Below are 52,463 nucleotides of genomic sequence, written 5' to 3' on the forward strand. Positions count from 1 at the left end.
GGTAAGCGAGCCCGGCGCGAGTGCTGCAGGTGCGCAGAGTACAGGCATGGCGAGCAACAGTGGCAACAGCGCGGAAGCGGGCAGGGAACGTGTGCGCATTGTTACAGCCCTCGAATCAGGTCGAAGACCCCGGTGAGGTGTACCGCGAGTGGGATGACGGCGATGAGGGCGGCGATTTCGGCACGTTCGAACCAGACAACGGTTGTCGGTTCTAGGTCGGGTACGCGCCGGGCCCACAGCACGGTGGTTGTAGCAGCCAGTGCGGTGAGGACGGCGATGGTGATGAGGGCGGGATGCGGGTCGTCGATACGCACAACGCTGATGGCGGAAGCAATGACTGCCGCGAGTGCTATCGCCATCAGCGCAATGCGGGTTGCAGCCCAGTGGTGGCGCGATGCGTAGACGACGAGTGCGCCAGCGATGCAGGTGCAGAACACGAAGTTCCATGCACCGCCGCTGCTGCTGATCTGGAGGAGCGCAGGGATGCTCACTGTGGCAATTCCGGCGGTGACTGCGCTGGCGATGGTGGTGGCGACTCGGCTGCGTGCGTCGACGTCTGGTTGGTATTCGTCGGCGCGATCGAATTCTTCGCCGGCGGTGGGCACGTGCGCCACGGCAAGGCCTGCAGCACGGGTGGCGATGCCGGGTGTGGCGGCAACCGTAAACAGGCCGGTGAGGACGGATAACGCAGCAGGCGAGTTTGCGGCGGGCAGCCAGGTGCCTAACGTGCCAATGCCGCTGAGCACCCCAACCGTGACAGCAAACGCCACCAATGCAGGGCCCGCAAGGCGCAGAGCCACTCCAATGCCGACGGTGATGAAGGCTGTGACGACGCCTGCGAGGGCGCCAAGAGCAACGTCTGTGCTGTGTAGGTTCGGTTCTGTGCCACCGATGACCCATGTGGCGGCGGCCCAGCCGAGGCACAACGGCGCGGCAGCAAACACGGCGGGCGATTTCGCAACAGCAGCGAGGGTGAGCGCGCATAACCCGGTGACGGCGAAGGTCGCGGGAGATGGGGCAAACATGCTGAGCAGCAACGCAATGCACGCTAACCCTACGAGGGTTGCGGCGGTGTCGAGGCCGTGCACGCTGCGGGCATTGCGGCCTGCGTGCGCGAGGGCGTCGGCGGCGTCGCGTACCACGGGAGGTGCGATGGGTTCTTTGGGGCGCAGGGCGATCACGGCGCCGTCGTGAAGCTTGAGCGCGTACAACGGCGTATGCATATCGAGTGGGCGCCCGCCTGCTGTGGAGATTTCCCACGGGCGGTGGATCTGCGGCAGTTCCACAAGACGCGCCAATTCGGGCAGCACCTCTGCAAACGTTGAGGATGTCGGCAGTGTGACATCGATATCGCGGTGAAACGCCGCAACAGAAACACGTACGGTTACGCGCACAATGTGGTGCGCCGAAGTAGCAACCAAAACTCTTCCCCCGGAAGTCTCAACGCGTGGCCCCCATTTGCCACGCAACTTGGGCCAGTATGGCGCACCGTTACGCTGCAGTCCAGCTTTTCGTACCCCTTTGGCGGGCAAATGGTCTACACTGCGCTCAACACTATGCCCAACACAGTTCGGGGGAACTGTGGCCACATGGGGTGAAAAGGGGGGATCCACGAATGCTCGGGTTAGACCACGATGCTGTGCTCGCACCAACTGCGGGCACACCTGACGTGCCGGCACTGCCAACAGGACAACTGCGTGCAGAGCCAGTCCCAACAGCGCAAAAGCCGCAGACGCAGCCGGTGATCAAAATCTTGCTGCCAATTGTGATGGTGGTTGCCGTTGGTGCGGTGATGGCGCTGATGATGACATCTGGACGCACTGTGAGCCCAATGATGTTGATCTTCCCGCTGATGATGCTTTTCGGACTGTTGGGCATGATCAATCCGCAAGATCGGCAGGGAGATATCAACGAAACGCGCCGGGTGTACCTGCGCCACCTGGATGCGTTGACCCGGAAGGCGCGCGCGAACGCAGCGCAACAGCGCGCGCACGCGACAGGGTTGCACCCGGCTCCGGCAGATCTTGTTGCTGCGACACCGGTGGAGCGGGTTTGGGAGCGCACTGCGGCGTCACCGCTGGCGTTGACCGTCCGGTTGGGGACCGGCAGCGGTGCGCTGTGCACGCCTGTCGATGTAGAGGATCCGGGAAGCCCAGAGGACCTTGACCCGGTGTGCGCGGTGAGTCTTCGTCGCACTGTCGCTGCCGTAAGCACCGTGCCTGGCATGCCGATTGTTGTGCAGCTCGATGCATTTCCCGCGGTCACCCTGGCTGGTCCCGGTGCGCATGAGGTGGCGCGTTCCATCGTGTGCCAACTCGCGTTCTTTCATGGGCCCGAGTTGGTCAGCATCGACGCGCCATTCGCGTGGGCGAAGTGGCTGCCGCACGCTCGCGCGGAACATGCACGTTTTCGCGTGGTGCTAATCGACGCCACCGTGGAGCACCTCCACGCCCCCGACGCCGACTGTGTGATTGTCGTCCACCCGGACGAGCACTACTTTGTGGACCCGGATGCCTTCCACCTCGTGTGCACCGATACGCTCGCTGCGGTCACCGAACAGGGCATGGAGCAACTCGGCCTTCCGGACTCGTTCACTGACGCGCAGGCCGAGTTCATCGCTCGCCACCTCGGGTTCTACCGACGCCCAGAAGGCGCAAGTGAGGACACTGGCGATCTGCTTGCCATGCTGGGGATTACGGACCTGGACGCACTCGATGCCACCACCATGTGGCCGGGGATGCGCAACAAGCTTGTCGTGCCCATCGGCGCGACCCCCGATGGGCAGCCGGTGTACCTGGACTTCAAAGAATCAGCGCTCGGTGGCATGGGCCCACACGGGCTCTGCATCGGAGCTACCGGTAGTGGTAAGTCCGAACTGCTTAAGGAAATCGTTGTTGCGCTTGCCGCAACGCACTCGCCGGACGAGCTCAACTTGGTGCTTGTGGACTTCAAGGGCGGCGCAACCTTCCTCGGCTGCGAAGACCTGCCCCACACCAGTGCTGTGATTACCAACCTTGAAGATGAGGCCGTGCTGGTCGAGCGCATGTTTGATGCCATCTCCGGCGAGTTGAACCGCCGCCAGGAACTGCTGCGTGCCGCAGGCAACTTTGCCAACATCACCGACTACACCCGCGCCGGGCACACACTGCCGTCGCTGGTGATCATCGTCGATGAGTTTTCAGAACTGCTCTCGCAACACCCGCACTTCGCGGACCTTTTCGTCGCGGTGGGGCGCCTGGGCCGCTCACTTGGTGTGCACTTGTTGCTCGCCTCGCAGCGGCTCGAGGAAGGAAAGCTGCGCGGGCTCGATTCCCACTTGTCGTATCGCATCGGGTTGAAGACGTTTTCCGCAGGGGAGTCGCGCCAAGTCCTCGGCGTGCCGGATGCCTATGAACTGCCCAGTGAGCCGGGCTCGGGTTACCTCAAGTCAGGTATGGAACTCACCCGCTTCAGGGGTTCTTACGTGTCCGGTCCGCTGACCCGCCAGGTGTTGTCGCACCCAGCGGACGCGCCGACAGTGCGGTTGTTTACCGGCGACGAGATAGAAATCGCCCCGCAAACTGTTACCGATACCGACTATTCGACAACGCTGTTCGACGCCGTTGTGGAGAAAGCCCGCGACGTCGCCGCCACCCGGAGCATGCGCGCCCACCAGGTCTGGCTGCCACCGTTGCCGGATACTCTCGCGCTTTCTTCGCTTGTCGACGACACCATCGCCCTCGTCGACGAGCCCTATCGCCAACTCCAAGTCCCCTTCGCCGTGGACTTTTCCCGTGCCGGTGGGCATGCCGCCATTGCTGGTGCGCCGCAGACGGGGAAGTCGATGGCGGTGCGGTCGATCGTCGCCAAGCAAGCGCTGTGTCGCACAACCGATGAGGTGGCGATTTACATCATCAACGCTGGCGGCGGCGACTACAGCGACATCGAATCCCTGCCTCACGTGGCGGGTGTGGCGAACGTGAAGGATGAAGAACGCACGCGTCGTGTTATCGACGAGGTCACCGGACTCCTGGATGTGCCTGCCTCGCGCGCGACACTGCTCGTTGTCGATGGTTGGCATGCGTTGCTGGCCAACGATTCCAAACTTGAGGACCTGCGCGATCCTTTGGCACGGATCGCCTCCGAAGGCCCTGCTGCACGCGTGCACCTGCTGGTTACCACACAGCGGTGGAACGCAGTGCGTGCGAATGTGCGCGACCTCATCGGCACCCGCATCGAGATGCGCCTGACCGAGCCGATGGATTCGCTGATCGACCGCAAGGCCCAAGAACGTCTCGCCGCCGTGCCGGGACGTGCGCTCACCCCGGACGGCAAAGTCATGCATGTCGCGCTGACCAGCGCCGAAGACATCGCACACATCGCAGCCCAGGCGGCGAGCCAGACGCCGGTGCCACGCCTGCGCGTGCTGCCAGCAAGAGTCGACGCGCAACCGCTTATCGACGGCACCCGCATCCCACTCGGCATTGGCGGAGCGGACCTTGCACCGCTGTACTCCACCGGCCACATCCTGGCCATCGGTGCAGGCGGCGCGGGCAAATCCGCCTTCATCGCCAGCACGATTGCGGCTATTTCAGCGATGCCACGCGAACAAGCCCGCATGGTGATCTGCGACCCGCGCCGGGCACACCTGGCTCATGCGGACAGCGACATGGTCGCGGCGTACGCAGCTTCCTCGAGTGCGCTCACCGATGCGGTGCGCTCGCTGGCCACCACGCTGACCTCGCGACTGCCGGGCAGCGACGTCACGCCCGCCCAACTGGCAGACAGGTCCTGGTGGGCAGGCCCAGAGCTCTACTTGCTTATCGACGATCTCGACCTGGTCGGCGACGAACCACTGCGCCCAATCATCGACTTGTTGCCCCACGCGCGTGACATCGGCTTGCACATCGTGGTGGCACGCAAGTTCGGCGGTGTTGGGCGTGCCATGTTTGGCCCGTTCCTCGCCGCTGTGAAAGACCTTCACCCAGACGTGCTGATTCTGGACGGCACCAAGGACGAAGGCGCACTCTTCGGCGTCCGACCGGCACCGCAGCCACCAGGGCGCGCAACGCTCGTACAGGGCGAGCCGAAGGGCATGATCCAACTGCCGATGCTGAATATGGGGGACTAAATGACAGACCTGCGCATTACCGCGACCGATGCGTCGACCGTGTTCACCGGTGCAGCCGACGTCCACCGCTTCGACGCGCCAAGCAGCCGTGAAATCGCGAACACGATCCGCACTGTGCTGGGGCCGAACCCAGACGGGGCACACGTGCACATCACCGCAGACGACACGCGCCTACGCGAGCTCGAGTACGCCCTGGCGGACTACGACATTGACTTAACCACCGAACTCCTTGGTCCCGATCCGGCAGACGTGCCCCGTTCGCTCAACGCCCCCCCCGCGCCACCTGCGCCGTGGGATCCGCCACGGGACCCGCCGACAGACACGTTCGCGGCAATTGCGGACAACCGCTCGTCAAACATCGGCGTCTGGATCATCGCCGCAGTCGTCGCGGTGGTCGTAGTCGTGTGTGCGGTGGTCATCTTCAACGTTGTCTGGAAAGGCAGCGTTGGCAGTGCCGGCAGCGTCAGCAGTGCAGCGAACACGGACAGTTCAATTGCGACACCGACGGCTACTGAAGCTGCGGCGGGGGCAACGCCGTCTGTGGCGGTGGAGTCGTCGATACGCGAAGAAGCACCGCAGACCGTCCTGCTTGAACAAGACGGCCTTCAAGTGGAACTGCCTGCCGGGTTCGCGCTTGAGGCCGACGATGGCACGTGGCGCGCAACCGGCGATGATCCGAATTTCCGCCTCCACATCGCCGTCGAGAGGCTGTACCAACTACCGGCCAAGACTATGGCCGAGCAACTCCTCGCCGATGTTGAGGCGGACCCGCAAACAGAACTTGTGGACACGGACGGCACCTCGGTGACCTACCTGGAGCGCGCCGCGGATGGATCGCAGGCACTCTGGAAGACCTGGCCGCACGGCACCACCCAGCTTTTCGTGGGCTGCCACACGCGCCATGAACCCACCACAGTGCAACGCGCAACGTGTCGAATGGCCATGGAAACCGCTGAATTTAAGGGGGCTGACATGCGGACATGAAAAACTTTTGAATTCGATGGAACCGAAAGCACCAAATGTCAGTCAGATATATGAACGGCAAACACACACCGTTCATCCAACCTAAACACACAAGGGGGAAACCATGGAGCTGTTCGCCACTGAAGCGGAGGTCATGCGCGCCGCCGCAGACCGTACCGACGACACCAACGCAAACGTCAACCGTGAAATCGATCGCATCCAACAGGTAGTCGAATCCACTCGCAACTACTGGGTGGGCAACGCGCAGCGCAGTTTCGACGACCTGATGATGCGCTACGACGACGCTCAAAAGCGTTTGTCGGAGGCGTTGACCGCGATCTCCGCGAACATTCGCGACAACGCGAAGCACTACGAGTCCACCGACGCAACCAACACCGACAGCCTCCGTCAGCTCGCTGGCGGACTCGCACTCTAACCACAAGGGGGAACCACCATGCAGATCAAATACGACTTCGCTCAGATCGCCGGCGCATCCGAAGACATGCGCGCATCCGCATCCCGCATCAACGGCGACCTGGCCGAACTGAAGCAGATGCTCCAGCCCATGGTCCAGACCTGGGAAGGTACCGCCGCCACCGCCTACCAGGCACACCAAGCCAAGTGGGATCAAGCGGCAGAGGATCTCAACCAGATCCTCACCCAGATCGCGCAGACCGTTGAAGATGGCAACTCCACCATGTTGGCCGTCAACAACGCTGCAGCGAACAGCTGGGGCTAACCAACAGACTTGCGTCGGGGCGACAACGCCGACCATCGGGGGATAGGGCGCGGCAGACCCGTCCCCGGCGCATCCACAAAAGAAAAAGGGGGACTCGGGGGAAACGCCGCCGCAGGTGACTATGGGGAACACCTGCGGCGGCGTTTTTGTTTTGCGGCCAGATTGCCGTAGTGTTTAACCCCTGTGTGTCCCGCCTGACGCGCGTTTCGGGTCTCCACCGGCCGCCGGAACCGTCGAGGAACATGCGAAGTATGGCCGGCAGCAATCTAGACAGACTTTAAGGAGTCATGCATGTCTACTTACCACCCGAAGAGCGGTGACGTGACCCGTAACTGGTACGTCATCGACGCAACCGACGTGGTGCTGGGCAAGCTTGCTTCCACCGCAGCAGACCTGCTGCGCGGTAAGCACAAGCCGCAGTTCGCACCGAACGTTGACACCGGCGATCACGTCATCGTGATCAACGCCGACAAGATCCACATCTCCTCCAACAAGCGCGATCGCGAGATGCGTTACCGCCACTCCGGCTACCCGGGTGGTCTGAAGTCCATGACCCTGGGCCGCGCACTGGACGAGCGTCCGGACCGCGTGATCGAGGAAGCTGTGAAGGGCATGATGCCGCACAACAAGCTCTCCCGCCAGTCCATCAAGAAGCTGCACGTCTTCGTCGGCTCCGAGCACCCGTACGCTGCTCAGAAGCCGGAAACCTACGAGTTTAAGCAGGTGGCACAGTAATGACCGAGCCGAACAACTACGACAACCTCGCTGCCGACACCGACATCGATGCCGCAACCGCAGCAACCGAGGAGTTCAACTACACCATCGGTGACGCAATTGCGCCGGAGGCTGACGCTGCTGAGGAGACCGTTGAGGTCGCACCGCTGCACGAGGGCCCGATCCAGACTGTTGGTCGTCGTAAGCGCGCAATCGCTCGCGTGACCGTCGTCGAGGGCGAAGGCAAGATCACGGTCAACGGCCGTGAGTTCGAGGAGTACTTCCCGAACAAGCTGCACCAGCAGGACATCCTGACCCCGCTGACGCTGCTCGAGCGCGAAGGCCAGTTCGACATCAAGGCCAACATCTCCGGTGGTGGCCCGACCGGCCAGTCCGGTGCTCTGCGTCTGGCTATTGCCCGCGCACTGAACATCTACAACCCGGCTGAGCGCCCGACCCTGAAGAAGGCCGGCCTGCTCACCCGTGACGCTCGTGCCGTGGAGCGCAAGAAGGCTGGTCTGCACAAGGCCCGTCGCGCACCGCAGTACTCCAAGCGTTAATCGCTGGCTTACTCCACACGCCGTCGCCCATGTTCTGGGTGGCGGCGTTCGCCGTTTCTTCTGTCGTTGTTGGTGAGCGGACCGGTTGCGAGGGTTCGTCGATAAGCAATTGCAGCAAGCATGCATAATTGTGGGCATGACTCGATTGTTTGGAACTGATGGTGTTCGCGGCTTGGCCAACGAGGCGTTGACAGCGCCGTTGGCGTTGAAGCTCGGCGCGGCTGCGGCAACGGTGCTGACGAAGGACCGTCGCTCCGGGAAGCGTCGCCCAGTAGCGCTCATTGGGCGCGACCCGCGCGTCTCCGGTGAGATGCTGGCGGCAGCGATGGCAGCCGGCATGGCGTCGAAGGGCGTAGACGTGCTGCGTGTCGGTGTGATTCCGACGCCTGGCTTGGCGTTTCTTACGGACGACTACGGAGCCGACATCGGTGTAATGATTTCCGCCTCCCACAACCCGATGCCGGATAACGGGATCAAGTTCTTCTCCGCTGGTGGTCACAAGCTGCCCGACGATATTGAAGACGAGATTGAGCGCGCCATGGACGAGCTGGAGGAAACCGGTCCGACCGGCACCAGCATCGGCCGTGTGATCGAGGAGGCCCCAGATGCGCAGAGCCGCTACCTGGTGCATCTGGCTGATGCGGTAAGCACCGACCTGTCAGGTATCAAGGTTGTGGTGGACTGCGCGAACGGTGCAGCGTTCGAGGTAGCCCCGAAGGCGTATGCGGCAGCGGGAGCTGACGTGACCGCGATCTTTAACAAGCCCGACGCCTACAACATCAACGACGGCGCAGGCTCCACGCACATGGAGCAGATTCAGCGCGCAGTGGTTGAGCACGGCGCGGACCTTGGTTTGGCGCACGATGGTGACGCGGATCGTTGCTTGGCTGTGGACGCCGAGGGCAATGTTGTCGACGGCGACCAGATCATGGCTGTACTGGCAACCGCGATGCGCGATAGCAACTCGCTGCGCTCCAACACGCTGGTGGCCACGGTGATGAGCAACCTGGGGCTGAAGCAGGCAATGAAGCGCGAGGGCATCGAGATGCGGGAGACCAAAGTGGGCGACCGTTATGTCCTCGAAGAGCTCAACCGTGGCGACTTCTCCTTGGGTGGCGAGCAGTCCGGCCACATTGTGGTTCCGGAGCATGCGACCACCGGCGATGGCGTGCTGTCCGGTTTGATGCTCATGGCACGCATGGCTGAAACCGGGAAGTCGCTCGCTGAGTTGGCGAGTGTGATGACCGTGCTGCCACAGACGCTGATCAACGTTCCGGTCTCAGACAAGTCGCGCATTCTTGACGACGAATCCGTTACCGCCGCGATCCGCGAAGCCGAAGCGGAGCTGGGCGATACCGGCCGTGTCTTGCTGCGTCCGTCGGGTACCGAGGAGCTGTTCCGCGTGATGGTGGAAGCAGCTGAGGAAGAACAGGCACGAAAGGTTGCCGGACAGCTCGCGGCGGCCGTCGCAGCCGTGTAACTTCTGAGTAAGAAGCTTTTTGCCCCGGCAGGGAACCGCCGGGGCGTTGGGGGAGTCTAACTAAGTAGAAATAGTTGGACTGGAATCTTTTCAGGGGTGGGAAATGACACGACATGTCAGTGCTGTCGACGTTGACGTTGACAATGTTCGAACGCAGTACGGTGCCGCGATTAACGCGTACCGTGCTGCGGCGCACGACCTCGACACGAGGCGCATCACGGTGGACCCGTCAGCTTTCGGCGATGGCTTCGCGGAGCAAGGCCGGCGTGTTGCTGAGGCACTTGAGGCGCTTCACAGTACGTCGAAGCGGTTTTTAGAGGTCCGTAGCGAGAACTGGGAGCAGGTGCTCGCGCTTACCGACGACATCGTGGCCGCCGATGCACTCGCCGCCGAGGCGCTTGAGGGGGTGGAGCAGCCATGATGCCGACAGTGCAAGATGATGTCCGCACCCTCGTCGAAGCAGTCGAGGTTGCACCTGAGGTGCCAGAACACCAGCGCAATGCCGTGCGAGGCCTTGCCGGTGAGTTGATGTCCGAGTCCTCATGCATCAACGGGCTCGACCTTTCGGTGTTCGCACAGATCGGCCTGCAATTGGCGTTGAGTTGTGAGCGTCCGGATACACCAGCGCGCACGTGCACGGCGGATAACAGCGGATGGTTTGAGGAGGTGGGCATCCGGGATCGGGAGTGCCGAAATGAAGCCCGCGAGACCGACCACTTTGAACACGTCAAGCAGGTAGGCCAGCGTATCGGAGAGTGCTCTTCGGCGATAGAAGCGATCGTGCGCTCAGCTGATATGGCGATTCGTGCGATCTTGGAACCTGCGCGCCGTGTGTTCGAAATCGCGCAGCGTTGCGGGATCACTCAGATTGTGGAGATCGCCGTAGAGGTGATCATCGAAGCGCTGCGGTGTGCAACAGCAACGACCACGGACCGAAATGGGGTGATCCGGGAGTGCCTCGACAGCATTGCCGAGTGCACCGGTGAGGCGGCGCAAACCCAGCCAGAGCCTGCGGTGGAGAAACCATGCGACACGGTTGCAAGCTCCTCGGTCGGCACTGTGGCCGCCGGCGTGAATATCTCGGTCGATGTGGGGCTGAAGCTGGGCGTTGAGCTCGACCTGGCACAGGGCGAGGTGGAATGCCCGCCGGAGGAAGCACCGAAGCCGGAGCCTGAACCACCGGCGAAACCTGCTCCGGCACCGGCACCGGCGCCAACGCCACCGCCACCGCCTGCACCTGCACCGACACCGACTAAGGATGGGGTTATCGCCCCACCGCCAGAACTGTCGCAGGTGCAAGAGCCGCCACCACCGCCGAAGAAGGCACAGCACGTCGATACAACGGCTGCTTCCGTAGGTGGCGCAGACGGGGCACAATCAGGCGCTCAGGGCGGGCAGGATCCGTGGGCAATGAAGAAAACGGGGGAGTGGTAACCAATGGATTACGAGTTGTTTGTGCTCCAGTTCCAACGTAGGACGCAAAAACGCATGGCTGATTTTGAGGCCATGATGCGCGAGCACCAGAACAAGATGGAACAAACTGCGAAGCACTACGCCAGAGCGCGCGAGACGATGGAACGGCCGAAGCCGGTCGCGCCGCGTGGGGATTACACCTTGGAACGCTCGCGTGTGTCTGCGGCGCGTCGCGCAAGAAGGGCGCAGGTGCATGCGGTGCTGCAAAGCCAGGCCCGGGGGACTCCGCCGGAGCAGCCCGGCGTGGGCGAAGAGGCCTAACCCGCGAGTGAGAACCTCGCGGAAGCGCGCCGCCCTAGAACAGGGAGAAACCGGCGTTGTCGCGGGCCAGCCCCGCGGCCTTGGCGAGCTTCTCGCCAGAAAGGGAGACCACGCCAGAGCCTTCGGCGTCGGCTTCCGCGTAGCCGGCGTAGGCCTTCTCGTCGTTTAGCACGTGCAGCAAGTAGCCCACGAGCAAGCCGCGCACGGTTTCCTGCAGCGAACGGTCGGACTTGCCCACGCCGAGGATGCGCTTGATCATGCCGTCTTCGGAGAAGGACTGCTGATCGCCCTTCTTCGGTGCGCGGTAGACCACATCGCCCGCCCAGTTGTAGGCAAGCTTTGCGGGGTTGCCCGGGTCGAACAAGGAATCGCCGTCCTCGCCGGGACCGATGACCATGCCGGGGGCGAAGAGCGCACGGGCTGCTTCCACCGCGGACGGTGCGACGTTTGCCGGGTACACCGTCGCCACAGCCTTCACCTTCGGGTTGTCTACCGCCGCAAGCACTGCGGCGCCACCACCCATGCCGTGGCCGACGATGCCGAGTTTGCCTGGGGAGACAGAGATGTTGCCGTTGCCTAGTCGCACGCCGGCGAGGATCTGCAGGCTCGTCTCCAGGTCTGCAGCAAAGCCACGGTGATCTGGCCTAAACCCGGTTTCGGTGTTGGGTGCTGCGACTGCGATGCCCCAGCTGGCCAGGTGGCGCAGTGTGCCGTGGTAGTCGTCGACGTCTTTCGTCCAGTCGTGGCCGAACGCGACAGCGGGCAGGTTCTTGCCCTCGGCAGGGGTGTACACCTTGCCGGGCAGGCCCGTGTAGCCCAAGTCGCCTTCAAGGACGCGGTGGGGGCCACGCTTGGACAGGTCAGAGAGTTTCTTTAGCTTCGCAGACACGCCGACGATCCTACTGCATCCTTGTCTGGACTAGGGTGAGTCCATCGTTGCAGGCGGGGTTACTCAGGAGGCAGGATGCTCGGCGCGTTACAGCTCGCATTCGTCGATTCGGTGAACCTTCTGCTCATCGGGGTCATCGTTGCAGTAGGAATTGCGGTGCCACGGGGAAACGGCCGCTACGCCAAGACGACATCGTTGCTGATTGCCGGTGACTGGCTGGGGGTGGCGGGGCTTGCGCTGCTGATGCTTGTCATTTTCGACGGGTTGGGCTCCGCCGTTGAACGTTTTGTCAACGGCCCTGTCTTCGGTGTGTTGCTGATCGCAACGGGTTTGCTGACGGCGGTGCTTGCCATGCGTGGCGGTGACAACCAGGCGCTGACGCAGAAGATCATGCAGCACCTGAACACGCCCGGTCCGCTGACGGTGCTGACGGGTTTTGTCTTGGGGCTGGTGCAGTCCGCAACCTCGGGACCGTTTTTCGGCGGGCTTGCGTTGCTGTCCGCCTCGGGTATTGACGCGCAGGTGCGTTACGCGGCGATTCCGCTGTACGCCTCGGTGGCGTTGTCGCTGCCAACGCTGTGTGCGCTGCTGGTCGGGTTGGTGCGCGCTCGTTCTGAAAGTCTCGCAGGCAGGGGGTTTGCGTGGGCGCGCAGCCACCCGCAGCAGGTGACGGCAGCCGCGACGTGGGCTGTGGCAGTAATGCTGACTGTGCTGGGTGTCGTGCACCTGCTGTAGGTGGTGCACAATGGGGCGTATGTTTCCGCTCCGTACAACGATTGATTTAGGTGCGATTGCGCACAACACTCGCCGTCTGAAAGAGCAGGCAGGCGAGGCGAAACTCATGTGTGTGGTGAAGGCGGACGCCTATAACCATGGCGTCGAAAAGTGTGTTCCGGTGATGGATCGCAATGGCGCAGATGCGTTCGGCGTGGCCACGTTGGCTGAGGCTCGTCGTGTCCGTGAGGTCACACAGAAGCCTGTGCTCGCCTGGTTGTGGAGTATCCACGAGGAGTTACCGGAGGGCATCGATCTTGGCGCGCCGAGTGTTGCCCATTTGCAGTTGCTTATCGACGAACCCACGCACCGCACCGTCTACCTCATGGTGGATACGGGCATGCACCGCTCCGGTATCGACGAACCCGAGTGGGAAGCAGCGTTCAAGATGGCGTTTGAGGCGGAGCAGGCCGGCAAGATTGAGGTTGCTGGTTTGATGACGCACCTGGCGTGCGCCGACAACCCGGTCGACCCCTACACGGATTTCCAGGCGGAGAACTTCCGCAAGGCGATCGAGTCGGCGCGTGCGGCCGGATTGCGAGTGGAGCGAAACCACATGGCGAACTCGCCAGCGACTTGGACGCGCAAGGATTTGCATTTTGACATGGTGCGCCCGGGCGTGAGCCTGTACGGGCTCGAGCCGGTGGCGGGGCTTGACCACGACCTGAAGCCGGGGATGACGTGGGTGGGCCAGGTCATCGCGGTTAAGCCGATGAAGCAGGGCGAAGCAACCAGTTACGCACGCACCTGGGAAGCACCCGAGGACGGCTACACCGCAGTGATTCCGGCCGGTTACGCAGACGGCGTGCACCGTAGCTGGCAGGGTGCGTTGGAGATCGCCATCAATGGCCAGACCTACACCCAGGTTGGGCGTGTGAGCATGGACCAGATTGTGGTGTGGCTCGGCGCAAACGAGGACAACGTCCAGGCAGGCGACGAGGCAATCATCTTCGGTGCGGGTGGTCGCAGCGCAACTGATCTGGCTAAGGCCGCCGGCACGATCAACTATGAGGTTGTGTGCGCGCCGGAGGGCCGAACGCTTCGCACCTATGTAGGGGAGGAGTAAGTGAAGGACTCGTTTACGCGTGAGGGAAAGCGGGTGTGTGAGGGGGTCGTCGATACGCAGCAGCTTGGTGAGGAGCTCGGCGCAGCACTTGAGGCGGGGGATCTAGTGATCCTGGATGGCCCGCTCGGCGCCGGCAAGACCACATTCACACAAGGTATTGCGCGTGGCATGCAGGTGAAGGGACGCGTGACCAGTCCGACGTTTGTCATCGCGCGCCAGCACGCTTCCACTGTGGGCGGGCCCACGTTGGTGCATGTGGATGCCTACCGTCTCGGCGACGATCCGCTGGGTGAGCTCGATGCGCTCGACCTGGATACCGAGTTGGAAGATGCCGTGGTGGTCGCAGAATGGGGCGGCGGTTTGATGGAGCAGTTGGGGGCGCGCCACATTCTCGTGCAGTTGGATCGGGAGACTCTCGCAGAGACTGAGGGGCGGATAGTTTCCTGGCGTGTCGTAGAGGGGATGTAGGCTTACACCCATGCTGAAAACGAGTAGCAAAGCCCGTGGTTGGATCATTCTTGCGGCGGTGCTGTGGTTGGTGATCCTGATCGGGATCATCTTCATTCCGCAGTCCCGTGGCTCGAACGCTGTGGACGAGGTGAAGCCGACGAACTCGCTGACGCGTGCGTTGCTGCAGACCCGTCCGGGCGGTGACGTGGTTGCCGCGCAGCTCGTTGACCCGTCCAGGGTGTACGACGCAAACGAATACATGGGGTACACCACGCTGTGCCCAGGCGAGCCGGAGGAGCTGGTGAAGGCGAAGAAGGAAGCCTTCGCGCTGACGGATGAGGATGTGGACCTCAACGGCGAGATGGGTTACGTGCTGCTGATCCCAGCGGAGGGTGAGACTGCCCTGATCGACCCGGTTGAGTTGAAGAAGGTCGACATCTGCACTGTTCCGCAGTCGGAGACTTTCCCGCTGAACACCGCAATGCCGTTCTACAACACGAAGGGCCAGTGGGCTCTGGGGATGGGCCAGTAATGCTGGTGCTCGCCCTCGACACGGCGACTACGGATTTGGTCGCAGGTGTCGTGGATACCGAGGCGGCGAAAACGCTTGCTGAGGCAACCGTTGCTACGCGTGCGCACAACGAGCAGCTTGTGCCGACAGTGCAGGTGCTTCTCGACGAAGCCTCGCTCACCTTCGCCGACCTCGACGCCATCGTTGTCGGTTGCGGGCCGGGCCCGTTTACCGGTTTGCGTGTCGGGATGGCCACCGCCTCTGCGCTTGGCCAGGCGCTTGGCATTCCGGTGCATGGGGTATGCACCCACGATGCGGTAGCGGTAGACCGCCAAGGCGATGTGCTTGTGGTGACCGACGCCCGCCGCCGCGAGGTGTACTGGGCCCGGTACAACGACGGTGCCCGTGTTGCAGGCCCCGAGGTATGTAAGCCGGCGGATCTGCCAGTGGAGCAGGTGGACGTGCTGAGCGTGCCCGACAACCTTGCAGAGCAGGTCACGGTCGTAGCAGGCACTATTGCGTACCATGCGCCGGCCCCGGCTGGGTTGGTTGCTGTGGCGGATCTGAGCGCCACCCCGGAGCCTCTCGTCCCGCTGTATTTGCGTCGGCCGGATGCGGTGCCACCGAAGCAAGCTCCGAAGTCGCCCGCGCTGCCGTGATGGAGTTCCGTGAACTGACAGTCGGCGATGCGGCCGCGGCGGCAGCGATAGAGGCTGTCCTGTTCGCCGGGGATAACCCGTGGTCGGAGGCAGCATTTCGTTCAGAGATTGCTGCGCCCCACACGTTTTACCTCGGTGCGTTTGAAGCAGGCCGGATGCTTGGGTACGCGGGGCTTGCAATGCTGGGCCCGCGCGACGACCCAGAGTTTGAAATCCACACCATCGGGGTGGACCTCGAACAGCAGGGCCGCGGCCTGGGCCGGGCGTTGATGGACCAGATGATGCACACCGCTGATCTCATGGATGGTCCGGTCTATCTTGAGGTGCGGGTGGATAACGAGCCCGCGATCGCGCTGTATAAACGTTTCGAGTTTTTCACCGCCGGCGTGCGGAAGAACTACTATCAGGCCTCCGGCATGGACGCGTACACCATGACGCGCCCGCGCAAGAGCGAAAGGGTGTAAGCAATGATTGTCCTCGGTATCGAGTCCTCCTGCGACGAGACTGGCGTAGGCATCATCAACCTTCATGACGACGGCACGATGGAAATCCTTGCCGACGTCGTCGCGTCCTCGATGGAACAGCACGCTCGCTTTGGTGGTGTGGTGCCGGAGATCGCCTCCCGTGCACACCTTGAGGCGATGCCGCAGGTGATGGAAAAGGCGCTGGCGGACGCTGGTATTGAGAAGCCAGATGCCGTAGCAGCCACGATCGGGCCCGGTCTTGCAGGCGCACTGCTGGTTGGCGCTTCCGCCGCGAAGGCATACGCCGCCGCCTGGGGCGTGCCCTTTTACGGCGTGAACCACCTTGGCGGCCACGTCGCTGTGGCCAACCTCGAGGGGGAAAGCTTGCCGCACTCGATTGCGCTGTTGGTCTCTGGCGGGCACACGCAGCTGCTCGAGGTTGACGCGGTGGGCAAGCCGATGAAGGAACTCGGCACCACACTCGACGACGCTGCTGGTGAGGCCTACGACAAGGTGGCCCGGCTTCTGGGGTTGGGCTATCCGGGTGGTCCGGTCGTCGACAAGTTAGCTGCGCAGGGGGATCCGAATGCGGTGCGTTTCCCTCGTGCGCTGTCGCGTGCGGAGGATCTACGCGGCGAACACCGCTACAACTTCTCGTTTTCTGGGCTGAAGACCGCGGTTGCGCGCCACGTTGAGGCCGCCGAGCGTGAGGGCCGCGTGATCTCGCTGGAGGACGTGTGCGCGTCCTTCCAGGAGGCAGTCTGCGACGTGCTTACCGCCAAGGCGATCATGGCCTGCGAGGACACCGGCGCGAACACCCTGCTGCTCGGCGGGGGTGTGGCGGCCAACAGTCGTCTTCGTGAACTCGCGCAGCAGCGTTGCGACGACCGCGGCATCGAACTGCGTGTGCCACGGTTCAAACTCTGCACCGACAACGGTGTGATGATCGCAGCGCTTGCGGGTCAGCTCATCCACGAAGGGGCCACGCCGTCTGATTTGGGCGTAGGCACGGACACGTCGCTCGAGGTAGAGGTTCCGCTCGTGTAATCGCTCGCCGAGCGAGGTCACCAGGGTGGGGCTATATTGAGCACCTGAACTGTATCCCGTGAAAGGAAATCCTCCGTGACCACCGAGCAATTTAGCCAAGAGCAGGCCGAACGCGAACGTTTCGGGCTGCTCGTCAACCCAGATCTGACGTACCGTCGCATCGTGTTCGATGAGGACTCTGCGCGCGAGATGCTCGGTGGCGGAACCGATGGAGTTGTGGAAGTGGCGTTTGACCGCGACGGCAACCGGTTCCACGCGATTTACCGGGTTGACGCTGGAATTGTCGGAGCGGAGCCGAACCCTGTTGCGTCCCTTGCGCGTAACACTGCAGAGACGGACACCCCGGAGTTTCTTACGGATCCCACCCGGTCGATCTGCGGGCCAGTGATCTTCGCGGCGCGCGGGGGCGGCAGCATCAGCGAAGGCACGGTCGAAGAGGTTGTCAACGCGATCCGTGCGGTGGAAAACTTCCGCAACGACAATCCCGAAGAGTTCGAGCTGTGGCGTAACGCGGTGAAAAACCGCTAAACGCCACCAGTGTTGTTGGCTGGCACTCTCACGGGTAGAGTGCCAAAGCAGGTTGTGTGAAGCACAGTTGTTCACCCGCGACGACGGCTGCGCCTCGTGAGACCTGAACTCTTAAATCATTCACCAATGAAAGGTTTTTGATCATGGCAAACGTCAACATCAAGCCGCTGGAGGACAAGGTCCTCGTCCAGATCGCTGAGGCTGAAACCACCACCGCCTCCGGCCTGGTTATTCCGGATTCCGCTGCGGAAAAGCCGCAGGAAGCCGTCGTCATCGCTGTTGGCCCGGGTCGTCTGGACGACAACGGCAACCGCATCGCCGTGGACGTGAAGGAAGGCGACACGGTTATCTTCTCCAAGTATGGCGGTACCGAGCTGAAGTACGGCGGCGAGGAGTTCCTCCTGCTGTCCGCTCGTGACCTGCTGGCCGTCGTCGAGAAGTAAGTAAAACGCTATGGCAAAACTCATCGCATTTGATCAGGAAGCTCGCGAGGGCATCCAGCGCGGCGTGAACACGCTCGCCGACGCGGTGAAGGTCACCCTCGGTCCCCGTGGCCGCAACGTTGTGCTTGCAAAGTCCTGGGGCGGCCCGACCGTCACCAACGACGGCGTGACCATCGCCCGCGACATTGACCTTGAGGATCCGTTTGAGAACCTCGGTGCGCAGCTGGTGAAGTCCGTCGCAGTCAAGACCAACGACATTGCAGGTGACGGCACCACCACCGCAACGCTGCTCGCCCAGGCGCTCGTCGCCGAAGGGCTGCGCAACGTGGCTGCTGGTGCGAACCCGATCGAGCTGAATAAGGGCATCAAGGCGGCAGCCGACAAGGTCGTCGAGGAGCTCAAGGCTCGCGCGACCGACGTGAAGTCGTCCGCTGAGATCGCCAACGTGGCCACCGTGTCCTCTCGCGACCCTGAGGTTGGTGAGATGGTCGCAGGTGCCATGGAGAAGGTGGGCAAGGACGGTGTGCTTACCGTCGAGGAGTCTCAGTCCATCGATTCCTACGTGGATCTGACTGAGGGTATTTCCTTTGACAAGGGCTTCCTCTCCCCGTACTTCATGACCGATCCGGATGCCGGCCAGGCCGTGCTTGAGGACGCCCGCGTGCTGCTCGTACGCGGCAAGATCTCCTCTCTGCCGGATTTCCTCCCGCTGCTTGAGCAGGTTGCATCGGAGTCGGTGCCGCTGTTCGTCGTGGCCGAGGACATCGAAGGCGAGGCGCTGCAGGCGCTCGTTGTCAACGCGATCCGCAAGGTGATCAAGGTCGTTGCTGTGAAGTCGCCGTACTTCGGCGAGCGCCGCAAGGCGTTCATGGATGACCTTGCTGTTGTCACCGACGCGACCGTCATCGACCCAGAGGTTGGCATCAACCTCAAGGACGCCACCCTGGACCACCTTGGCTCCGCACGCCGCGTAACCACGACGAAGGACGACACGGTCATCGTCGACGGTGCCGGCACGGCAGAGGCTGTCGAGGAGCGCCGCGAGCAGATCCGCCGCGAGATCGAAACCACGGATTCCACCTGGGACAAGGAAAAGGCCGAGGAGCGCTTGGCCAAGCTTTCCGGTGGTGTCGCGGTGCTGCGCGTCGGTGCAGCGACCGAGACCGAACAAAACGAGCGCAAGCTCCGCGTCGAGGACGCCATCAACGCTGCCCGCGCGGCAGCAGAGGAAGGCATCATCGCCGGCGGCGGCTCCGCACTGGTGCAGATTGCCAAGCAGCTTGAGGAGTTTGCTGAAGGCTTCGAAGGCGAGCAGAAGACCGGTGTGCTGGCAGTGGCACGTGCACTGTCCAAGCCGGCATTCTGGATCGCTGACAACGCGGGCCTCGACGGCGCTGTCGTCGTGTCCAAGGTTGCCGAGATGAACAACGGCGAGGGCTTCAACGCCGCCACGCTCGAGTACGGCAACCTCATCGACCAGGGCATCATCGACCCGGTGAAGGTGACCCACAACGCTGTGGTCAACGCCGCATCCGTGGCTCGCATGGTGCTGACCACGGAGGTATCCGTGGTGACCAAGCCGGCCGAAGAAGGCGAGGAAGGTCACGCACACGCCCACTAGGGTGTCGTCGATACGCTAAAACAGTGCCCCACTTCGGTAGGGCACTGTTTTTCTTTTGGCGTGATTCTTCTGTCGTGCGCTTACTTGACGGCGGCGACGTACTTCACGCTGCCAAGGCCGCGGCGCAGGGCAGTGGAGCGCTCAGATTCACTCATGCCGCCCCAGATGCCATAGGGCTCGGCCACGCGCAGGGCATGCTCGCGGCACTGGGTAAGCACCGGGCAGTTGAAGCAAATAGCCTTCGCTCGATTCTCACGCTGCGTGCGGGCGCGGCCCCGCTCACCCTCGGGGTGGTAGAAGATTTCCGAGGCTTCGCCTCGGCAGGCGCCGTGAAGCTGCCAATCCCAAAAGTCTGCATTGGGGCCGGGGAGTTGCTGTGGCAACGTCATGGTGTGAGATCTCCTTTGCCGTGGAAAACGCGATGTACACAACCAGCAGTGCAGTGTTCCGGCGGTGGGTGAACAAAGGGTTGCCGCGCGGTTACGGCACGGGTGTTTCTCGGACGTTCTTGTGAATAAAAGCGCAATTAGTAGGGAAAATGGCAAGAGTTAAAGGTTGGTGAATTCTTGAATACGCGTCGGTAACTCATATGGCGGGGGAATGAGTGTTTATAGTGTTTGCTTGTGATTGGCAATACCGGCGCGACAGCGGGTGACGAGGAAGATGAACTTGTCACCCTCGTTCCACGTGCCGCCGAAGGGGATGCGCGTGCTCTCCAGCGTGTGATTGCCATCGTCCATCCACGGGTGCTGCGCTACGCCAGGGCGCGCATTGGAGGCGGGCGCATGCCGACTGCGGAGGACGTCGCTCAGGAGATCTGCTTGGCGGTAGCGACGTCCATTGACCGCTACGTGGATACCGGGCGGCCGTTCATGGCGTTTGTGTACGGCATTGCGTTTAACAAGGTCGCCGATGCGCACCGCAGCCTGGTGCGTGACAAGACAACGCCTACTGAAGATGTCCCTGACCAGGAGGTTGTTGCGTTCACGCCGGAGGATGCAGCCGTTGTTGCAGACGGAAGTAACGAAGTTCGCGCATTACTCGATTCATTAAGTGATAAGGCTCGCGACATTGTGATTCTGAGAGTGTTTGTGGGCCTCTCGGCGGAAGAAACGGCAGAGGTAGTGGGCAGTACTCCAGGTGCGGTGCGTGTCGCGCAGCATAGGGCGCTGTCCAAGTTGCGTGAGCAGTTGGAAGGAGACCATTCAGGCCATGACGCGTGATTTTGGTGGCGGCGACTTTGGAGAAGAGTGCGTTCGCGACGATGCGTTTCTTGATGCGCTTTCGAGTGGTGTAGACCCCAGTGACGGCAGTGACCCACTGGCTGCGGCGCTGCTTGGACTAAAGCAGGACGTCGATCGCCCGATGCCAGCGGCTCCCACGGTGATCCCGGTTGCGCCGGTTGCATCGCTTGACGACGTCCGCGCGCGCCGCCGGACCGCCAACCCATGGGTCGCAGGTGTGGTCGGTGCTGCAGCTGCGTCTGTGGCTATCGTCGGCACTGGCGCTGCGGTGTATGGCACGCAGAGCTCGGCGAACGAAACCACGATGGTGGAGTTGGCAACCACGCTCGACGAGCTGGAGGCAGCGAACCAAAGCGGGGATATGGAGGCCGCCCGAAGCCTGCTTGAGCAGGCTAGGGGGCTTATGGCAGGTATCAAGATGCGTGAGGCGCGTAACGGTGAAGACGTAGTGCAACCAGCGCCACGCACGGTTACTGAAACCACGACTGTGGTGGAGGTCCATGAAGTTGAAGTTCCGCCGAGCGTGCAGCAGCCTGCGCCGGCGCCGGAGCAGAACCCTGCGCCTGCTCCGGAGAATGCGCAGCCGACGGCTGGGGCACCGGCACCGGGGTCGGATGCCGTGGCGCCTTCGAACGGGAGCTTGCCGCCGCGCCAGCCGCAGGAGCAACCGCGACCGACGGTGGTGGAGCCGTCCGATTCGCGCGAGCAAACTCCGATCCCAGGAGATCAGCCGCCAGCACGGCCGACGGTCCGCGATAATGTCCCGTCGAACCCAGTCGATTCTGCATCGCGGTACGCAGCAACGCCCGCGCCGGTAGTGCCGGGTGGAGCGGGCTCGTCGGAAAACTTCTAGCTAGCGTGCCTCGAGACCATCGAGGTAGCCCATCGCGTAATCCCACGGAACGTACGCAGTGACGTTCGGTTGCGCGCTGGGCTCATGCACCGGGGGAAGTTCCCCGTTGAGGGTGGCGATCATGTTTTGTTCCATGATCTCCCAGTCGTAGTAGTGCATTTGGTCGCAGTCCTCGCACAGGAAATGGATGCCCAAAATTCCGCGCGGCTTTAGCATGCGTTGTGCGTCGCGTACGTGTGCAAGGTCCTGGATGACGGCGACGCGCTCCTCAGGGGAGAGGGGCTCCACGATCTCATCGTCTTCGATGAACGACGCCGGATCGTTTGGGTCGTCCGCGAACGGGTCCAGCGGCATCATGTCGTCGTAATTCACGGTGCCCAGCCTATTAAGTGGCCGCTTGCTAGGCCAATCAGGGCGTCATCCCCGCATAGCCCCAGAGCTTGCGCGGCGTTATATCATTGCTGAAAACAATCGCGCGGGAGAGGAGAACATGTCGATGTCTGAGGCACGAGTATGGACGGGTGGCGACGATCCGAACAAGGTGGCGCTGAGGGGGCTGACGTTTGATGACGTGCTGCTGCTTCCGGCGGAGTCCCACATTGTTCCATCTGAGGTGAGCACCGAAGCCCAGTTCACCCGCAATATCCGTCTCGGCATGCCGATTATTTCGGCGGCGATGGACACAGTGACCGAATCCCGTATGGCGATCGCGATGGCGCGCCAGGGCGGTATCGGTGTGCTGCACCGTAACTTGAGCGCTCAGGACCAGGCGGAGCACGTCGATGTGGTCAAGCGCTCGGAATCCGGCATGGTGACTAACCCGGTTACCGCCACCCCCGATATGACCATCGCCGACGTCGATGCGCTGTGCGCCCGTTTCCGCATCTCGGGCCTTCCTGTAGTTGACGGTTCTGACCGTCTTGTTGGCATCATTACCAACCGCGACATGCGCTTCGAGCCGGACGCTCAGCGCAAGGTTGCAGAGGTCATGACCCCGATGCCGCTGGTTGTAGCGCAGGAGGGTGTGGACAAGAAGGAAGCGCTCGATCTGCTATCCGCCAACAAGGTGGAGAAACTTCCGATTGTGACCTCCGAAGGCAAGCTTGCCGGTCTGATCACGGTGAAGGACTTTGTCAAGAGCGAGCAGTACCCGAACGCCTCGAAGGATGAGAACGGCCGTCTACTTGTCGCTGCTGGCGTCGGTACCGGTGAGGACGCATTTGAGCGCGCTGGTCTGCTCGTTGAGGCGGGCGTAGACGCGCTCGTTGTCGACTCCGCGCACGCACACAACAACCGTGTACTTGAGATGGTCTCTCGTGTGAAGAAGGAATTCGGCGACCGCGTCGACGTTGTCGGTGGCAACTTGGCTACCCGTAGCGCTGCGAAGGCCATGATCGACGCTGGCGCAGACGCCATCAAGGTCGGTATCGGTCCGGGCTCTATCTGCACCACCCGCGTGGTTGCAGGTGTTGGTGCACCGCAGATTACCTCCATCCTCGAGGCGGCCGTGCCGGCGAAGGCTGCAGGTGTGCCGATCATTGCCGACGGTGGCATGCAGTTCTCTGGCGACGTGGCTAAGGCATTGGCTGCCGGCGCATCCACCGTCATGCTCGGCTCCATGTTGGCGGGCACGGCGGAAGCGCCAGGCGACATTGTTGTTGTCGGCGGCAAGCAGTACAAGCGTTACCGCGGCATGGGCTCCATGGGTGCAATGCAGGGCCGTGGACTGACTGGTGAGAAGCGTTCCTTCTCCAAGGACCGTTACTTCCAGGCGGATGTGGCAAGCGAGGACAAGCTCGTGCCGGAAGGCATTGAGGGGCGCGTGCCGTTCCGCGGTGACCTGGATTCCATCACCCACCAGATCGTTGGCGGTCTGCGTGCCGCGATGGGCTACACAGGCGCATCCACTATCGAGGAGCTGCAGACCAAGCAGTTCGTCCAGATCACCACCGCGGGCCTGCGTGAGTCCCACCCGCACGACATCACGCAGACCGTCGAGGCACCGAACTACCGCCAGTAGGAGAACCAGCACAACATGCGTGACTACGTGGAAATCGGCATTGGGCGCGAAGCCCGCAAGGCTTACGGCTTGAGTGATTTGTCGATCGTTCCGAAACGACGCACCCGCTCCTCGCAGGATGTGGACACCTCCTGGCATATTGATGCCTACACGTTCGATATCCCGCTTGCGTCCCACCCGACGGACGCGTTGGCAAGCCCTGAGTTTGTTATCGAGATGGGCAAGCAGGGTGGCCTCGGTGTGATTGACGCGGAAGGCCTGTGGGGCCGACACGCTGATCTGGAGGCTGCGGTGAAGAAGGTGGTGGACTCATGCGAGGACCCCTTTAACGTCGATACGGCTGAGAAGTACCAGGAGTTTGTCGAGGCAGGTGAGCGTGCCGTGCGCACCTTGCAGGAGTTGCACGCCGCAGAACTTGATCACGACTTGCTTTCGGAACGTATCGCCCAGGTGCGTGACTCTGGCGTGACTGTTGCGGTGCGCGTGAGCCCGCAGAACGTGCGCGAATTGGCGCCTGTAGTTATCGCCGCAGGTGCAGAAATCCTCTTCATTCAGGGGTCGATCGTGTCTGCAGAGCACGTGCAAAAAGGTGGGGAACCGTTGAACTTGAAAGAGTTCGTCGGTTCGCTCGACGTGCCGGTCATTGCCGGTGGTGTGTATGACTACACGACCGCGACCCACCTGATGCGCGCTGGCGTTGCTGGTGTCATTGTCGGTTCGGGCGATGCCGACACGGTGGTGAATGTCCCGATGGCTACCGCTATCGCAGATGTCGCGGCAGCACGTCGGGATTACCTCGATGAGACTGGTGGACGTTATGTCCACATTCTTGCGGATACCACTATTTGGGGGGCAGGCGAGATTGCTGCAGCCATCGCTTGTGGTGCAGATGCCGTTATGCTTGGCAACCCATTAACGAAGGCAACTGAGGCCGCTGCCGGTGGCGTGTATTGGGAAGCTCAGACAGCTCACCCACGTTTTCCGCGAGGTAGCGTGCGGAAGGAACCTGACTTCACTTCTTCGACGCCACTGGAGGTCGTGCTCTTCGGTCCATCGAGCGATCCGTGGGGTGCGAAGAATCTCATTGGTGGACTGAAAAGAATTATGGCGAAATGTGGCTATACTGGGATCAAAGCTTTCCAGAAAGCCGATTTGGCAATCCGTAACTAAGAACTGGATGAAATCGACCTATGTCTAGCCGTGTAACGATTCTTCGCGACGCCCCTGAGGGCCCATTCCACGAAGTTGATGTGAACGACATCTTCTTTTCGGTGACTGACGCCAAAGGTGTGATGACGCATGTGAACGATGTGTTCATCAAGTACGCGCAGTACTCCGCCGAAGAGATGATCGGTAAGCCGCACAACCTCATCCGTCATGAGGAGATGCCTGGTGCGGCGTTCAAACTCATGTGGGACACCATCGAGGAGGGCCGTCCTTTCGCCGCGTATGTGCGTAATAAGGCGAAGAGCGGCTCCGCGTACGACGTGTTTGCCACTGTTACGCCGCTGCCAAACGGCGGTTACCTGTCGGTGCGTACCCGTCCGATGACGGAGAACTTCGAAGCAGCCGCTGGTATTTACCAAGAAGCAAACATCGTTGAGCACGAGGCGAAGGCCAACGGTGTTGGCCGCCGCGAGCGTGCAGTGATGGGCGCGGAGAAGGTTACGGAGCTGCTGCCGGACTACGACGCATTCCTGCGCGAAGTCCTTCCTGCTGAGGTCCAGGCACGTGAGGATGCAGGCTTTACGCTTCCGGAAGGCTCCGGCGACATCTACGAGGCTGCCGTGACGCTCTACCGTGAACTCGACGAGTTCATGACGGTGCAGACCGCCATTAAGGACGCTGCTGAGGAGCTGCGCAAGGCCAGTGCGACGCTGGTCGAGGAAAACGCAGTGACCAACAACGTGAAGGCGGAGATGGAAAACGTGGTCACCGAGGGTGCATCGCGTACGCTGCTGCTCGCACCGCTGCAGGTGTGGGCGACGATGCGTGGCATTATCGACGAGAACGCGAGGACCCTCGAGGAGACCGCTCAGGAGCTCTACGCCAAGACGTCCAACGCACGTATGGCTATTGCTCTGGCTCGTCTGCACACCGCACAGACCGCACAGTTCTCCACGGAGGCTAACGTGCAGGAGTCGATGCAGCTTCTCGTCGACGCACTCGAGGCTGACGTCAAGCACATGGATGACGCCGTGTTCTTGCACTCGTCGTTCCGTCGCCGCGTGGAGCTGAAGGTTAACTCCATCACGGAGCTGACCAAGATTCCGCTCGAGATGATTCGTCGTTGGTCTGAGAACACCAACGACATGGGCGAAGAGGTCGCACCGCTGGTGGAGCAGGTGAACAAGGCAATGGCTGCTGCTGATGCCTCGATTAACCAGCTGCACCGCTCAGCTGAGCGCCTCGCACAGGCACCTTCGACGGAGAAGGTGCGCGAGGCTCTGGACAGCCTCAGCGCTGCGGTCCGTTAAACCTGACGTCGGAGTCGCTTGCCGGCGAGTGTCTGGTTGACGGAAGCACCGATAACCAAGGCAATCGCCGCAAGCTTCAGCGGGGAGGGATCCTGGCTGAGCACAAGCCATCCGACGAGTGCTGCAAACGCAGGCTCGAACGAGATGAGGATGGAAAATACCTGGGGGCGGAGTCGTCGCATAGCAATCAGTTCCAGTGATGTTGGGAGCAGCGACGCCAAGATTGCGGTACCAATTGCGAGGAGCAGCAGATTGGTATCGGAAACGATAACGAGTGCGCCTTCGAAACCGAAGGGCAACGTCACCAAACCACCAACTGCAAGAGCAACCGCGAGCCCACCTTGGCCGGCGATGAGGCGGCCAGTGCGCTTGTTGGCAAGGATATACACCGCCCAAGCAGCGCCTGCGATCAGGATGTAGAACACGCCGAGGCGGTCGAGCGGCTCACCGGAGAGCGAATCAACGCCAAGCAACGCCATACCTGTAAGCGCAAGCCCGACGGAGATGCCGTCGCGTACCGAACGGGACAACACCGCGGCGAGCAGCAGCGGGCCGAGGAATTGGATGGTTACCGCGGATGCGAGTGGCACAGTTGCAATACCGGCGTAGTAGAACCCGTTCATGCAGCCTAACGACACTCCGAGCACGATCGCTGCACCCCATTGTTCGGGGATCCAGCGCCAAAACGCTGGCCGTGAGATTGCAAGCAGGATGACGGAGGCGATGAGTAGTCGGAATGAACTCGTCGCCCAGGTTCCGGCATGGGGGAAAAGCTGCGTGGCAAGAGCGGCGCCAAGCTGCAGAAACAGGCAGGACCCAAGGATGCACAACACGGCGGTGCGGTCGGTATTGGGTTCAACCGGGGAGGGGGCACGCAATGTCATGCAGATCATTCTGGGGCGAAACGTCGAAGAATGGACAATATATTCGGATCTATATGCCATCAGCTAGTATTTGGGCCGTGACTACCGCTCAGAAACGCCCTGTTCTTGTCGTTGATTTTGGTGCGCAATACGCGCAGTTGATCGCCCGCCGTGTGCGCGAGGCGCATGTGTTCTCGGAGGTTGTGCCGTCGACTATTACGGCTGCGGAGGTTCGTGAGAAGAACCCGCAGGCGTTGGTGCTCTCCGGTGGGCCGTCGTCGGTGTACGCGGAGGGTGCCCCGCAGCTCGATCCGGAGATCTTTGAGCTGGGGCTGCCGATCTTTGGTATTTGCTATGGCTTCCAGGTGATGACGCAGGCGCTCGGCGGCAAGGTCGAGGAGACCGGTGCCCGCGAGTACGGCCGCACAGCGATGGCTGTCAAGGGTGGCGTGCTGCACGCTGGCCTGGATGAGCACCCGGTGTGGATGTCCCACGGCGATTCTGTGACGCAGGCGCCGGAGGGCTTTGAGGTCACTGCCTCGACCCCGGGTGCGCCGGTTGCTGCGTTTGAGAACGCGGAGCGCAAGTTTGCTGGTGTGCAGTACCACCCGGAGGTGATGCACTCGCCGCACGGTCAGGAGGTGCTGACCCGCTTCCTCACGGAGATTGCTGGTCTGGAGCAGAACTGGACGGCGTCGAATATTGCGCAGCAGCTTATCGACGATGTCCGTAACCAAGTCGGCGACGGCTACGCCATCTGCGGCCTGTCTGGCGGCGTGGATTCCGCCGTGGCGGCAGCGCTTGTACAGCGTGCCATCGGTGACCGTTTGACCTGTGTGTTCGTGGATCACGGTCTGCTACGTCAGGGTGAGCGCGAGCAGGTGGAGAAGGACTTCGTCGCCGCGACCGGAGCGAAGCTGGTCACTGTCGACGAGCGCAAGGCCTTCCTGGACAAGCTCGCTGGTGTGACCGAGCCGGAGGCCAAGCGTAAGGCGATCGGTGCGGAGTTCATCCGTTCCTTCGAGCGCGCCGTGGCTGGAATCCTGGCGGATTCCGGGGAGGACCAAACCGTCGATTACCTGGTGCAGGGCACCCTGTACCCGGATGTTGTGGAGTCCGGCGGCGGCACCGGTACCGCGAACATCAAGAGCCACCACAACGTCGGTGGCCTGCCGGATGACGTGGAGTTTGAGCTGGTCGAGCCGCTGCGCCTGCTGTTTAAGGACGAGGTTCGCGCGGTTGGCCGCGAGCTTGGCCTGCCTGAGGTGATTGTGAACCGCCAGCCGTTCCCGGGTCCGGGCCTGGGTATCCGCATCATCGGTGAGGTCACCGAGGAGCGCCTGGAAACCCTGCGCGCTGCTGATGCGATTGCTCGCGAGGAGCTGACCAAGGCTGGCCTGGATGACCAGATCTGGCAGTGCCCGGTCGTGCTGTTGGCCGATGTGCGTTCGGTTGGTGTGCAGGGCGATGGCCGCACTTACGGCCACCCGATCGTGCTGCGCCCGGTGGCCTCCGAGGACGCGATGACCGCGGACTGGGTGCGCATCCCGTACGAGACGCTCGAGGTGATCTCTACCCGCATCACCAACGAGGTGGCTGACGTCAACCGCGTGGTGCTGGACGTGACATCCAAGCCACCGGCCACCATCGAGTGGGAGTAAGTCAGTTTCCTTCGCCCGCGTCCTCGCGGGCGTAGTACGCGGACACGGATCCGACGCGCTGCGACACGTTGATCGTCAGTAGTGCGCTGTCTGTGTCCGCGTTTTGTCGTTCTTCGGGGCATGCGGCCTCGCCGATGTTCACCTTGCAGTTGATGTCGACGGGGACGTTTTCCGGCAGGATGATATCGGTGCTGCCGATGTTGTTCGCAATGTTGACCGTTTTCGGCTCACTCAGCGGTTCGAGATCGGTGAAGTCGATGTATGACTCGCCGATGAAGCCGCTGGTGCCCATTTGGTCTGGTAGCTCGTCGACGTCGTACACGGTGATGTACGCGCTGCCGAAGCGGCTGTAATTGCCAAGTCGCACTTCGCTGGTTACCCCCAGCGCAAACATCGTTGCCGTTGTTAGCACCAGTGTGACGGGGATCCACAGCCAGTAGCGCTTCTTTGGTTGCGCACGCTCCGGAGCCGGCTCGATAGGGTCCGGCAGGTGCCACAGCTCAGGTGCCGCGCCGAGTGGGTCCCATGCGGGTGGTTTCTGCCCGGGGTGTTCGTAACCTTCCGGCACGGTCAGGTGGGAGGTGTCCACAACAGGGCCTTTGCTTGTCTGCGACTCCACGCCCACCACGAGTCCCTCCGGTGCCTCTGGCTGGCGCTGGTAGGCGAGGTACCAGCCGAGCGCGAAGAGCGCGAAGGTAACCAAAACACCGCGCAGGTCGCTGGCAACAGCAACGGAGGGGAAGAAGATGACAAGCCCGAGGAGCAGCAGCCAGCCGGTGTCGCGCTCTTTCTTCTCTACCTTGGTCAGCTGCTCTTTCGGGGTGGCGATCGAAGTTGCTGGGGTGCGGGTCAGCCCGAAGCGGGGCATGTTGATCCAGCACAGCAAGTAAAGGAACAGGCCACCGCCGAAGGCGATTGACAATACGACGAACAGGACGCGGATGAGCGTTGGGTCGATTTGGTAGCGGGCGCCGATGCCTTCGCAGACACCGCCGACGACGGCCTTGCCGCCCTGGTCTTGTGGGATGCGGGGCGGGCGGGTCTCCCACATGCGCTTGAGTGTGTTGGTTTCCATGGCTTCTATTGTTGCGAGGCAACGCCGAGCGCGGTATCGGGAACGACCCTGATTTTTCATCTCAGGGTTTACCCCGATGTGCCTGAGGGGGTTGCCGTGCAACGATAGGGGACATGTCTGCGTTGTATCCTCGGCTGACCCGTGATCGTTCCCGCCGCGTTATTGCTGGCGTGGCGTCCGGGGCGGCTGACCTGCTCGGGGTGGACGTGAAATGGGTGCGTCTGTTTTTGGTTGCGGCGAGTTTCGCTGGTGGCTTCGGCGTGCTGCTGTACGCAGGTCTGTGGGTGTTTACCCCGGTTGCTGAAGGTGCTGCGCCGCGGCAGCGCCCGAGTGCGCTCGACATCTTCCTGGTGCTTGCAGGTTTCGCTGGTGCGTTGACGTCGCTGCAGATTTCCTCCGGCGCGGGGGCCACGGTGGTGTTCATCATCGGCGTGCTCATCGTCGGTGCGGTGATTGCGTTGCAGGCGTACGACCGCGGTACGGATTCGTGGGGCAACATCGCCGCGCTGTCCTTAGGCGCGCTGCTGATCATGAGCGGGGTGCTCGCTGTGGCACTCCTCGGGGAGAGCGCCGGGGTCGCCGGTGTGGTCGTTTCTGTGCTGGTGACGGTGCTGGGTGTCGGGGTGCTTGTGGTGCCGCTGATTGCCAAGTTGACCAACTCGCTTGTTGCGGAGCGTGAGGCGAAGGCGGTGGCGGATCAGCGCGCGGAGATCGCCTCGCGCCTGCACGATTCGGTGCTGCAGACCCTGGCGCTGATTCAGCGCCAGGCGGATGATCCGGACGAGGTGGTGCGCCTTGCCCGTGGTCAGGAGCGCGAACTTCGGGCATGGCTTTTCGACGACACCGTGTCCAACCACACCACCACCTTCGCCGCGTTGCAGAAAGCTGCGGGCGAGGTGGAGGACGCCTATGGGGTCGTGATTCAACCGGTCACGGTGGGCGAGGACATTCCTTTCGATGAGCGCACCGAAGCAGTCGTGCTTGCCGCCCGAGAAGCGATGGTCAACGCCGCAAAGCATGCGGGGGTGGACACGATCGACGTCTACGCGGAGCACCTCGCGGGCAGGCTCGAAGTGTTTGTGCGCGATCGGGGTGCCGGCTTCGACCCGGATGCGGTGCCGGCGGACCGGCACGGGCTGCGCGATTCCATCGTGGGCCGGGTTGAGCGGGTTGGGGGAGAGGTTAACGTGGTGTCGTCGATAGGCAATGGCTCCGAGATCGAACTAGCGTTAGACCTATGACGCGCGTGTTTTTAGTAGACGACCACTCGGTGTTTCGGGCCGGAGTGAAGGCCGAACTGGCTGCCGCAGGCGACGGTCAGCTGGACATCGTTGGGGAGGCGGGCACGGTTGCGGAGGCGGTGCGCGGGATCGAAAAGGAGCGCCCGGATGTGGTGTTGCTGGACGTGCACATGCCCGACGGCGGCGGGTTGGCTGTGCTCAAGCGCGCGCCGGGACCTTCGTATTTGGCGCTGAGCGTCTCCGACGCTGCCGAGGATGTCATCGCGCTGATCCGTGCAGGGGCACGCGGATACGTGACCAAGAACATCGCAGGTGAGGAGCTTGCGGAGGCGATTGAGCGGGTGCGTGGCGGGGACGCGTACTTCTCGCCACGGCTTGCCGGGTTTGTGCTCGACGCGTTTGCCTCTGGTCCGGTTGTGGAGGAGGACGACCCGGCGGTGGACTCGCTGACCCGGCGTGAACTTGAGGTGTTGCGGCTGCTTGCGCGTGGTTACACCTACAAGGAAATCGCCGAGCGGCTGTTCATTTCGGTGAAGACGGTGGAGACGCACGCCTCCAACATTTTGCGCAAGACGCAGACGTCGAACCGCCACCAGTTGACCCGGTGGGCGGTTGCGCGCGACTTAGGGTAGCGCTCCAGGAAATTTGGCAATCAACTAATTGTGGCTGCCTTTTCTTCATCCGGCCACACCGTCACTGCTTTGTATGTGTAGTAGACACACGCTACGAAGACAACAATATTTCCAAAGATGAGCCACTGCGGTGCATCGTTCGGCAGAACTATCTGGAGAACAGCACTCACTAAACAAAGCATGGCAATGTTCGTACTCAACGCAATGATCAGCATTCTGCGTCCAAGGCTCATTTCGTTCCTTACTGTTCGTGGTACTTATATTTATCCGCACTGATCAGCAGCGGTTACGATAGAACCAGATGCGGTTGCCATGGTAGCTGCAGCCATCATAGGGCCAATAGGACCTGTGAGCGGCGCAGTGGCGACTCCGACTGCAGATGCTGTAGTCCCTCCGATCCCTACGAGGATGGCCCCCACACACCCAGCAGTAGACCGAGGTTGAATGAGGGCGGCATCGACTAACTCTGGATCAACGTTCGTTGAATACTTTGCAGTGATCTGGTCACCTTCAACCGAGTATTCGATGTTTACTTTCTCTCCAGTAGTGAGAGTCTTTGAAGTGGGCAGAGCTTCTTCTTCGCCCTTCGGGCTTTCTACAAATACTGTGTCCGCTTCTTTGCGAACGTTACCGTTTACTACTTCAGCGGAATATCCGCTCTCATCAGCGTCATTGATTACGAGAAGCGCTTGTCGCTCCTCTTGTGCCTTAGCAATCCTTTCCTCAAGGACATCATTTCCCGCCCCGGTGCTAGTTGGCTGCTGAACCTCGTTCTGAGAAATCTCTGCGGACGTAGCGACTGGCATTGGTACGAGCACAGAAGCTAGAGCGATAGAAGTAGCAAGCTTAGTTCCAAACTTCAAGGAAAAACCTCTTTCTGAATTCTCGAAAACGAATGAATGTAGGTAGACGATAACACGTTCGCTTAATCTAGTGCCGGCCTAGAACAGGCCTAGAGCACGCGCGCCTGGGTGAGCAGCGACAACGCAGTTTTGTCGGTTTCTTGCAGCATGAGCGGGTTCGTGCCCGGCATCGGCGAGATCGTCGTGTCCGCCCACTGCTTGCCGGTGGGGATGCCCACGATGTGCAGGCGGGGATCCAGGGTGCCGTCGGGGTGGACGGCGCGGCGGGTGTCCGCGTCGGTTTCGGGTGAGGCGGTTTGGGCGAAGGGGCGGACGCGGTTGGCGTCGACAAGCGAGCGCACCAGCGGGTCCTTGGTGTTGCGGATGTCCGGGCCAGGCAGGAACGCGTCGGCGAGTGCGGTCGCGGTGGCGCTGCGCCCGTGGCTGGTCGCGGTGAATGCGCCATCTTGCGTATCGACGACCGGCTGCGGGCCCAGGAACGTCACCAGGCCAGCGTCGGCAAGTGCAAGCAGTTCGCGCGTGCGGAACAGTGGCGGGCCGGAGCCGACCATCTGACCGAACGCCATGTACTGCGAGCGGGCCACCTCCGGGGTGCCTTTGCCGTTTTCGGTGGCGATGGCGCTGGGTTTGCGGCCGGCTGAAATCGCCCACAGCCCGGCCTTGATCGGGGAGTCCCAGGCGGCGACGGCCTCGGCGATGTCGCCCGCCATGGAGTCGGTGACCACGCGCTGGAGTTCGTCCAGGCTGAGATCTTCCGTGCCGGCGAGCGGGTCGACCCAGGCAGCCATGTCGAACGGTTCGGTGCTTGTGCCCTCGAGTGCTTCGGTCAGGGCGCGGGCGACCGGCAGGATGTCCTCGGGGGAGGCGTGGACGGCCAGGTCGGTGTCGTCGATACGCGTGATGATCTCCTCGAGCGGCACCTTCAGCGCCTCGGGGCGCACGCGCGCGAGGGTGCGGTAGTACTCGGCGAAGGCATCGCGGGCGAGCGCTGGCCACAGGGTGCGGCCGAACGACAAAGTGCCTGTGCCGGGTTCGGCGGGGTTGGCGTCGATGGCGGCGCGCAGACGCGACAGATCGGCCTTTGGCGGAAGCGAGTTGTACTCGGACTTAGGCAGGTAGGGGTAGCCGCGACCGGAGGTGACAACGAAGTGGGGTTCCTCGCCGGTGGCGTCGTAACGCAAACCGGAGCGGGCCGTGTCGTCTTCGAAGAAGCGGCCGCCGCGGTTGATGGTGGTCAGCGCCATGAGGTCGAAAAAGCCCATGCCCATACCGCGCACGAGCAGGCGCTCACCCTCGCCGATGCGCTCTACGTCCTGCTCAACCGGGTTGCCGGGCGGAATGTAGGTCAGGCCAGATTTGGCAAAGGCCTGCTGTGCCGGGGTTGGGGCGGGCAACACCCAACCGGAGGCGACCACGGTGGCGTCGGCGTGGATCAGCGTGCCGTCTGCAAGCAAGATCGCGTCTCGGCCTCCGTCACTGTAGAGCGACATCGCGCGGGACTGGTGCTCAACCACGGTGACGGAGTCCGGCAGCTCGGCCAGCGCAACCTGCCACACCCAGCGCAAGTACTCGCCATACAACGCGCGCGAAGGATTAGATTCAGGTCGCGTCACACGGATTTCAGCGTCGAAGGTGCTGGGGACGGCCGGCGGGTGGTCGCTGATAAGCGGATGCGCGAATTCGCCGCGAAGCGCCTGGATCCACTCAAACATGGTGGGGCCTTCGAGCACAGGTGCGGTGACGGTCGCGCCGGGCTCAGTGAACAGAGTCACCGCGCCAGCCAGGGTGTTCATGCACAGTGTGCGGGTTTGTTCGGTGTCCCAGATGCGGCCGGCGCCGAGCTGGGCGTCGTCGATGATGTGCAACGTCAGCGGTGTGGCGCCACGGTCGTTGAGGAAGGCTGCGATGCGCTCGGTGATGGAGATGCCTCGCGGTCCTGCTCCGACGATGGCGATGTCTGCTCCCACAGCGATGTACCTCCACGATTTCGATGAATCTTTATAACGTGTATAGACTGCGCAGTCTATTAAGAAAGAACCGAATTGTCTAAAAGTGGTATGGTGCCGAAAACCACAAGGGAAAAGAGGACGATAACGTGCCGAAGAAAACGGTTGCGGCCCCAGTTGTACTTGTAGGTGCAGTTGCCCTGCTGAGCGGCTGCACCGCAGGGGGTGGCGCTGAATCTCACGCAGAGGGTGACAATGTGCTCACCTATCTGGAATCCAACTGGTTTAACAGCCTCTACCCGCCGGCTGCCGGGTTTTACCCCAACGGCGGTGTGGTCAATCAGTTAACAGACAGGTTGCTCTACCAAGACCCTGAAACGCTCGAACTCCAGCCGTGGATTGCCACCGACCTGCCGGAGATCAACGAGGACGCCACCGTGTTCACCTTCGATATCCGCACGGATGTGACCTACTCCGACGGCACACCGATGACCGCGCAGAACATCGTGGACAACTTCGACCTCTACGGCCAGGGCGACAAGGATCGCCTGCTCAACGTCTCGGAGCAGATCTCCAACTACGACTACGGCGAAGTTGTCGACGAGGACACGGTTCGCTTCCACTTCACCGCACCTTCTCCGGGCTTCGCGCAGGCTACGTCCTCGTACAACGCGGGCCTGCTGGCGGATTCCTCCCTGCAGCTGCGCAACGAGGACTTCGGCCCAGGCGGGGCGGCGAATGTGATCGGTTCGGGCCCCTTTGTCGTCGATAGTGAAACGCTGGGTACTGACCTTGTGCTGAAAACGCGCGAGGATTACGACTGGGCGCCACCGTCGCTCGAGCACCAGGGCCGGGCGCGCATTGACGGCATCCACTACACCCTCGCCGCCGAAGAAGCCGTCCGCTCCGGCGCACTGCTGTCCGGCCAGGCGGATATCGCACGCACGATCTCCCCGCCGGTGGAGCGCCACCTGGAAGACCAGGGCGTGCAGGTGGTTGCCTCTGCCACCAACGGCATGAACAACCAATTGGCCATGCGGTTTAACCACCCGTTGCTGCAGGACATTCGAGTACGCAAGGCGATTATCCACGGCATCAACCGTGAAGAGATCATCCGCATTCTGCTGTCGGATTCCTACCCGCTAGCCACCGCGCCGATGACCTCGAGTGCCCTTGGCTACGCGGAGCAGCCCGGCGCGTACACGTTCGATCCCGATCAGGCGCGTGCGCTTCTCCACGACGCCGGCTGGACCCCCGGCCCCGACGGCATCCGCGTGAAAGACGGGCAGCGGTTGAGCCTGTCGGTCAACCACGCGCTGCCGCAGCCGCGCTCGAAGGAGATTGTCACGATGGTGCAGTCGGACCTGCGTGACCTGGGTATTGAGCTGAACATGGTGGCCGGGGATCGTGCCACGCAAAACGCAGCGCAGAAGGACATCAACCGCGTGCAGTTGATGCACACGATGGTGGGGCGTGCGGATTATGACGTGATTGAGTCGCACTTGTCGGTGAATCGTCGAGACGCACTGCTCAACGACGCTGGCGACGGCACCCCAGTGGATGCGGAGCTGGAGGAACTGCTGCAGAAAGTGGTCTCCACGCCGGACGATGCGGGCCGTACGGCCGCGTCGAAGGCGGTGCAGGACTACCTCACAGAACAGGCCTACGTGCTGCCGTTGTTTGAGGAGCCGCAGGTGTACGCACTTGCGCCACACGTGAAGGGCTTTGTTACCGAATCGGTGGCCCGCCCGAGTTTCTACTCGGTGTACTTCGACCGTGATGGGGAGGACAACTAAATGAGTAACACTGTGCTGAAACGCGTTGGGCAGGCGCTGCTCGTGCTGCTGCTTGCCTACACGCTTGCGTTCTTCCTGCTGTCTGCGCTGCCGTCGGACGGCGTGGCTGCGCGCTATGCGGACCCCGCGCTTGGGCTGTCCCAGGCAGAGATCGAGGAGATCCGCGAGCAGATGGGCGTGGATAAACCGCTCGTCGAGCAGTACCTGGCCACCCTTGCCGGGCTGTTTACCGGCAACCTGGGGTTCTCGGTTGCCTCGGGCACGCCGGTGTTCGACCTCATCGTCGACGCCGCACCACACACCTTTGCGCTGGCCGCGACCTCGATCGGTCTTGCCGTCATCGTCGCGCTGCTCACCGCCTATGTGGCCACGCTGCCGGGCGGTGGTGCGGTGCGTAATTTCTTCCGCGCGCTGCCGTCGTTCATGGTGTCGCTGCCAGGCTTCTGGATTGCGATCCTGCTGCTGCAGTTCTTCTCCTTCCAACTCGGCTGGGTCAACGTGGTCGACCCGACCCCGCTCGAGGGGCTCATCCTGCCGTCGCTCACCCTGGCCGTGCCGATGGCTGCGCCGCTGATGCAGGTGCTCATCCGGTCTATCGACGAAGTCCGCGCCCAACCATTCGTCCAAGTCATCCGCGCCCGCGGTGCCAGCGAGGCCCGCATCTTCTGGCGCGACGTGCTGCGCAACTCGTTGCTGCCCGCCATCACCATGGCCGGCCTGCTGTTCGGCGAACTTGTCGGCGGGGCAGTGGTGACCGAAACCGTCTTCGGCCGCGCAGGCTTGGGCTCCCTGACCGTCAACGCGGTGTCCAGCCGCGACATGCCGGTCCTGCTGGGCGTGGTGCTTATCGCCGCGACCGCGTACGTGCTGATCAACCTCATCGTCGACTTGCTCTACCCGGTGCTTGATGTGCGACTGCGGGATGCGGGGCCACAGAGCAACAAGGCTAAGAAGAGCACCGCTCAGGCTGCCGTGAAGGAGGGCGCCCGATGACAACACAAACAACACAAGCAGCAACGAATCCTGTTGTTCGGGCGAATACGCGCGCTGGCGTGCGGGCGAAGTCGCGCAAGAACCGCCGGTGGCGCTCGCCGGCGACGTTCCTGTCGCTGATCGTCCTGGTCATCGCTGCCCTGTGGGCGCTGCTGCCGGGTGTGTTTGCCACCTACGACCCGTACAAGGGCGTGGATGTGGCGCTGCTCGCGCCGAATGGCGAGCACATCTTCGGTACCGACGCCGTGGGCCGCGACGTGTACTCCCGCGTGGTTTACGGCGCACGCCAATCGCTGCTCGGCGCACTGATCGCCGTGGTGGTCGGCCTGGTCCTGGGCACCTTGATTGGCCTTGTTGCAGGTACGCAGCGTGGCTGGGTAGAGACCGTGCTTATGCGGTTCGTGGACGTGCTGCTGGCCATCCCGGGCATTTTGCTGTCGCTGTCCATCATCATCGTCACCGGTTTCGGTTCGCTGCAGGCGGCGTTTGCGGTCGGTATGACGTCGGTGGCCACGTTCGCTCGTTTGGCCCGTTCGCAGGTGATCCAGATTGCCGGTGCGGACTTCGTCGAAGCCGCCTACGGCTCCGGCGCGACCCAGACCCAGGTGCTGTTCCGCCACGTGCTGCCCAACTCGCTGACCCCAGTGTTGGCACTGGCTGCGCTGCAGTTCGGTACTGCGATCCTGCAGTTGTCCATCCTCGGCTTCCTGGGCTACGGCGCACCGCCACCAGTGCCGGAGTGGGGCTTGCTGATCGCGGAAGGCCGCGACTTCATGTCCACCGCCTGGTGGCTGATCGTGCTGCCGGGTCTGGCCATTGTGGCCACCGTGATGTCCACCAACCACATCTCCCAGGTCATCCAGACAGAAGGTGATGCGAAGTGAGTACCGAAACCACACCGCTGCTCGAGGTCGAAGGCCTCACCGTTGCGTACGGCGATGCCGAGCCGACCGTGGAAAACATCGCGTTTGCTGTCGATGCCGGCAAGATGACCGCGATCGTCGGCGAGTCCGGCTCTGGCAAGACCACCTCAGCCATGGCGGCGCTCGACCTGTTGGGGCCCACCGGCAACGTGCGCGCGGGCTCCATCCGGTTTAAGGGCCAGGATCTTGCCAGCCTGAGCGCTGCCGAGTGGCGCGAGCTGCGCGGCGCAAAGATTGGTTTGGTCCCGCAGGATCCGAACAACTCGCTCAACCCGTTGAAAACCATCGGCGCATCCGTGGAGGATGGGTTGGAGATTCATGGGATGGGGGACGCGGCGTCGCGTCGTCGTCAAGCAATTGCCCTGCTTGAGCGCGTCGGCATCGATGATCCTGAAAAGCGCTACAACCAGTACCCGCACGAGTTGTCCGGCGGTATGAAGCAGCGCGTGCTCATCGCGGCTGCGGTGGCGCTCGAGCCCGAGGTGCTCATTGCCGATGAACCCACGTCCGCACTCGACGTGACCGTGCAGAAAACCATCCTTGACCTGCTCGACGAGATGCGAGCAGAGTTGGGCCTGGGCGTCATTTTCATCACCCACGACCTTGCCGTGGCGGGCGATCGCGCCGATGACGTGGTCATCATGGAGCGCGGCCGCGTCGTCGAGCACGGCCCAGTGAGCACGGTGCTGACCAACCCTACGCAGGACTACTCCAAGCGCCTGCTGGCAAACGTGCCGTCGCTGTCCGTGGCAAATGCGTATCGACGACCCCCTGTCACCACCGACACCCTCCTGCGCGTAGACAACCTTGCCGTGCGCTACGGCGACTTCACCGCCGTATCCGATATCTCCTTCGAGGTCGCGCGCGGCTCCACCCATGCGCTGGTGGGCGGGTCCGGCTCCGGCAAAACCACCACAGGCCGCACGATCGCCATGTTTAACCAGCCTGCTGAGGGCAGCATCACCCTCGACGGCGAGGAACTGACCACGCTGAGCCCGAAGCAGAAGCGCAACTTCCGCAACCGCATCCAGATGGTGTACCAAAACCCGTTTTCTTCCCTAGACCCGAAGATGCGGGTCGGCGAGATTGTGGCGGAGCCGCTGCGCAACCTCGCGGGGGCGTCGAAACGCGAAAGCCTTGCGCGCGCCAACGAGTACTTGGAGCGCGTGGCGCTTGATCCGGAGCGGTTCGCCACGCGCACCCCGGCGCAATTGTCCGGCGGGCAGCGCCAACGCGTCGCTATCGCCCGCGCGCTGATCGTTGAGCCGGAACTCGTGGTGCTCGACGAGGCCGTTTCCGCGCTCGATGTGACCGTGCAGGCACAGATCCTGGAACTGCTGGAAAACCTCCAGCGCGAATTAGGGCTGACCTACGTGTTCATCTCCCACGACCTGGCAGTGGTGCGCCAGATCTCGGATACCGTGAGTGTGTTCAGCCGCGGCCAACAAGTGGAATATGGCCCCACCGACGAAGTGTTCTCGCACCCGCACGACGATGTCACTCGTGAACTTATCGATGCCATCCCCGGCACCGTCTTCCGTGCCCGACAGTTAGGAGAGTTTGTTGTCTAACGACATTATCGACCTGCTCGCAGAAACCCCGGCCGACCTTGCCGAACTGCGCCGCCGCCGACCCGAAGCCGTAGAAAACGCCCAGCGCAGCTTCGCAGCCCTGTTTGAGCCCACCAACCCGGCGCTGATCGAGGCCCTGCCGGTATCCACCCGCTACGCCGTCGCCGCCTTCGTCGCCGGCATTTCCGGCGCACAGCGTGCCGCGGAGTTCTACGCGGACTTGCTTGCCGACGAAGACGAGGCGCTCGTTGCCGTGGTCGAAGACGCGGTGCGCGCAGGTGTATCCGCCGGCCCGTATGCAGGCGGGGACTTTGTCACCTTCGGCGAGGGGCAGCTCGCCGCCGCCTTCGACTTCGCCCACCTGCTGACCTTCCATCCGAAGGATGCTTCGCCGGCGGCGATCGGGCACCTGCAGACCGCTGGCTACACCGAGGACGCGATCGTCTCGCTCGGCCAACTCATCTCCTTTGTGGCGTTCCAGCTGCGCGTCGTGCACGGTGTGCAGGTGCTGGCTGGCGGTACTGCTGCCTCGGGTGGTTCGGGTGCTGGCGATGCTGCTGTTGAGCGCGCCGCCGGCGTCGCCGATCCCGGCTGGACTCCCGCAGCGGCGACCCTGCAACCGGAGGTCGTCGCACCCGAAAAGTTTGTCAACCACTCCCTGGGGTGGAAGCCGTGGGTGGCGCCACTTGAAGAGTCCGAATTCACCGACGAGCAACGCGACGCTCTGATCAAGCCGGAACGCATCGGCATGGAGTACTTCCGTCTGCTCGCCCGCGACCCGCAGGCATTGAAGGCGCGCACCCTGACCGACCTGGACATCTTCTACAACACCGAAGGTGGCCTGGGCCGTGCCGAGCGCGAACTTGCCGCTACCGTCGCGTCCCGTTTGAACGGCTGCGAGTACTGCGCATCCGTGCACCAGGCACGTTCGAAGGAGGAAGGCGGCGACGCGGAGGCGATCGACCGTCTCCTGGACGAAGGCGTGGAGGCGGGCCTTGGCTCTGACACCTGGGACGCGATCCGCCAGGCTGCGGTTGCGCTGACCCGCACGCCGTTTGCTTTCGGTGCCGAGCACGTCGAGGCGCTGCGCGAGGTCGGGTTGGATGATCTGGCAATCATCGACGTGATCAACTCGTCGGCCTTCTTCAACTGGGCCAACCGTCTCATGCTCACGCTCGGCGCGCCGGATGTGCCGAAGCGCTACCGCTAGCGCCTGAACCCGCGGCGGCGTTTCTGGTCGCGCCACACGAGGTCGTCGTCACGCCATTGCTCGGGTGGCGTCGGGTTTTCGGCGTAGGCGAAAACCCACATGAACAGCAACATCACGTACACGCCAAAGGTCACACGGTTATCGCCTGCGTCAGCCGCCGCCGGGATGAAAATGATCAGCCCGAGCAGAAGCAGCCAGCCGGTGCGGCACTCCTTCTGCTCGATGGGGCTGCGCTGATCCTTGCGGGTAAAGATCGCCCGGCCCGGGCTCATGTCCTCCCCAAGACGCGGCATGAGCAGCCAGCACAGCAGGTATGCGAAGATGCCACCGCCGAAAATAAACCCGGTGAGCACAAACGCGATACGCACCGCCACCGGGTCGTAGCCGTAGCGGGCACCGAAACCGGTGCACACACCGCCGAATACGGCCCGACCACCTTGGTCTTTCGTGATGCGCCGCGGGCGGGTTTCCCACATGTGCTTGAGCGATGTCGATGAGGTTTGAGCCATGCGTGCCATTATCCGTATCTACGGCGGACTTCGCAGCAGGGGTTTCGAGAATGGCGGAGCCTGCGCGAGGGCCTTTGCGGTAGCTCGAAAGCTACTAGAAAGCTACTCGAAAGGGAATGTTTCTAGGTTGAGCTGCGAAAACTCGTCTACTAGAAAGCCTTTCGAGTAGAATTCCTTCTGTGCGTCCAGAGAGAAACTACCGAGATGACCCGAGCCTTCTTCTGCGTCTGCCGGAAGATCAATGGTTCGAGCGAAAGTCTTTCCGCATCAAGCCGAAGGATCTCGCCAAAACCATCGTCGGCATGGCAAATGCGGAGGGCGGCATTATTGCTGTCGGAATTACTGACCGGGAGTTTGATGGGGCACCGACGCCTAAACAGGACAATGATCTGAGACAAACATCGCTCGACCACACGGATCCAACCGTGCGTGTTCGAATCGAGCCGTTCGATATCGGCGACGGTGCGCAGGTTTACCTGTTTCATGTAGACCCGAGTGAGCATGTGCATTATTTGCGGTCGGGGGACTGCTTCCTGCGTGTCGGCGACGAATCTCGGTTGCTGAATGCAGACGGCATTCTCGAACTGCGTTACACCAAGGGTGAGCAACAGTTCGACGCGACGGTGCTGCCCCGTGTCGGTATGGGTGATCTCGATATGGAGGCCGTTGGCGAATATGCCAACGTTATTGGTTCTTCTTCCGCTGAAGACGCTCTCAAAGCAAGAAATCTCATCGACCGCGAAGGTAGGCCCCGCACAGCAGCACTCTTGCTCTTCGGTAAAGACCCGCAAGAGTTCTTCCCTAATGCGCATGTCCGTGTTCTGCGGTTCGGTGAGGATGAGCGGCTCGCGGGGCATCAGCAACAGCTTTTGGCCGACGACCGGTTTGAGGGGCCGTTGCCGCAACAAATTGGGGCTGCTCAGCGGGCGATTGAGGGGATGCTGCCGCAAGTCCGGCGCCTGGGTGCTTCGGGGTTGTTCGAGGATGAAAATCTCATCCCGCACGACGTATGGCTTGAGGGATTAGTAAATGCTGTCATTCACCGGTCGTACAGCATGGCTGGTGACCATGTGCGGTTCGAGATCTATCCATCTCGCATCGAAGTTTCGAGTCCGGGGCGCTTTCCCGGTTTGGTGGACCCCACACGACCAGAATCTATTGCTCGATTTGCGCGCAATCCTCTCATTGCGCGGGTGACGGCAGAGCTTCGGATTGGTCAAGAACTCGGCGAGGGTATCCGCCGTATGTTCGCAGGTATGCGGCGAGTGGGTTTTGCTGACCCGATTTACCAGCAGACGAGCGGAAGTGTTCTGCTCACGTTGAAGGCGGTTCAACGGCTTGATCCGAAGACCGCGGACTCCCTCCCGCCTCACGCCGGCAGCGTCCTGTCAGTCATGCAAGCGAAAGGCAGGCCAATGTCTACGGGGGAGGTTGCAGATGCTTTGGGGATTTCGAACCCGCCTGCCCGCCGCGCGTTGAAAGCGCTGCGGGAGGAGGGCCTTATTCAATGGCGCGGTAAAGGTCCGCGGGACCCTCGGGCGGTATGGCTTTTGGAAGGGCCTTTGCGGTAGCTCGAAAGCTACTAGAAAGCTACTCGAAAGGGAATGTTTCTAGGTTGAGCTGCGAAAACTCGTCTACTAGAAAGCCTTTCGAGTAGATTCTTTCTAGTAGTTCTATGCGTACGCGAGGCGCCGCGTGCCGTCCACGTGCGGGTACAGCAACCACGCCGCCACTGCCGCAAGGATGCCAACCAGCAGCCCCGCCACCGCGGACCAGTGCACCAGCGGGCCCATCATGAGCACCAGCCACCACACCATGAGCGGCACAACCATGCTTATCGACGGCACCCTGCTGACATTTTTCTCCTCCGCAAACGCCGCAATCTGCTTCCGGTAGGGGTGCAGCCACGTCACCGCGATAGCAACAGCAACGCAGACCAGCGCCGTGATCGCCTTGATGCCCAGCGGTTCTTCGGACACCATTACGCCTACGGAACCACCCACAGTCAGTGAACCCACCGCGCGCACGACGGCGGGCGTGGGGATCGGAGTGACGCGGTTGCGGACCTCGTTGGCGCTGATCGGGATCATGTCAGAACCTCCAGTTCTCAGCCTTGAGTAGGCCGAAAAAATTGATGCATGTGACACCATGCTCGTCGGCGACATTGGGAATCTTCAAATTCCGGCCTTGAACTCCGGGTCCCTTTCTTGTTTCCTGAGTCACGAGGATCGACCCCTCGATTGCTGCATGCGCGATGACGAAGGGATCAGCGGCGTTTTGTTTCTCAACTACCCAGTCTGGGTGGGCGGTTGAGATTTTGGCTGCTATCTCATAGTCCTGCTCCGTGTGTGGATGGACGAATTCATCAATGGATCTTGTCCATTTGTGAAGGTCGTCGGTACCTCGCTTGATCTCTTCTTCGACCATCCCGCAAATGCAGGCGCGACCATCTGTGATCAACTCTTCGACATTGCTCCAAACACTCGCGAAATGTTCGCGGGGATACCAACGCTCCATGTTGATCAAGATGTTGGCATCGAAGGTGTAGGAAGTCATCCTGCCTCACTTCGATAGGCATCAATCAGCTTGTCGACGGTTGGTACACGCGAATCGAGGAAATACGATGCATCGAGAATGCTAATTTTCTCTTCTTCTAACGCACGAGCCACCGTGCCCACGTACGTTGCGCCGAGATCCCGGTAACGCATCCGCCAATATGCTGGCCCGGCTTCCTTCTTTTTCATCTGGTCGCGTTCTTGTTTCCATGCGGAATTGCTTAACGACATTTCACGTTTCACGGCCGATGCGTTGACCACACCGAGGTTTTTGAGCCGAATAGCCGCAGCAACCCGGCTTACCTTGAAGTGGGTGGCAATTACGCCGACGAGGTCATCGCTATCTAGGCCAGATAGTTTCTCCGAAACTGCTGCCCCTGGCATAAGGAAGTGTGCAGCGAAAGAGTTCACTAACGCTTCTTCAGCGTCGGTCTCCTCGAGCAAACACAATCCGCTGCTGCGGTTGATGAGGTGGCCCAATTCATGGAAAAGGGTAAACGTCTTTCCTGCAGAGCTGTCTTTTCCGTTGAGCAGAACAATCGGCAACACGTCGTGATAGACAGAGAGGCCGCGGAAGACTCCACGTTCCACATCCGAAGTTTGGAACACCATGATCCCATGGTTTTCCAAAAGGTCGCGCCACATTTTGAAGCCAGCGTCCTTTGTTGGTCCTGTAGGGACAAAAGAAGGATCGAGCCCCAACAGAGAACGCATCGCTGCTGCTGCCTGCTGCTCTGTGCCCCAGTGAAAAGCGGTAGGGAATGTGATTTCGGCGTGAGAAGGTTGGCTGTACTCCAGCATGATCTCGCGGTAGCGTTCCGCCCTTCGCAGCGCTTTAGTGGTGGCTGCGTCGAGCCCATTGGCGTCGGGGGACTGCCGGAAATCAACCGTAGGGGGGACATCTGCTTGGGCGGGCGGTTCGGTGAAGAAAAATGCGGGTGTACGGTCGAGCTTTTTCGCTACATTGACCAGTTGCTTGAACGTTGGCTTCGCGGTGCCGGTTTCAAAGGCATCAATCTGCTTTGCCTTCACTCCGATTGCATTTGCTAGCTCGCTCACTGTGAGGCCAGATATCTGACGTGCCCATGCGAGCGTTTGCGGTTGAATTGGGACTCGCTCCACCAGCCTGCCTCCTTCAGCTGTGCGAATGTTCGGATAGGAAACGATGCTGCTGAGCGTACTCAATCTGGTTCAACGCGCATACAAAAGCTGATTCGCGTAAAAGACTTTTATTCCTTGAGCAGCGAAAAGAAGCTGAAAATAATTTAGCAAGCCTGTTCGACCAGGGACGTTGCCTGTGTCGTGACGTAGGTGCATACTAACTGACGTGAGTGGAACACCTATTCGAGCGTCATCTGCTGCGGCGCACCTGCATGAAGCGGGTGAAGCGCCTGCTCAGCCGACGCGTGCTGAGCAGATCGCAGAGCTGCGTGCGCGCATGGCTGCGCTCGGCGGGGAGGTCCCTCAGGAGGTTACGGCTGATACTGAGGTGCTCACGATCGGCGGTGGTCTTTCGACTGTGTTGCCGAATGGTGGCTTGGCGCGAAGGTCGGTCACGCACGTCAGCGACACCCCGGCGCTGATCGTGGAGCTCATCGGCCAGGTGGTGGAAGCCGGTGGGCGCGCAGGCGTGGTGGGTTGGCCGGAGTTGTCCTACGCCGCCATCGGCGCCGATGCGCTTGAGCGGGTCGTTGCGGTGCCGGAGCCGGGTATTGACGACCTCTCGGTGGCGGGCGTGCTCGCCGAAGGGCTTGACCTGGTGGTGCTGCGCACTCGCAGCCCGTTCCAGCTCACCCCGGTGCGCGCCCGGCCACTGCTGGCCAGGATCCGGAAAGGGCAAGCGGCGCTTGTGTGCGTCAACGTTGCGGTGCCGTCGCCGGCGCTCACGCTGACGGGCACGCTCGCACAATTCCACGGCATCGGTCGTGGCACGGGGCGCATTACCGGGATCGATTTCGATGTCCGCGCAGAAGGCAAGGGATACCGTCCGGCGAGTGCACGGGTGACGTTGGGTGCTGGTGGTGAGCGGGGCGTCGATAGACGAAAGCTGCGGCTGGTCACATGAGGGTTGCAGCGTTGTGGTTTCCGGACTGGCCCGTGCAGGCCGCGAAGTTGGAGTCCGGCGACGAGTTGGTAGAACCCATTGCGATTGCTGCGCACCACAGAGTGAAGGCGTGCTCGCAGGCGGCCCGCCAAGTGGGTATCCGGCGTGGAATGCGGGTGCGAAACGCACAGGCGGCAGCGCCGGAGCTGACGGTGGTGGAGGACAACACCGACCGCGACGGCCGGATGTTCGCAGCACTTGCAGCGGGGCTCGACGACGTCGCGGCGAGCGTAGAAGTACTGCGTCCAGGCCTTGTCGTTGCAGACCTTGAGGCCGCGGGGAAGTTCCACGGCAGTGAGGACCGTGCGCTTGAGATGCTTATCGACGCCGCCTCGCGCCGCGGCGTCGACGCCCTTGCCGGTGCCGCCGACGAGATCGCCACCGCAGTGATCGCCTCGCGCTCGTCTGACGTGGTGGCGCAGGGGCAATCGGCGACGTTCCTGGCAGACCAGCCGCTCGGTGTGCTCGTTGCTGAGGAAGCACTTGGCGCGGACATGGACACGGTGCGGGCGTTGGGGCAGTTGGGGATTTCCACGCTCGGGCAGTTGGCGGCGCTGCCTCCGGCGGCTGTCACCACGCGCTTCGGCCAGTCCGGGATGCTCATCTACCGGATCGCCGCAGCCACGCCGGACCGCCGCGTCGCGCCCGAAATTCCCGTGGAGGACCTCGCGGTGGCGATCACTCCGGAGGACCCGATCGACCGAGTTGATGCTGCCGCGTTCGCCGCCCGTGCACTGGCCGCTAGCCTGCACGAACGGCTGAAAGAAACGGGGCGGAACTGCCTGCGGCTGAAAGTGACGGCCGAACTTGGCGACGGCACCCGCGTCGAACGCGTCTGGCGCACCCGCGAAGCACTCACCGAGGCCGCGACCGCCGACCGGGTGCGCTGGCAACTCGACGGCTGGCTGACCGGCGGCGGTGCCGGTGAAATTACAAGTCTCATCCTGGAACCGCTCGAACTCGCCGCCCCAGAACCCGTCGGCGAACTGTGGGCCGACGGCGCCTCCACCGACACCGCCCGCCGCGTCGTGGAACGCGTGCAATCCCAACTCGGCATCGACGCGGTGCTCCAACCCCGGCTCGTCGGCGGCCGTGGCGTGGCAGAACGGGTGCAGATGGTGCCGTACGGGGAGGCGGGGCCGGTCGTCGACAAGCTGTCCTGGCCCGGAGCAATCCCAGCACCGCTGCCTGCGCGCCTCGGTGGCGGCATCGAGCACCCCGCCTCGCGCATCGCGCTTATCGACGACACCGCAACCCCCGTCATCGTCACCGCCGAAGTACTGCTCTCAACCACGCCGTACGCCCTGGCCTGGGGCGATCGCCGGTTTCTGGTTACCGGTTGGGCCGGGCCGTGGCCCGTGGATGAAGGATGGTGGGCCCAAACCGAAGGGGCCACAGGACGGCTTGCGCGCATGCAGGTGGTCGGGCGCGAAGGCGGGCCAGACGGCGCGGTGACAGGGTGGCTCCTTGTGTGGAGCAGGCGCAGCTGGCGTGTCGAGGCGGTGTACTAACGGTGGGGTGAGCGGTGCGATTAGTTCTGGACGATGTCGACGACCACGCGCTTCGGGTCCTCCAACACCTGCACCGAATACGGCAAAGCAGAGCGCAGACCCACCACGACCTGGCTACGGCCCTCATAGGTGCCAGCGCTGATCACGTCGATGACGTTGCCAGTATCGCCCGCCATCTTCACCTCAACATCGGAATCCTTACCCATCTCAAACGGATAAACGGTGCCGTCGACGTTGATGTTCAAAAACGCGTTACCCGCAACCTTCAACGGCTGGCCGGTGGTCTCCTGCATCGGGGTGGAGGTGTAATCCACAAACCAACCCGGATCCCCGTCGCCCCCAAGATCCACCACGACGCGGTCGAATCCCTCATGTGCGCCAACACGGACCGCGGTGACCACAAGCTGTGACGGTGCCGACGGGCGCTGCGTCTTCGGAGACGGGTCAGCGTTGCCCAACGGTTTCAGACGCGGAGAGCTGGCGGACAAGCTGCTGGCCACCGTTTCGCCGGCCCCGAAGCTGGGTGTGGTGCAGGCGGTGCAGGCAGCGATCGTCGCTACGCAAGCGCCCACGACCGCAGCGCGGAAGGAACCGGAATTTTTTTGCATTAAGCCACCGTAACCAGCAGGAGGAATCAGAACAAAAGCCTCAGAGCGAAATACCCAAAAGGTTATCTAACTGTTACAGAAGTGAATGTTGTTCAAATGGGTCATCTAATAAGTTAGGCCAAGCTTGGCTATGGTGGTGACATGCGACAATTGCCTTGCTCAGATGTTGAGGTTGAACCGCTGCCCGGCACCGCCAAGCCCGGCGCTACCTACGTCATCTTTGAGTGGCCCGACCCGTGGCCGCGCGACGTGCTCGGTGATGCCGCGCTCGGCGAAGACCTTAGCCCCCGCATTGCGAAGCACCTCGACGAATACGACGCGTCCTTGCTGCTCATTCGCCACCCAACGCGCGAAGGCCGACACATTAAGGACCACCACCTCTACCTCGTCTTTGCCGACGAAGGCATCACCGAGGTCCTCCACGTCGACGGACCAGAAGCAATCCTGGATCTCGATCTGTCAGGGCCTGGCAAAAACGGTGGGAAGCGACGGGAACGTCCGCTGCTGCTGATCTGCACCCATGCCAAGCGCGATGTCTGCTGCGCCGTAAAGGGGCGCCCGCTGGTCAACGCGCTGCACGAGCGCTACCCATTCGGCCCGGGCAACGACGTTGCGTGGGAGGTCTCCCACATCAAGGGACACCGTTTTGCCGCAACCATGATGCTCATGCCTTGGGCATACAGTTTCGGCCGCATGAACGTGGAGGCCACCGACGCGATGCTCACAGCCGCGAAGCGGGGCGACTACTTCGTGCCCGGCAACCGCGGACGCGGCACGCTCACCCCGGTGGAACAGGTGGCCGAGATTGCTGTTGCCAGCGAGGTCGCTGAGCCTCGTTACGGGGAGTTCGACGTTGCGCCTGTGCGTATCGACGACACCACTGCCACCGTCAACGTCACCACCGCCGGTGGGGAGTACGTCGTCGAACTGGAAAAGCGTCCGGTCAGCGGGATTGTCGATTCCTGCGGCAAGTCCCCCAAGGAAGGCTCCGCCTGGGTCGCGCTCAGCGTGCAGCCACGTTAGGTGGTGTCGGGCGGGGGCGAAACCAGGTTCTAGATGTACTCGTCGAGCACCTCAGCCACTGACCCGATGACCCGGTCGGTGGCTGCTTTCACGTCGGTGGGGGAGTGGTGGAAGCAGTGCGAGTGGTCGGCGAGGGTATGCATACTCAGGTCGTTCCATGAGTCGCCGAACGTGTAGAGCTCAACGCCATCGCGGTTGATGCCGAGTACCTCGAACAGCTCGAGGATCCCTGAACCCTTGGAGCGGCCTGGTGCCATCAGATCGATGTAGTCCTGGTTTTGGGCGACTTCCACCCCGTCAAGAGTAGATGCCCACTCGACGACCTCCGCGCGCAAATCCGCGTTGTCAGGCACCCAGAACGGAATGACAGCGAACTGGTGGTCCGGGATGTCGCGAATCCCCATCGGCGTGAAGTGAGCCGTGAAGTCGTGGGTACGGCCGGTGTTGTTGGCAAACACGCCGTCGACACGTCCGATGGTGGTGCCGAAAATAGCCAGTCCCTCGCGCTCCCCGAAATGTTCCACGGCGGCACGCAGGACGGCTCCGTCGAGTTCGTGGCTGAAGATCAGGTGGCGGTTGGCGCCGTCGGTAGCTGATGCTCCGTTGGAAAGCACCTGGTAGTCGAACGCTAGCGTGCTGTCGGCCATGCCGTGGGCGAGTGCTGTGCGGGAGCGCCCAGTGGCTGAAATGGCAAGATGCCCGGCGTTACGCCAGGCATCTATCGCGGCGATATCCTCCTGGTCGAAACCGTGGGGAGGGTGGTGGAGAGTGCCATCGAAGTCGAACGCCGCTACCTTCATGGCACTTCAATCTACCGGCGCATGACCTTCTTGGACAGCCAGTTGCCCAGGAACTGGGCGAGCTGGACGATGACCACGATGACCAGGACTGCAGCCCAGGTGACTTGTGGCTCGAAGGCGCGGTAGCCGTAGACGATGGCGAAGTCACCCACACCGCCACCACCGATGTAGCCGGCCATCGCAGACATATCGATGACTGCGATGAAGATGAAGGTGTAGCCCAGGATCAACGGGCCGAGTGCCTCCGGCAGGATCACCGAGGTGATGATCTTCCAGGGGCCGGCACCCATGGAGCGGGCGGCCTCGATAACACCGGGGTCGATGGCGACGAGGTTTTGCTCCACGATGCGCGCCACGGTGAACGTGGCAGAGAAACACATCACGAACGTTGCCGCGGCACGGCCGATGGTGGTGCCCACGACCTCCAGGGTCAGTGGGTAGAGCATCGCGATCATGATGATGAACGGGATTGGCCTGAAGAAGTTCACCGCAACGTTGATCAGGGTGTAGACCACGTTGTTGCGCAGGATGCCACCTGGTCGGGTGGTGTAGAGCAGCATGCCCAACACCAGGCCGAAGAATCCGCCGACAACCATGGTGATGGCGACCATCCACAGGGTGTCACCGATGGCGTCGAGGAAGGTGGGGCCGAGGTTGTCCCAGTTCGGTTCAGCGAGCAGGTATTCGGTCATCGGGTGATCTCCTCAATCTCGGTGCTGCGCTGCAGTGTGGCCAGGAACTCGTTGATAGCGGCGTCGTCGCCGTTGAGGCGGACGGTCATCTTGCCAAAGGAACGTTCCTGCAGGGTGGTGATGCCAGCGTGGACTGGCTCGATGACAACACCGCGCGTGCGGGCGGCCTCAGCGGCGCCGAAGAACCCGGAGTCCTCGGAAAGATCCACGGTGAACAGGCGGCCAGGCTTGGTCAGCAGTTCGGCGCGCTCAACATCATCGGGGGTGTTGCGCAGGCTCGTCGCTGCGAAACGCTGGGCGACGGGGGTTTGTGGGTTGGCGAAGACGTCGTAAACCCCGCCGTACTCCACAACACGGCCGTTCTCCATTACGGCAACCTTGTCGGCGATGGCTCGGATGACATCCATTTCGTGGGTGATCACCACGATGGTGATGCCGAGTTCTTCGTTGACGCGACGCAGCACCCCGAGCACTTCGTGGGTGGTTTCGGGGTCGAGAGCGGACGTGGCTTCGTCGGCAAGCAACAGCGACGGGTTGGTCGCAAGTGCTCGCGCGATGCCGACGCGCTGCTTCTGGCCGCCGGAGAGCTGCTCCGGGTAGTTTTCGCCACGGTCAGACAGACCGACGAAGTCGAGCAGTTCAGCGACGCGACGCTTACGTTCCTTCTTGTCCACACCGGCCAGTTTCAGCGGGTATTCGATGTTGCCCGCTGCGGTACGGGAGGAAAAGAGATTGAACTGCTGGAAGATCATGCCGACGTTGCGGCGGATCTCCCGGAGTTTGCGCTCGGGCATACCGGCGACGTTGGTGTCGTCGAGAAGCAATTCGCCCGAGGTTGGCATGTCAAGGCCGTTAATGAGGCGGACAAGCGTTGACTTGCCGGCACCCGAGTAGCCGATCACTCCGAGGATTTCGCCTGGCTCGACGGTCAAGGTGACGTCATCGACGGCCTTGACCTCGCGCTCTTTGGTTTTGAAAACCTTGGATACGTTCCGGAACTCAATCCGGGTGCCGGTTGTTGTCATTTACTTGTACTCCTCCACAAGTCGGTCGAGGATCTCGTTGAGCTCCTCCTTGCTGCGCTGGACCTGCACGGCGGTGCCGTTGGAATCCTCGTCAAGCGCTGCGGTGACCTCCGGCGACTGCCAGACGTCGACCAACTTGGCGTACGTCTCGTTGTCCAGGTCATCGCCTGAGACAGTGAATACGTTGATGTACGGCTCCGCAAGCTCGGAGTTCGGATCGTCGGCCGCGACCGAGGAAGCCGGGTCGATACCTGCGCGTGCCAGCCAGTTGTTGTTGATCACAGCCGGGCGGCCCTCGTTGTAGGCGTTCGGCGTCTGGGACGCATCCACAGCGACAACCTTGACCTTGGAGGCATCCTTATCGATGTCCGCCGGGGTCGGGGTGAGCTTCGGCGCGCCTTCGCGCAGCTTCAGCAGACCAGCCTGAACCAGCACGTTGATCGCGCGACCCTGGTTGGACGGGTCGTTCGGGACAGCGATTTCGGTGCCCTCGATGCCGTCGAGCGAGTCGTGGTC

General features: G+C 62.2%; 56 protein-coding genes (1 of these 56 running past the window's edge). 37 read left to right on the forward strand and 19 right to left on the reverse strand.

Features of this window, described 5'->3' with window-relative positions; genetic code table 11:
• Positions 1-99, reverse strand: the start of a protein-coding gene (locus HMPREF3145_RS08215) for a S8 family serine peptidase (RefSeq protein ID WP_141740850.1). 1,098 nt of this gene lie to the left of the window's left edge; the window shows 99 of its 1,197 coding nt (coding positions 1-99); its start codon is at positions 97-99; the stop codon falls past the left edge of the window.
• Between the two features lie 2 nt (positions 100-101).
• The gene (eccD, locus tag HMPREF3145_RS08220; protein WP_070422751.1) at positions 102-1,421 is read right to left on the reverse strand and encodes a type VII secretion integral membrane protein EccD; all 1,320 of its coding nucleotides are present in this window, start codon (positions 1,419-1,421) and stop codon (positions 102-104) included.
• Positions 1,422-1,615: 194 nt separating this feature from the next.
• On the opposite strand from eccD, the gene eccCb reads away from it, so the two are divergent.
• The 10 genes from eccCb (at position 1,616) to HMPREF3145_RS08270 (ending at position 11,300) form a co-directional block, all read left to right on the forward strand.
• Positions 1,616-5,110, forward strand: coding sequence for a type VII secretion protein EccCb (gene eccCb, locus HMPREF3145_RS08225; RefSeq protein ID WP_070422752.1), 3,495 nt, complete (start codon positions 1,616-1,618; stop codon positions 5,108-5,110).
• The gene (locus HMPREF3145_RS08230; protein WP_070422753.1) at positions 5,111-6,094 is read left to right on the forward strand and encodes a type VII secretion-associated protein; all 984 of its coding nucleotides are present in this window, start codon (positions 5,111-5,113) and stop codon (positions 6,092-6,094) included.
• Positions 6,095-6,197: 103 nt separating this feature from the next.
• Positions 6,198-6,509: a WXG100 family type VII secretion target gene (locus tag HMPREF3145_RS08235; protein ID WP_070422754.1), complete on the forward strand. Its 312-nt coding sequence runs from the start codon at positions 6,198-6,200 to the stop codon at positions 6,507-6,509.
• 18 nt (positions 6,510-6,527) lie between these two features.
• Positions 6,528-6,812: a WXG100 family type VII secretion target gene (locus HMPREF3145_RS08240; RefSeq protein WP_070422755.1), complete on the forward strand. Its 285-nt coding sequence runs from the start codon at positions 6,528-6,530 to the stop codon at positions 6,810-6,812.
• 291 nt (positions 6,813-7,103) lie between these two features.
• Positions 7,104-7,547 carry a 50S ribosomal protein L13 gene (rplM, locus tag HMPREF3145_RS08245; protein WP_070422756.1) on the forward strand — a complete coding sequence of 148 codons (444 nt, stop codon included), beginning with the start codon at positions 7,104-7,106 and terminating at the stop codon, positions 7,545-7,547.
• Positions 7,547-8,086, forward strand: a complete 540-nt coding sequence (rpsI, locus tag HMPREF3145_RS08250; protein WP_070422757.1) for a 30S ribosomal protein S9 — start codon at positions 7,547-7,549, stop codon at positions 8,084-8,086. Before rplM ends, rpsI begins: the two co-directional genes overlap by 1 nt.
• A gap of 136 nt (positions 8,087-8,222) precedes the next feature.
• Positions 8,223-9,566 (forward strand): phosphoglucosamine mutase, encoded by a 1,344-nt coding sequence (gene glmM / locus HMPREF3145_RS08255; protein WP_070422758.1) that lies wholly within the window; start codon positions 8,223-8,225, stop codon positions 9,564-9,566.
• Positions 9,567-9,669: 103 nt separating this feature from the next.
• Complete coding sequence (locus HMPREF3145_RS08260; protein ID WP_070422759.1) at positions 9,670-9,987, forward strand: hypothetical protein; 318 nt, start codon at positions 9,670-9,672, stop codon at positions 9,985-9,987.
• Positions 9,984-11,000 (forward strand): hypothetical protein, encoded by a 1,017-nt coding sequence (locus tag HMPREF3145_RS08265; RefSeq protein WP_070422760.1) that lies wholly within the window; start codon positions 9,984-9,986, stop codon positions 10,998-11,000. Before HMPREF3145_RS08260 ends, HMPREF3145_RS08265 begins: the two co-directional genes overlap by 4 nt.
• A gap of 54 nt (positions 11,001-11,054) precedes the next feature.
• The gene (locus HMPREF3145_RS08270) at positions 11,055-11,300 is read left to right on the forward strand and encodes a hypothetical protein (RefSeq protein WP_141739346.1); all 246 of its coding nucleotides are present in this window, start codon (positions 11,055-11,057) and stop codon (positions 11,298-11,300) included.
• Between the two features lie 34 nt (positions 11,301-11,334).
• Here HMPREF3145_RS08270 and HMPREF3145_RS08275 read toward each other — a convergent pair whose 3' ends face one another.
• Positions 11,335-12,189 carry a dienelactone hydrolase family protein gene (locus HMPREF3145_RS08275; RefSeq protein WP_070422762.1) on the reverse strand — a complete coding sequence of 285 codons (855 nt, stop codon included), beginning with the start codon at positions 12,187-12,189 and terminating at the stop codon, positions 11,335-11,337.
• 75 nt (positions 12,190-12,264) lie between these two features.
• Here HMPREF3145_RS08275 and HMPREF3145_RS08280 point away from each other — a divergent pair, with 75 nt between their 5' ends.
• The 10 genes from HMPREF3145_RS08280 (at position 12,265) to groL (ending at position 19,752) form a co-directional block, all read left to right on the forward strand.
• Complete coding sequence (locus HMPREF3145_RS08280) at positions 12,265-12,924, forward strand: GAP family protein (protein ID WP_070422763.1); 660 nt, start codon at positions 12,265-12,267, stop codon at positions 12,922-12,924.
• A gap of 19 nt (positions 12,925-12,943) precedes the next feature.
• Positions 12,944-14,029: an alanine racemase gene (alr, locus tag HMPREF3145_RS08285; protein ID WP_070422764.1), complete on the forward strand. Its 1,086-nt coding sequence runs from the start codon at positions 12,944-12,946 to the stop codon at positions 14,027-14,029.
• Positions 14,030-14,497 carry a tRNA (adenosine(37)-N6)-threonylcarbamoyltransferase complex ATPase subunit type 1 TsaE gene (gene tsaE, locus HMPREF3145_RS08290; RefSeq protein WP_083279468.1) on the forward strand — a complete coding sequence of 156 codons (468 nt, stop codon included), beginning with the start codon at positions 14,030-14,032 and terminating at the stop codon, positions 14,495-14,497.
• Positions 14,498-14,507: 10 nt separating this feature from the next.
• A complete protein-coding gene (locus HMPREF3145_RS08295) occupies positions 14,508-15,011 on the forward strand; it encodes a hypothetical protein (protein ID WP_070422765.1) in 504 nt (167 codons plus the stop codon).
• The gene (gene tsaB / locus HMPREF3145_RS08300; RefSeq protein WP_070422766.1) at positions 15,011-15,649 is read left to right on the forward strand and encodes a tRNA (adenosine(37)-N6)-threonylcarbamoyltransferase complex dimerization subunit type 1 TsaB; all 639 of its coding nucleotides are present in this window, start codon (positions 15,011-15,013) and stop codon (positions 15,647-15,649) included. The genes HMPREF3145_RS08295 and tsaB overlap by 1 nt, the downstream gene beginning before the upstream one ends.
• Positions 15,649-16,113 carry a ribosomal protein S18-alanine N-acetyltransferase gene (gene rimI, locus HMPREF3145_RS08305; protein WP_070422767.1) on the forward strand — a complete coding sequence of 155 codons (465 nt, stop codon included), beginning with the start codon at positions 15,649-15,651 and terminating at the stop codon, positions 16,111-16,113. The genes tsaB and rimI overlap by 1 nt, the downstream gene beginning before the upstream one ends.
• Before the next feature lie 3 nt (positions 16,114-16,116).
• Positions 16,117-17,160 (forward strand): tRNA (adenosine(37)-N6)-threonylcarbamoyltransferase complex transferase subunit TsaD, encoded by a 1,044-nt coding sequence (tsaD, locus tag HMPREF3145_RS08310; RefSeq protein WP_070422768.1) that lies wholly within the window; start codon positions 16,117-16,119, stop codon positions 17,158-17,160.
• A 75-nt stretch (positions 17,161-17,235) separates the two neighbouring features.
• Complete coding sequence (locus HMPREF3145_RS08315; RefSeq protein ID WP_070422769.1) at positions 17,236-17,688, forward strand: hypothetical protein; 453 nt, start codon at positions 17,236-17,238, stop codon at positions 17,686-17,688.
• Between the two features lie 143 nt (positions 17,689-17,831).
• Positions 17,832-18,131: a co-chaperone GroES gene (groES, locus tag HMPREF3145_RS08320; RefSeq protein WP_070422770.1), complete on the forward strand. Its 300-nt coding sequence runs from the start codon at positions 17,832-17,834 to the stop codon at positions 18,129-18,131.
• A gap of 10 nt (positions 18,132-18,141) precedes the next feature.
• Positions 18,142-19,752, forward strand: coding sequence for a chaperonin GroEL (groL, locus tag HMPREF3145_RS08325; protein WP_070422771.1), 1,611 nt, complete (start codon positions 18,142-18,144; stop codon positions 19,750-19,752).
• 80 nt (positions 19,753-19,832) lie between these two features.
• Here the strand turns inward: groL and HMPREF3145_RS08330 are convergent, their stop codons facing one another.
• Complete coding sequence (locus tag HMPREF3145_RS08330) at positions 19,833-20,141, reverse strand: WhiB family transcriptional regulator (protein WP_070422772.1); 309 nt, start codon at positions 20,139-20,141, stop codon at positions 19,833-19,835.
• 234 nt (positions 20,142-20,375) lie between these two features.
• Here HMPREF3145_RS08330 and HMPREF3145_RS08335 point away from each other — a divergent pair, with 234 nt between their 5' ends.
• Positions 20,376-20,975, forward strand: coding sequence for a sigma-70 family RNA polymerase sigma factor (locus HMPREF3145_RS08335; protein ID WP_224213064.1), 600 nt, complete (start codon positions 20,376-20,378; stop codon positions 20,973-20,975).
• On the forward strand, positions 20,965-21,849 hold the full coding sequence (locus HMPREF3145_RS08340; protein ID WP_070422773.1) for a hypothetical protein: 885 nt from the start codon (positions 20,965-20,967) through the stop codon (positions 21,847-21,849). Before HMPREF3145_RS08335 ends, HMPREF3145_RS08340 begins: the two co-directional genes overlap by 11 nt.
• Here the strand turns inward: HMPREF3145_RS08340 and HMPREF3145_RS08345 are convergent, their stop codons facing one another.
• Positions 21,850-22,221, reverse strand: coding sequence for a DUF5319 domain-containing protein (locus HMPREF3145_RS08345; protein WP_070422774.1), 372 nt, complete (start codon positions 22,219-22,221; stop codon positions 21,850-21,852).
• 124 nt (positions 22,222-22,345) lie between these two features.
• Here HMPREF3145_RS08345 and guaB point away from each other — a divergent pair, with 124 nt between their 5' ends.
• Genes guaB through HMPREF3145_RS08360 form a run of 3 tightly spaced genes read left to right on the forward strand, consistent with a single transcriptional unit; the run spans position 22,346 to position 26,346 of the window.
• A complete protein-coding gene (guaB, locus tag HMPREF3145_RS08350) occupies positions 22,346-23,869 on the forward strand; it encodes an IMP dehydrogenase (RefSeq protein WP_070422775.1) in 1,524 nt (507 codons plus the stop codon).
• Between the two features lie 15 nt (positions 23,870-23,884).
• On the forward strand, positions 23,885-25,039 hold the full coding sequence (locus HMPREF3145_RS08355; protein ID WP_070422776.1) for a GuaB3 family IMP dehydrogenase-related protein: 1,155 nt from the start codon (positions 23,885-23,887) through the stop codon (positions 25,037-25,039).
• 20 nt (positions 25,040-25,059) lie between these two features.
• A complete protein-coding gene (locus HMPREF3145_RS08360; protein ID WP_070422777.1) occupies positions 25,060-26,346 on the forward strand; it encodes a PAS domain-containing protein in 1,287 nt (428 codons plus the stop codon).
• On the opposite strand, the gene HMPREF3145_RS08365 is transcribed toward HMPREF3145_RS08360, so the two are convergent.
• On the reverse strand, positions 26,343-27,230 hold the full coding sequence (locus HMPREF3145_RS08365) for an EamA family transporter (protein WP_070422778.1): 888 nt from the start codon (positions 27,228-27,230) through the stop codon (positions 26,343-26,345). The genes HMPREF3145_RS08360 and HMPREF3145_RS08365 overlap by 4 nt on opposite strands.
• A gap of 53 nt (positions 27,231-27,283) precedes the next feature.
• Here HMPREF3145_RS08365 and guaA point away from each other — a divergent pair, with 53 nt between their 5' ends.
• Positions 27,284-28,870 carry a glutamine-hydrolyzing GMP synthase gene (gene guaA / locus HMPREF3145_RS08370; RefSeq protein ID WP_070422779.1) on the forward strand — a complete coding sequence of 529 codons (1,587 nt, stop codon included), beginning with the start codon at positions 27,284-27,286 and terminating at the stop codon, positions 28,868-28,870.
• A 1-nt stretch (position 28,871) separates the two neighbouring features.
• On the opposite strand, the gene HMPREF3145_RS08375 is transcribed toward guaA, so the two are convergent.
• Positions 28,872-29,945, reverse strand: a complete 1,074-nt coding sequence (locus tag HMPREF3145_RS08375; RefSeq protein ID WP_070422780.1) for a PspC domain-containing protein — start codon at positions 29,943-29,945, stop codon at positions 28,872-28,874.
• Between the two features lie 113 nt (positions 29,946-30,058).
• Between HMPREF3145_RS08375 and HMPREF3145_RS08380 the strand changes: the two genes are divergently transcribed.
• Both HMPREF3145_RS08380 and HMPREF3145_RS08385 read left to right on the forward strand, forming a co-directional pair.
• Positions 30,059-31,186: an ATP-binding protein gene (locus HMPREF3145_RS08380; RefSeq protein WP_070422781.1), complete on the forward strand. Its 1,128-nt coding sequence runs from the start codon at positions 30,059-30,061 to the stop codon at positions 31,184-31,186.
• Positions 31,183-31,818, forward strand: a complete 636-nt coding sequence (locus tag HMPREF3145_RS08385) for a LuxR C-terminal-related transcriptional regulator (protein WP_070422782.1) — start codon at positions 31,183-31,185, stop codon at positions 31,816-31,818. Before HMPREF3145_RS08380 ends, HMPREF3145_RS08385 begins: the two co-directional genes overlap by 4 nt.
• Positions 31,819-31,838: 20 nt before the next feature.
• Here the strand turns inward: HMPREF3145_RS08385 and HMPREF3145_RS08390 are convergent, their stop codons facing one another.
• From HMPREF3145_RS08390 to HMPREF3145_RS08395, 3 genes are all read right to left on the reverse strand, one after another.
• The gene (locus HMPREF3145_RS08390; protein ID WP_224213060.1) at positions 31,839-32,051 is read right to left on the reverse strand and encodes a hypothetical protein; all 213 of its coding nucleotides are present in this window, start codon (positions 32,049-32,051) and stop codon (positions 31,839-31,841) included.
• A gap of 30 nt (positions 32,052-32,081) precedes the next feature.
• Positions 32,082-32,681: a hypothetical protein gene (locus HMPREF3145_RS11505; RefSeq protein ID WP_224213059.1), complete on the reverse strand. Its 600-nt coding sequence runs from the start codon at positions 32,679-32,681 to the stop codon at positions 32,082-32,084.
• A gap of 89 nt (positions 32,682-32,770) precedes the next feature.
• The gene (locus HMPREF3145_RS08395) at positions 32,771-34,648 is read right to left on the reverse strand and encodes an FAD/NAD(P)-binding protein (RefSeq protein WP_371325703.1); all 1,878 of its coding nucleotides are present in this window, start codon (positions 34,646-34,648) and stop codon (positions 32,771-32,773) included.
• 128 nt (positions 34,649-34,776) lie between these two features.
• Between HMPREF3145_RS08395 and HMPREF3145_RS08400 the strand changes: the two genes are divergently transcribed.
• The 5 genes from HMPREF3145_RS08400 to HMPREF3145_RS08420 are packed head-to-tail and all read left to right on the forward strand — an operon-like array spanning position 34,777 to position 41,120.
• The gene (locus tag HMPREF3145_RS08400) at positions 34,777-36,423 is read left to right on the forward strand and encodes a TIGR04028 family ABC transporter substrate-binding protein (protein ID WP_070422784.1); all 1,647 of its coding nucleotides are present in this window, start codon (positions 34,777-34,779) and stop codon (positions 36,421-36,423) included.
• On the forward strand, positions 36,424-37,416 hold the full coding sequence (locus HMPREF3145_RS08405; protein ID WP_070422785.1) for an ABC transporter permease: 993 nt from the start codon (positions 36,424-36,426) through the stop codon (positions 37,414-37,416). It abuts the gene before it with no gap.
• Positions 37,413-38,300 carry an ABC transporter permease gene (locus HMPREF3145_RS08410; RefSeq protein WP_070422786.1) on the forward strand — a complete coding sequence of 296 codons (888 nt, stop codon included), beginning with the start codon at positions 37,413-37,415 and terminating at the stop codon, positions 38,298-38,300. The genes HMPREF3145_RS08405 and HMPREF3145_RS08410 overlap by 4 nt, the downstream gene beginning before the upstream one ends.
• Positions 38,297-39,910, forward strand: a complete 1,614-nt coding sequence (locus HMPREF3145_RS08415) for a dipeptide ABC transporter ATP-binding protein (RefSeq protein ID WP_070422787.1) — start codon at positions 38,297-38,299, stop codon at positions 39,908-39,910. The genes HMPREF3145_RS08410 and HMPREF3145_RS08415 overlap by 4 nt, the downstream gene beginning before the upstream one ends.
• Positions 39,903-41,120: an alkylhydroperoxidase domain protein gene (locus HMPREF3145_RS08420; RefSeq protein ID WP_070422788.1), complete on the forward strand. Its 1,218-nt coding sequence runs from the start codon at positions 39,903-39,905 to the stop codon at positions 41,118-41,120. The genes HMPREF3145_RS08415 and HMPREF3145_RS08420 overlap by 8 nt, the downstream gene beginning before the upstream one ends.
• Here the strand turns inward: HMPREF3145_RS08420 and HMPREF3145_RS08425 are convergent.
• The gene (locus tag HMPREF3145_RS08425) at positions 41,117-41,629 is read right to left on the reverse strand and encodes a PspC domain-containing protein (protein WP_070815582.1); all 513 of its coding nucleotides are present in this window, start codon (positions 41,627-41,629) and stop codon (positions 41,117-41,119) included. The genes HMPREF3145_RS08420 and HMPREF3145_RS08425 overlap by 4 nt on opposite strands.
• Positions 41,630-41,808: 179 nt before the next feature.
• Between HMPREF3145_RS08425 and HMPREF3145_RS08430 the strand changes: the two genes are divergently transcribed.
• Positions 41,809-43,200: an RNA-binding domain-containing protein gene (locus tag HMPREF3145_RS08430; protein WP_070422790.1), complete on the forward strand. Its 1,392-nt coding sequence runs from the start codon at positions 41,809-41,811 to the stop codon at positions 43,198-43,200.
• A gap of 102 nt (positions 43,201-43,302) precedes the next feature.
• Here HMPREF3145_RS08430 and HMPREF3145_RS08435 read toward each other — a convergent pair whose 3' ends face one another.
• The 3 genes from HMPREF3145_RS08435 to HMPREF3145_RS08445 are packed head-to-tail and all read right to left on the reverse strand — an operon-like array spanning position 43,303 to position 45,306.
• Positions 43,303-43,719, reverse strand: a complete 417-nt coding sequence (locus tag HMPREF3145_RS08435; protein WP_070422791.1) for a hypothetical protein — start codon at positions 43,717-43,719, stop codon at positions 43,303-43,305.
• Position 43,720: 1 nt separating this feature from the next.
• Positions 43,721-44,185, reverse strand: coding sequence for a DUF4411 family protein (locus tag HMPREF3145_RS08440; RefSeq protein ID WP_070422792.1), 465 nt, complete (start codon positions 44,183-44,185; stop codon positions 43,721-43,723).
• Positions 44,182-45,306, reverse strand: a complete 1,125-nt coding sequence (locus tag HMPREF3145_RS08445; RefSeq protein WP_070422793.1) for a helix-turn-helix domain-containing protein — start codon at positions 45,304-45,306, stop codon at positions 44,182-44,184. Before HMPREF3145_RS08445 ends, HMPREF3145_RS08440 begins: the two co-directional genes overlap by 4 nt.
• 205 nt (positions 45,307-45,511) lie before the next feature.
• Here HMPREF3145_RS08445 and HMPREF3145_RS08450 point away from each other — a divergent pair, with 205 nt between their 5' ends.
• Positions 45,512-46,249, forward strand: a complete 738-nt coding sequence (locus HMPREF3145_RS08450) for a hypothetical protein (RefSeq protein ID WP_246817567.1) — start codon at positions 45,512-45,514, stop codon at positions 46,247-46,249.
• Positions 46,246-47,799, forward strand: coding sequence for a Y-family DNA polymerase (locus HMPREF3145_RS08455; RefSeq protein ID WP_070422795.1), 1,554 nt, complete (start codon positions 46,246-46,248; stop codon positions 47,797-47,799). Before HMPREF3145_RS08450 ends, HMPREF3145_RS08455 begins: the two co-directional genes overlap by 4 nt.
• 20 nt (positions 47,800-47,819) lie before the next feature.
• On the opposite strand, the gene HMPREF3145_RS08460 is transcribed toward HMPREF3145_RS08455, so the two are convergent.
• Complete coding sequence (locus HMPREF3145_RS08460; RefSeq protein WP_070422796.1) at positions 47,820-48,407, reverse strand: AMIN-like domain-containing (lipo)protein; 588 nt, start codon at positions 48,405-48,407, stop codon at positions 47,820-47,822.
• A 141-nt stretch (positions 48,408-48,548) separates the two neighbouring features.
• Here HMPREF3145_RS08460 and HMPREF3145_RS08465 point away from each other — a divergent pair, with 141 nt between their 5' ends.
• Positions 48,549-49,430, forward strand: a complete 882-nt coding sequence (locus tag HMPREF3145_RS08465) for a sucrase ferredoxin (protein WP_070422797.1) — start codon at positions 48,549-48,551, stop codon at positions 49,428-49,430.
• Between the two features lie 29 nt (positions 49,431-49,459).
• Here HMPREF3145_RS08465 and HMPREF3145_RS08470 read toward each other — a convergent pair whose 3' ends face one another.
• From HMPREF3145_RS08470 to HMPREF3145_RS12050, 4 genes are all read right to left on the reverse strand, one after another.
• Positions 49,460-50,230, reverse strand: coding sequence for an HAD family hydrolase (locus HMPREF3145_RS08470; RefSeq protein WP_070422798.1), 771 nt, complete (start codon positions 50,228-50,230; stop codon positions 49,460-49,462).
• Positions 50,231-50,241: 11 nt separating this feature from the next.
• Complete coding sequence (locus HMPREF3145_RS08475; RefSeq protein WP_070422799.1) at positions 50,242-50,922, reverse strand: methionine ABC transporter permease; 681 nt, start codon at positions 50,920-50,922, stop codon at positions 50,242-50,244.
• Positions 50,919-51,947: a methionine ABC transporter ATP-binding protein gene (locus HMPREF3145_RS08480; RefSeq protein ID WP_070422800.1), complete on the reverse strand. Its 1,029-nt coding sequence runs from the start codon at positions 51,945-51,947 to the stop codon at positions 50,919-50,921. The genes HMPREF3145_RS08475 and HMPREF3145_RS08480 overlap by 4 nt, the downstream gene beginning before the upstream one ends.
• On the reverse strand, positions 51,948-52,463 hold a 516-nt coding region (locus HMPREF3145_RS12050), incomplete at its 5' end, for a MetQ/NlpA family ABC transporter substrate-binding protein (protein WP_246817568.1).

The organism is Corynebacterium sp. HMSC05C01 (assembly GCF_001807155.1).
Classification (GTDB): Bacteria; Actinomycetota; Actinomycetes; order Mycobacteriales; family Mycobacteriaceae; genus Corynebacterium; species Corynebacterium coyleae.

What these genes read in the sequence shown, in the direction of transcription:
- HMPREF3145_RS08360 (WP_070422777.1), top strand. Translation starts at nt 25,060, where the DNA reads ATGTCTAGCCGTGTAACGATTCTTCGCGACGCCCCTGAGGGCCCATTC.
- guaB (WP_070422775.1), top strand. Translation starts at nt 22,346, where the DNA reads ATGTCTGAGGCACGAGTATGGACGGGTGGCGACGATCCGAACAAGGTG.
- HMPREF3145_RS08265 (WP_070422760.1), top strand. Translation starts at nt 9,984, where the DNA reads ATGATGCCGACAGTGCAAGATGATGTCCGCACCCTCGTCGAAGCAGTC.
- rplM (WP_070422756.1), top strand. Translation starts at nt 7,104, where the DNA reads ATGTCTACTTACCACCCGAAGAGCGGTGACGTGACCCGTAACTGGTAC.
- HMPREF3145_RS08460 (WP_070422796.1), bottom strand. Translation starts at nt 48,407, where the DNA reads ATGCAAAAAAATTCCGGTTCCTTCCGCGCTGCGGTCGTGGGCGCTTGC.
- HMPREF3145_RS08235 (WP_070422754.1), top strand. Translation starts at nt 6,198, where the DNA reads ATGGAGCTGTTCGCCACTGAAGCGGAGGTCATGCGCGCCGCCGCAGAC.
- HMPREF3145_RS08425 (WP_070815582.1), bottom strand. Translation starts at nt 41,629, where the DNA reads ATGGCTCAAACCTCATCGACATCGCTCAAGCACATGTGGGAAACCCGC.
- rpsI (WP_070422757.1), top strand. Translation starts at nt 7,547, where the DNA reads ATGACCGAGCCGAACAACTACGACAACCTCGCTGCCGACACCGACATC.
- HMPREF3145_RS08340 (WP_070422773.1), top strand. Translation starts at nt 20,965, where the DNA reads ATGACGCGTGATTTTGGTGGCGGCGACTTTGGAGAAGAGTGCGTTCGC.
- HMPREF3145_RS08385 (WP_070422782.1), top strand. Translation starts at nt 31,183, where the DNA reads ATGACGCGCGTGTTTTTAGTAGACGACCACTCGGTGTTTCGGGCCGGA.
- HMPREF3145_RS08365 (WP_070422778.1), bottom strand. Translation starts at nt 27,230, where the DNA reads ATGACATTGCGTGCCCCCTCCCCGGTTGAACCCAATACCGACCGCACC.
- HMPREF3145_RS08355 (WP_070422776.1), top strand. Translation starts at nt 23,885, where the DNA reads ATGCGTGACTACGTGGAAATCGGCATTGGGCGCGAAGCCCGCAAGGCT.
- eccCb (WP_070422752.1), top strand. Translation starts at nt 1,616, where the DNA reads ATGCTCGGGTTAGACCACGATGCTGTGCTCGCACCAACTGCGGGCACA.
- HMPREF3145_RS08405 (WP_070422785.1), top strand. Translation starts at nt 36,424, where the DNA reads ATGAGTAACACTGTGCTGAAACGCGTTGGGCAGGCGCTGCTCGTGCTG.
- HMPREF3145_RS08480 (WP_070422800.1), bottom strand. Translation starts at nt 51,947, where the DNA reads ATGACAACAACCGGCACCCGGATTGAGTTCCGGAACGTATCCAAGGTT.
- groES (WP_070422770.1), top strand. Translation starts at nt 17,832, where the DNA reads ATGGCAAACGTCAACATCAAGCCGCTGGAGGACAAGGTCCTCGTCCAG.
- guaA (WP_070422779.1), top strand. Translation starts at nt 27,284, where the DNA reads ATGCCATCAGCTAGTATTTGGGCCGTGACTACCGCTCAGAAACGCCCT.
- HMPREF3145_RS08270 (WP_141739346.1), top strand. Translation starts at nt 11,055, where the DNA reads ATGGCTGATTTTGAGGCCATGATGCGCGAGCACCAGAACAAGATGGAA.
- HMPREF3145_RS08260 (WP_070422759.1), top strand. Translation starts at nt 9,670, where the DNA reads ATGACACGACATGTCAGTGCTGTCGACGTTGACGTTGACAATGTTCGA.
- HMPREF3145_RS08455 (WP_070422795.1), top strand. Translation starts at nt 46,246, where the DNA reads ATGAGGGTTGCAGCGTTGTGGTTTCCGGACTGGCCCGTGCAGGCCGCG.
- HMPREF3145_RS08330 (WP_070422772.1), bottom strand. Translation starts at nt 20,141, where the DNA reads ATGACGTTGCCACAGCAACTCCCCGGCCCCAATGCAGACTTTTGGGAT.
- HMPREF3145_RS08295 (WP_070422765.1), top strand. Translation starts at nt 14,508, where the DNA reads ATGCTGAAAACGAGTAGCAAAGCCCGTGGTTGGATCATTCTTGCGGCG.
- HMPREF3145_RS08380 (WP_070422781.1), top strand. Translation starts at nt 30,059, where the DNA reads ATGTCTGCGTTGTATCCTCGGCTGACCCGTGATCGTTCCCGCCGCGTT.
- groL (WP_070422771.1), top strand. Translation starts at nt 18,142, where the DNA reads ATGGCAAAACTCATCGCATTTGATCAGGAAGCTCGCGAGGGCATCCAG.
- glmM (WP_070422758.1), top strand. Translation starts at nt 8,223, where the DNA reads ATGACTCGATTGTTTGGAACTGATGGTGTTCGCGGCTTGGCCAACGAG.
- HMPREF3145_RS08230 (WP_070422753.1), top strand. Translation starts at nt 5,111, where the DNA reads ATGACAGACCTGCGCATTACCGCGACCGATGCGTCGACCGTGTTCACC.
- HMPREF3145_RS08390 (WP_224213060.1), bottom strand. Translation starts at nt 32,051, where the DNA reads ATGAGCCTTGGACGCAGAATGCTGATCATTGCGTTGAGTACGAACATT.
- HMPREF3145_RS08240 (WP_070422755.1), top strand. Translation starts at nt 6,528, where the DNA reads ATGCAGATCAAATACGACTTCGCTCAGATCGCCGGCGCATCCGAAGAC.
- HMPREF3145_RS08440 (WP_070422792.1), bottom strand. Translation starts at nt 44,185, where the DNA reads ATGACTTCCTACACCTTCGATGCCAACATCTTGATCAACATGGAGCGT.
- HMPREF3145_RS08475 (WP_070422799.1), bottom strand. Translation starts at nt 50,922, where the DNA reads ATGACCGAATACCTGCTCGCTGAACCGAACTGGGACAACCTCGGCCCC.
- HMPREF3145_RS08470 (WP_070422798.1), bottom strand. Translation starts at nt 50,230, where the DNA reads ATGAAGGTAGCGGCGTTCGACTTCGATGGCACTCTCCACCACCCTCCC.
- HMPREF3145_RS08375 (WP_070422780.1), bottom strand. Translation starts at nt 29,945, where the DNA reads ATGGAAACCAACACACTCAAGCGCATGTGGGAGACCCGCCCGCCCCGC.
- tsaB (WP_070422766.1), top strand. Translation starts at nt 15,011, where the DNA reads ATGCTGGTGCTCGCCCTCGACACGGCGACTACGGATTTGGTCGCAGGT.
- HMPREF3145_RS08280 (WP_070422763.1), top strand. Translation starts at nt 12,265, where the DNA reads ATGCTCGGCGCGTTACAGCTCGCATTCGTCGATTCGGTGAACCTTCTG.
- rimI (WP_070422767.1), top strand. Translation starts at nt 15,649, where the DNA reads ATGGAGTTCCGTGAACTGACAGTCGGCGATGCGGCCGCGGCGGCAGCG.
- HMPREF3145_RS08435 (WP_070422791.1), bottom strand. Translation starts at nt 43,719, where the DNA reads ATGATCCCGATCAGCGCCAACGAGGTCCGCAACCGCGTCACTCCGATC.
- HMPREF3145_RS08465 (WP_070422797.1), top strand. Translation starts at nt 48,549, where the DNA reads ATGCGACAATTGCCTTGCTCAGATGTTGAGGTTGAACCGCTGCCCGGC.
- alr (WP_070422764.1), top strand. Translation starts at nt 12,944, where the DNA reads ATGTTTCCGCTCCGTACAACGATTGATTTAGGTGCGATTGCGCACAAC.
- tsaD (WP_070422768.1), top strand. Translation starts at nt 16,117, where the DNA reads ATGATTGTCCTCGGTATCGAGTCCTCCTGCGACGAGACTGGCGTAGGC.
- HMPREF3145_RS08410 (WP_070422786.1), top strand. Translation starts at nt 37,413, where the DNA reads ATGACAACACAAACAACACAAGCAGCAACGAATCCTGTTGTTCGGGCG.